Origin of the sequence: Plantibacter sp. H53 (assembly GCF_001650455.1) — a bacterium.
GTDB lineage: Bacteria > Actinomycetota > Actinomycetes > Actinomycetales > Microbacteriaceae > Plantibacter > Plantibacter flavus_A.
Genome location: NZ_LWCT01000017.1, coordinates 1 through 56,814, shown reverse-complemented (window position 1 = coordinate 56,814; position 56,814 = coordinate 1). Strand labels below are relative to the sequence as shown.

General features: G+C 69.5%; 49 protein-coding genes and 1 tRNA gene. 34 read left to right on the top strand and 16 right to left on the bottom strand.

What is annotated here, in order from left to right:
• A partial coding sequence (locus A4X17_RS19475; protein ID WP_197479054.1) for an acyltransferase family protein occupies positions 1–1,464 on the top strand: 1,464 nt, incomplete at its 5' end.
• On the opposite strand, the gene A4X17_RS10430 is transcribed toward A4X17_RS19475, so the two are convergent.
• From A4X17_RS10430 to A4X17_RS10415, 4 genes are read right to left on the bottom strand one after another with little or no spacing between them, the layout of a single operon-like run.
• Positions 1,444–3,117 carry an ABC transporter ATP-binding protein gene (locus A4X17_RS10430; RefSeq protein ID WP_064295606.1) on the bottom strand — a complete coding sequence of 558 codons (1,674 nt, stop codon included), beginning with the start codon at positions 3,115–3,117 and terminating at the stop codon, positions 1,444–1,446. The genes A4X17_RS19475 and A4X17_RS10430 overlap by 21 nt on opposite strands.
• Complete coding sequence (locus A4X17_RS10425) at positions 3,114–3,992, bottom strand: ABC transporter permease (RefSeq protein WP_064295605.1); 879 nt, start codon at positions 3,990–3,992, stop codon at positions 3,114–3,116. Before A4X17_RS10425 ends, A4X17_RS10430 begins: the two co-directional genes overlap by 4 nt.
• A complete protein-coding gene (locus A4X17_RS10420) occupies positions 3,989–4,966 on the bottom strand; it encodes an ABC transporter permease (protein WP_082916088.1) in 978 nt (325 codons plus the stop codon). The genes A4X17_RS10425 and A4X17_RS10420 overlap by 4 nt, the downstream gene beginning before the upstream one ends.
• A complete protein-coding gene (locus A4X17_RS10415) occupies positions 4,963–6,582 on the bottom strand; it encodes an ABC transporter substrate-binding protein (RefSeq protein WP_064295604.1) in 1,620 nt (539 codons plus the stop codon). Before A4X17_RS10415 ends, A4X17_RS10420 begins: the two co-directional genes overlap by 4 nt.
• A gap of 208 nt (positions 6,583–6,790) precedes the next feature.
• On the opposite strand from A4X17_RS10415, the gene A4X17_RS10410 reads away from it, so the two are divergent.
• The 5 genes from A4X17_RS10410 (at position 6,791) to ndk (ending at position 13,209) form a co-directional block, all read left to right on the top strand.
• The gene (locus tag A4X17_RS10410) at positions 6,791–7,441 is read left to right on the top strand and encodes a TetR/AcrR family transcriptional regulator (protein WP_064295603.1); all 651 of its coding nucleotides are present in this window, start codon (positions 6,791–6,793) and stop codon (positions 7,439–7,441) included.
• 240 nt (positions 7,442–7,681) lie between these two features.
• Entirely contained in the window at positions 7,682–11,050 is a 3,369-nt protein-coding gene (gene ileS / locus A4X17_RS10405; protein WP_064295602.1) for an isoleucine--tRNA ligase, read from the top strand.
• Positions 11,040–12,419, top strand: a complete 1,380-nt coding sequence (locus A4X17_RS10400) for a folylpolyglutamate synthase/dihydrofolate synthase family protein (protein ID WP_064295601.1) — start codon at positions 11,040–11,042, stop codon at positions 12,417–12,419. Before ileS ends, A4X17_RS10400 begins: the two co-directional genes overlap by 11 nt.
• Positions 12,416–12,790, top strand: coding sequence for a DUF4233 domain-containing protein (locus tag A4X17_RS10395; protein ID WP_064295611.1), 375 nt, complete (start codon positions 12,416–12,418; stop codon positions 12,788–12,790). The genes A4X17_RS10400 and A4X17_RS10395 overlap by 4 nt, the downstream gene beginning before the upstream one ends.
• Before the next feature lie 2 nt (positions 12,791–12,792).
• Positions 12,793–13,209 carry a nucleoside-diphosphate kinase gene (gene ndk / locus A4X17_RS10390; protein WP_064295600.1) on the top strand — a complete coding sequence of 139 codons (417 nt, stop codon included), beginning with the start codon at positions 12,793–12,795 and terminating at the stop codon, positions 13,207–13,209.
• An 87-nt stretch (positions 13,210–13,296) separates the two neighbouring features.
• On the opposite strand, the gene A4X17_RS10385 is transcribed toward ndk, so the two are convergent.
• Positions 13,297–13,896, bottom strand: a complete 600-nt coding sequence (locus A4X17_RS10385; RefSeq protein ID WP_064295599.1) for a vitamin K epoxide reductase family protein — start codon at positions 13,894–13,896, stop codon at positions 13,297–13,299.
• A 312-nt stretch (positions 13,897–14,208) separates the two neighbouring features.
• Between A4X17_RS10385 and A4X17_RS10380 the strand changes: the two genes are divergently transcribed.
• Positions 14,209–16,623: an Rne/Rng family ribonuclease gene (locus A4X17_RS10380; RefSeq protein ID WP_231884356.1), complete on the top strand. Its 2,415-nt coding sequence runs from the start codon at positions 14,209–14,211 to the stop codon at positions 16,621–16,623.
• A 10-nt stretch (positions 16,624–16,633) separates the two neighbouring features.
• On the opposite strand, the gene A4X17_RS10375 is transcribed toward A4X17_RS10380, so the two are convergent.
• Complete coding sequence (locus tag A4X17_RS10375) at positions 16,634–16,924, bottom strand: DUF4031 domain-containing protein (RefSeq protein WP_064295598.1); 291 nt, start codon at positions 16,922–16,924, stop codon at positions 16,634–16,636.
• Positions 16,925–17,259: 335 nt separating this feature from the next.
• Here A4X17_RS10375 and rplU point away from each other — a divergent pair, with 335 nt between their 5' ends.
• The 10 genes from rplU (at position 17,260) to A4X17_RS10325 (ending at position 24,388) form a co-directional block, all read left to right on the top strand.
• Entirely contained in the window at positions 17,260–17,568 is a 309-nt protein-coding gene (gene rplU, locus A4X17_RS10370; RefSeq protein WP_079002324.1) for a 50S ribosomal protein L21, read from the top strand.
• 20 nt (positions 17,569–17,588) lie between these two features.
• Entirely contained in the window at positions 17,589–17,846 is a 258-nt protein-coding gene (rpmA, locus tag A4X17_RS10365) for a 50S ribosomal protein L27 (RefSeq protein WP_056006626.1), read from the top strand.
• A gap of 91 nt (positions 17,847–17,937) precedes the next feature.
• On the top strand, positions 17,938–19,512 hold the full coding sequence (gene obgE, locus A4X17_RS10360) for a GTPase ObgE (protein ID WP_064295596.1): 1,575 nt from the start codon (positions 17,938–17,940) through the stop codon (positions 19,510–19,512).
• Entirely contained in the window at positions 19,509–20,288 is a 780-nt protein-coding gene (proB, locus tag A4X17_RS10355; protein ID WP_064295595.1) for a glutamate 5-kinase, read from the top strand. The genes obgE and proB overlap by 4 nt, the downstream gene beginning before the upstream one ends.
• A 42-nt stretch (positions 20,289–20,330) precedes the next feature.
• Complete coding sequence (locus A4X17_RS10350; RefSeq protein ID WP_064295594.1) at positions 20,331–21,599, top strand: glutamate-5-semialdehyde dehydrogenase; 1,269 nt, start codon at positions 20,331–20,333, stop codon at positions 21,597–21,599.
• Between the two features lie 49 nt (positions 21,600–21,648).
• Entirely contained in the window at positions 21,649–21,858 is a 210-nt protein-coding gene (locus A4X17_RS10345; RefSeq protein ID WP_064295593.1) for a hypothetical protein, read from the top strand.
• A 10-nt stretch (positions 21,859–21,868) separates the two neighbouring features.
• Positions 21,869–22,486 (top strand): nicotinate-nucleotide adenylyltransferase, encoded by a 618-nt coding sequence (nadD, locus tag A4X17_RS10340; RefSeq protein WP_255376693.1) that lies wholly within the window; start codon positions 21,869–21,871, stop codon positions 22,484–22,486.
• Positions 22,483–23,775, top strand: a complete 1,293-nt coding sequence (locus tag A4X17_RS10335) for a hypothetical protein (RefSeq protein WP_157583444.1) — start codon at positions 22,483–22,485, stop codon at positions 23,773–23,775. The genes nadD and A4X17_RS10335 overlap by 4 nt, the downstream gene beginning before the upstream one ends.
• A 55-nt stretch (positions 23,776–23,830) precedes the next feature.
• On the top strand, positions 23,831–24,208 hold the full coding sequence (gene rsfS, locus A4X17_RS10330) for a ribosome silencing factor (RefSeq protein WP_064295591.1): 378 nt from the start codon (positions 23,831–23,833) through the stop codon (positions 24,206–24,208).
• A gap of 107 nt (positions 24,209–24,315) precedes the next feature.
• Positions 24,316–24,388, top strand: a tRNA-Ala gene (locus A4X17_RS10325).
• A gap of 86 nt (positions 24,389–24,474) precedes the next feature.
• Here A4X17_RS10325 and A4X17_RS10320 read toward each other — a convergent pair.
• Positions 24,475–25,302: an aldo/keto reductase gene (locus A4X17_RS10320; RefSeq protein ID WP_064295590.1), complete on the bottom strand. Its 828-nt coding sequence runs from the start codon at positions 25,300–25,302 to the stop codon at positions 24,475–24,477.
• Between the two features lie 162 nt (positions 25,303–25,464).
• Here A4X17_RS10320 and A4X17_RS10315 point away from each other — a divergent pair, with 162 nt between their 5' ends.
• Positions 25,465–26,955, top strand: coding sequence for a DHA2 family efflux MFS transporter permease subunit (locus A4X17_RS10315; RefSeq protein ID WP_064295589.1), 1,491 nt, complete (start codon positions 25,465–25,467; stop codon positions 26,953–26,955).
• A 21-nt stretch (positions 26,956–26,976) separates the two neighbouring features.
• Here the strand turns inward: A4X17_RS10315 and A4X17_RS10310 are convergent, their stop codons facing one another.
• The 3 genes from A4X17_RS10310 to A4X17_RS10300 are packed head-to-tail and all read right to left on the bottom strand — an operon-like array spanning position 26,977 to position 29,974.
• Positions 26,977–28,134, bottom strand: coding sequence for an NAD(P)/FAD-dependent oxidoreductase (locus A4X17_RS10310; RefSeq protein ID WP_064295588.1), 1,158 nt, complete (start codon positions 28,132–28,134; stop codon positions 26,977–26,979).
• Complete coding sequence (locus tag A4X17_RS10305; protein ID WP_064295587.1) at positions 28,131–28,847, bottom strand: methyltransferase domain-containing protein; 717 nt, start codon at positions 28,845–28,847, stop codon at positions 28,131–28,133. The genes A4X17_RS10310 and A4X17_RS10305 overlap by 4 nt, the downstream gene beginning before the upstream one ends.
• Positions 28,847–29,974, bottom strand: coding sequence for a type III polyketide synthase (locus A4X17_RS10300; RefSeq protein WP_064295586.1), 1,128 nt, complete (start codon positions 29,972–29,974; stop codon positions 28,847–28,849). Before A4X17_RS10300 ends, A4X17_RS10305 begins: the two co-directional genes overlap by 1 nt.
• Positions 29,975–30,029: 55 nt before the next feature.
• On the opposite strand from A4X17_RS10300, the gene A4X17_RS10295 reads away from it, so the two are divergent.
• Positions 30,030–30,887 (top strand): UbiA family prenyltransferase, encoded by an 858-nt coding sequence (locus tag A4X17_RS10295; protein WP_064295585.1) that lies wholly within the window; start codon positions 30,030–30,032, stop codon positions 30,885–30,887.
• Positions 30,888–30,896: 9 nt separating this feature from the next.
• On the opposite strand, the gene A4X17_RS10290 is transcribed toward A4X17_RS10295, so the two are convergent.
• Entirely contained in the window at positions 30,897–32,066 is a 1,170-nt protein-coding gene (locus A4X17_RS10290; RefSeq protein ID WP_064295584.1) for a lytic transglycosylase domain-containing protein, read from the bottom strand.
• A gap of 116 nt (positions 32,067–32,182) precedes the next feature.
• Between A4X17_RS10290 and A4X17_RS10285 the strand changes: the two genes are divergently transcribed.
• Entirely contained in the window at positions 32,183–33,355 is a 1,173-nt protein-coding gene (locus A4X17_RS10285) for a glycoside hydrolase family 3 N-terminal domain-containing protein (protein ID WP_064295583.1), read from the top strand.
• A 104-nt stretch (positions 33,356–33,459) separates the two neighbouring features.
• Complete coding sequence (locus tag A4X17_RS10280) at positions 33,460–34,014, top strand: YceI family protein (RefSeq protein WP_064295582.1); 555 nt, start codon at positions 33,460–33,462, stop codon at positions 34,012–34,014.
• A gap of 62 nt (positions 34,015–34,076) precedes the next feature.
• On the opposite strand, the gene A4X17_RS10275 is transcribed toward A4X17_RS10280, so the two are convergent.
• From A4X17_RS10275 to A4X17_RS10265, 3 genes are all read right to left on the bottom strand, one after another.
• Positions 34,077–35,117, bottom strand: coding sequence for an aromatic acid exporter family protein (locus A4X17_RS10275; protein ID WP_064295581.1), 1,041 nt, complete (start codon positions 35,115–35,117; stop codon positions 34,077–34,079).
• Between the two features lie 8 nt (positions 35,118–35,125).
• Positions 35,126–36,091 (bottom strand): App1 family protein, encoded by a 966-nt coding sequence (locus A4X17_RS10270; protein ID WP_079003898.1) that lies wholly within the window; start codon positions 36,089–36,091, stop codon positions 35,126–35,128.
• Between the two features lie 133 nt (positions 36,092–36,224).
• Positions 36,225–36,905: a DedA family protein gene (locus tag A4X17_RS10265; protein ID WP_064295579.1), complete on the bottom strand. Its 681-nt coding sequence runs from the start codon at positions 36,903–36,905 to the stop codon at positions 36,225–36,227.
• A gap of 201 nt (positions 36,906–37,106) precedes the next feature.
• Here A4X17_RS10265 and A4X17_RS10260 point away from each other — a divergent pair, with 201 nt between their 5' ends.
• The 10 genes from A4X17_RS10260 to holA all read left to right on the top strand — a co-directional run bounded on the left by A4X17_RS10260 (position 37,107) and on the right by holA (position 51,902).
• Positions 37,107–38,528, top strand: a complete 1,422-nt coding sequence (locus tag A4X17_RS10260; RefSeq protein WP_064295610.1) for a cytochrome ubiquinol oxidase subunit I — start codon at positions 37,107–37,109, stop codon at positions 38,526–38,528.
• 9 nt (positions 38,529–38,537) lie between these two features.
• Positions 38,538–39,542 carry a cytochrome d ubiquinol oxidase subunit II gene (cydB, locus tag A4X17_RS10255; protein ID WP_064295578.1) on the top strand — a complete coding sequence of 335 codons (1,005 nt, stop codon included), beginning with the start codon at positions 38,538–38,540 and terminating at the stop codon, positions 39,540–39,542.
• A 9-nt stretch (positions 39,543–39,551) separates the two neighbouring features.
• Positions 39,552–41,258, top strand: a complete 1,707-nt coding sequence (gene cydD, locus A4X17_RS10250; RefSeq protein ID WP_064295577.1) for a thiol reductant ABC exporter subunit CydD — start codon at positions 39,552–39,554, stop codon at positions 41,256–41,258.
• Entirely contained in the window at positions 41,251–42,921 is a 1,671-nt protein-coding gene (gene cydC / locus A4X17_RS10245) for a thiol reductant ABC exporter subunit CydC (RefSeq protein WP_064295576.1), read from the top strand. Before cydD ends, cydC begins: the two co-directional genes overlap by 8 nt.
• Complete coding sequence (locus A4X17_RS10240; protein ID WP_064295575.1) at positions 42,921–44,273, top strand: anthranilate synthase component I family protein; 1,353 nt, start codon at positions 42,921–42,923, stop codon at positions 44,271–44,273. The genes cydC and A4X17_RS10240 overlap by 1 nt, the downstream gene beginning before the upstream one ends.
• 116 nt (positions 44,274–44,389) lie before the next feature.
• Positions 44,390–46,951, top strand: a complete 2,562-nt coding sequence (leuS, locus tag A4X17_RS10235) for a leucine--tRNA ligase (protein ID WP_064295574.1) — start codon at positions 44,390–44,392, stop codon at positions 46,949–46,951.
• Between the two features lie 125 nt (positions 46,952–47,076).
• Positions 47,077–47,496 (top strand): hypothetical protein, encoded by a 420-nt coding sequence (locus tag A4X17_RS10230; protein WP_139205388.1) that lies wholly within the window; start codon positions 47,077–47,079, stop codon positions 47,494–47,496.
• A 163-nt stretch (positions 47,497–47,659) separates the two neighbouring features.
• On the top strand, positions 47,660–48,361 hold the full coding sequence (locus A4X17_RS10225; protein WP_082916085.1) for a helix-hairpin-helix domain-containing protein: 702 nt from the start codon (positions 47,660–47,662) through the stop codon (positions 48,359–48,361).
• A gap of 47 nt (positions 48,362–48,408) precedes the next feature.
• A complete protein-coding gene (locus tag A4X17_RS10220; RefSeq protein WP_064295608.1) occupies positions 48,409–50,781 on the top strand; it encodes a ComEC/Rec2 family competence protein in 2,373 nt (790 codons plus the stop codon).
• Between the two features lie 65 nt (positions 50,782–50,846).
• On the top strand, positions 50,847–51,902 hold the full coding sequence (gene holA / locus A4X17_RS10215; protein ID WP_064295572.1) for a DNA polymerase III subunit delta: 1,056 nt from the start codon (positions 50,847–50,849) through the stop codon (positions 51,900–51,902).
• 208 nt (positions 51,903–52,110) lie between these two features.
• On the opposite strand, the gene rpsT is transcribed toward holA, so the two are convergent.
• Entirely contained in the window at positions 52,111–52,371 is a 261-nt protein-coding gene (gene rpsT, locus A4X17_RS10210) for a 30S ribosomal protein S20 (protein WP_064295571.1), read from the bottom strand.
• A 219-nt stretch (positions 52,372–52,590) separates the two neighbouring features.
• Here rpsT and lepA point away from each other — a divergent pair, with 219 nt between their 5' ends.
• The 3 genes from lepA to hemW are packed head-to-tail and all read left to right on the top strand — an operon-like array spanning position 52,591 to position 56,319.
• Complete coding sequence (gene lepA, locus A4X17_RS10205) at positions 52,591–54,441, top strand: translation elongation factor 4 (RefSeq protein ID WP_064295570.1); 1,851 nt, start codon at positions 52,591–52,593, stop codon at positions 54,439–54,441.
• A complete protein-coding gene (locus tag A4X17_RS10200; protein WP_064295569.1) occupies positions 54,438–55,082 on the top strand; it encodes a DUF1990 family protein in 645 nt (214 codons plus the stop codon). Before lepA ends, A4X17_RS10200 begins: the two co-directional genes overlap by 4 nt.
• Positions 55,083–55,092: 10 nt before the next feature.
• The gene (gene hemW / locus A4X17_RS10195; protein ID WP_064295568.1) at positions 55,093–56,319 is read left to right on the top strand and encodes a radical SAM family heme chaperone HemW; all 1,227 of its coding nucleotides are present in this window, start codon (positions 55,093–55,095) and stop codon (positions 56,317–56,319) included.
• A 69-nt stretch (positions 56,320–56,388) separates the two neighbouring features.
• Here the strand turns inward: hemW and A4X17_RS10190 are convergent.
• On the bottom strand, positions 56,389–56,814 hold a 426-nt coding region (locus A4X17_RS10190), incomplete at its 5' end, for a DUF4870 domain-containing protein (protein ID WP_231884354.1).

The following is a 56,814-nucleotide window of genomic DNA, read 5'->3' as shown; positions in this document are numbered from 1 at the left end:
GTCGTCGCCTGGCTCGGCTTCGCCGCGATCGGGGCGGCTGCCGTCTGGTTTTCGGGGGAGACGCCCTTCCCGGCGTTGACCGCGGCGCTGCCGGTGGGCGGGACGATCGCCGTGATGGCGGCCTGGGCCCCGGACGTCCGGTGGTCGCCGACCGCACTGCTCGCCCGGTCGCCGGTCCAGTGGCTCGGCGACCGCTCCTACGCGGTCTACCTCTGGCACTGGCCCCTCATCGTGTTCGGCGGGATCGTGCTCGCTCGGTCGGCCACCGTCCCCGAGCAGCTCGTCCTCCTCGTCATCACCGGCGTCCTCGCGGAGGTGACGACGCGGTTCGTGGAGCGTCCGATCCGGTTCGGGCGGATCGCCCGTTGGCGGCCACGAGGGGTGATCGGCGCGACCGCCCTCGCGATGAGCGTCCTGTCGATCGCCTCGATCGGGGTGCTCCCCGGTGCCGAGGCGCGCATCGCCGCCGAACAGCAGCGCATCGAGACCCTGGTCGCGACCCCGTCGAACTGCCTCGGTGCCGCAGAGCTCGTCGATGCTGCAGCGTGTCCGCGGGACGACGGAGCGTCATCGGACGGCAGGGAAGGCTCCGGTGGCGAGACCTCGCGCGACGGCTCCTCGGCGTCTCTCGGGGATGAGACCCGCGGGGTCGTCATTCCCGACGCGTCGCTGGCCGACCTGCCGCCGGACCGCTGCATCACCGACATCCGAGCCGTCGTGTTCGAGGTCTGCGCCTACGGTGCCGGGGCGGAGCAGGCGACGAGGACGGTGGCGCTCATCGGGGACTCGCACGCCGAGCAGTGGTTGCCGGCGTTCGCGACGGCTGCCGAGACGAACGGGTGGCGGCTCCTCGTCGCGGCGAAGAGCTCCTGCCCGTTCAGCGACGCCGAGCGCACGGAGCCCGGGACGAGCGCGGCGGTGCTCGCCGAGATGCGCGCCGGGTGCCTGAGCTGGAACCGCGACGCCCTCGAGCTGCTGCGGGACGAGCCGGGGATCGACACGCTCGTCGTCTCGGCGCGCGCCCGGAACCCGGTCGTCGCCGAGGGGGACCGCGACTGGCGGGAGGTGGCTGCGGAAGCCTATGCGGAGCGCTGGGCGCTCGTGCCCGAGACGATCGAGCAGATCGTCGTCCTGCGCGACACCCCGACGATGGCGGACGACGTGCTGGAGTGCGTCCGCGACGACGCTGCTCCGGAGGACGGGTGCGCCCGGGACCGGAGCGACGCGCTCACGGAGGATCCGCAGTACGAGGCCGCCCTCGCGAGCACCGACCCACGGGTCCGTGCCGTCGACCTCTCGGACGCCCTGTGCGCGTCCGATCGGTGCTCGCCGGTGATCGGCGGTGTCCTCGCGTACCGCGATCACCACCACCTGAGCTGGGTGTACGCCGAGACCCTCGCGCCCGTCGCCCAGGCGGTGCTGGACCGGATCCCGACGCCGGACTCAGACCGCGTCGCTCCCTGATGCCGCACCCGGCGCGATGATGCGCGGAGCGTCGGCTGCCAGTCGGGCGGTGTAGGGGTGGGCCGGGGCGGTGAAGACCTGCTCGGCGTCGCCATGCTCGACGACCCGCCCGTGCTGCATCACGGCGACGCGGTCGCTCATGTGGCGGATGACGCCGAGGTCGTGGGAGATCAGCAGGTAGCTGAGGCCGTGGCGTCGCTGCAGCTCGTCGAGGAGGTCCAGGATCCTGGCCTGGACGGTGACGTCGAGCGCGGAGACGGGTTCGTCGAGGATGAGCGTCGACGGTCGACTCGCGAGTGCCCGGGCGATCGCCACGCGTTGCCGTTGCCCGCCGGAGAGCGTCCGCGGGCGAGCGCGGGCCAGCGAGGGATCGAGGCCGACGTCCGCGAGGAGACGGCTGATGTCGCGAGGTGCGGCCGCGCGTCCACGAACGGCGTCGGCGAGGATGGCGTCGACGCGCCAGCGTGGGTCGAACGAGCTCAGCGGATCCTGCGAGACCCAGCCCAGACGGTTCCGTCGTGGACGACGCGCTCGCTCGGGGAGCTCCGACCACGGTTCGCCCTCGAAGAGCACGGCTCCCGACTGCGGTGCGGTGAGACCGAGTGCGATGCGGGCGAGGGTGGTCTTGCCCGAACCGGACTCGCCGACCACGCCCAGGGTCGTCCCCGGTTCCAGGCGGAGCGAGACCTCGTCGACCGCCACGATCGGCGAGGCGCTCCGGCCACGCTCGAAGCTCCGGGTGACGGATCGGAACTCCAGCGCTGGTGCATCCGATCCGGTCTGCGTCGTCGGACGGGTGCGCGTCGTCGGCTGTTCGGCCACCGGGGCCGCGTCGACCGGCTGGTCTGCGCTGAGGCGCGTCCCTCGAGCGCGGTCGGTGGGGACCGCGGCGATGAGGGCTCGGGTGTACGGGTGTGTCGGCCTGGTCAGCACCTGTTCGGCCGGCCCCTGCTCGACGACGACACCGTCCTGCATCACGACGAGGTGGTCGGCGATCGACGAGACGACGGCGAGGTCGTGGCTGATCAGCAGGAGGCCCGCGCCGCGCCGCTTGACGTCGTCGAGGAGGCCGATGACACGTGCTTGGACGGTGACGTCGAGCGCGGTCGTCGGTTCGTCGGCGATGAGGAGGTCGGGGTCCAGTGCGATCGCCGACGCGATGAGCGCGCGCTGACGGAGCCCGCCGGAGAGTTCACCGGAACGTTGGCCGATGCGGGAAGCCGGGTCGGGCATGCCAACGGATTCGAGGAGTTCGAGCACTCGCCGGGTGCGGGCGGTCCGGTCGAGGTCGGTGCCGAGTCGGAGTGCGTCGTCGATCTCTCGGCCGATCGGTCGCAGGGGGTCGAGCGACACCAGCGCGTCCTGGAGGACGAGTCCGATGCGACGCCCGCGAAGGCGTCGCCAGGCCGATGCTCCGAGTCCGCGGAGATCGGTGCCGTCGAAGTCGAGTCGAGCGGCCGCCACCCGCGCCGACGCGCCGGCGAGGCCCAGGAGCGATCTGGCGGTCACGCTCTTGCCGGAGCCCGACTCGCCGACGATCGCGACGCAGGTGCCGCGCTCGACCTGGAAGGAGACGTCGGAGACGACGGCGTCCCCACTGCCGAATCCGACCGTCAGTGCTTCCACCTGGAGCAGTGGAGTGGAGTCGCTCATCGGCCGTCCTCCCGAGATCGGCGCTGGAGACCCCGGCCGAGGACCGTGGTGGACAGGGCGGTCGCGACGATCATCAGACCCGGGAACGCCGTGAGCCACCACGCCGTCGCGAGGTAGGTGCGTGCTGCGGCGAGCATGGCACCCCACTCCGGCGCGGGTGGTTGCGCCCCGAGCCCGAGGTAGCTCAGGGCGGACGCCCAGACGACCGCCTGTCCGATGCCGAGGGTCGCGAGGACGAACAGCGGGGCGACGGCGTTCGGGAGGATGTGTCGGAACAGGATCCGGGCCGGCCCGTGCCCGAGCACTCGCGCGGCCTCGACGAAGTCGGAGGAGCGGACCTGGAGCAGTTGACCGCGGATGAGGCGCGCGTAGCCCGGCGCAGTCGACAGGCCGACCGCGATCGTCGCCGTGACCGGACCGGGCCCCGCGATGACGATCACGAGGAGCGCGAGCAACAGGCCGGGGAACGCGAAGAGCACCTCGAGGACGCGTCCCACGGCGAAGTCCGCGATCCGGCCGCCGACTGCGGCGATCGTCGCGAGGACCGCTCCGAGGATCAGTCCGATGGCCGTCGCGGCGACGCCGATGAGGAGCGAGGTCCCCGCGCCGTGCACGACCCGGCTCCAGACGTCGCGGCCGGACTCGTCCGTGCCGAACCAATGGGTGAGGGAGGGCGGCGAGAACGCGGCCCGCGGGTCGACCGCCGTCGGTGATGCTGTCGCGAACAGCTGGGGGGCGAGCGCACAGCCGAGCAGGAACAGCACCACCACGGCCGCGACGATCTCGGGTGCGCCGAATCCCGACGAGCGGCGCCGTCCGCGGCGGACCCGGGGGTCGGGGCTTCCGGATGTCGGGGTGATCGCGAGCCCGCTCATGAGCCGGACCGCCGGATCCGGTCGCGTGGGTCGAGCAGCTCTGCCGCGAGGTCCGCGAGGAACATGACGACGACGTAGGCCACCGCCGAGCTCAACACCACGCCGGTGACCACCGGGACATCACGGACGGTCACCGCTTGGAGCAGTGTCCGTCCGAGACCGGGCCGGGCGAAGATGGTCTCCACCACCACCGCGCCGCTGATGAGGTACCCGAAGGCCCATCCCGACAGGTTCACCGCGGGCACGGCGGCGTGGCGTAGGCCGTGCCTCAGCAGGAGGCCGGTGGTCGATTCACCACGAGCGGCTGCGGAGACGGCGAACGGTGCGCTCCCTGCGTCGAGTAACGGTTCCCGCATCACCTGGGCCAGGAACCCGGCGACCGGGATGGCCAGGGTCAGCACCGGGAGGATGAGACCGACCGCATCACCCGTGCTCACCGGAGGGAGCCATCCGAGCCAGGTGCTGAAGAGTGTGATGAGGACGGTCGCGAGCCAGAACTGGGGGAGCGACGCCGCCACGAGCTCGACAGCCGATCCGAGGGCCGCGGAGATCCGCCCACCCCGGGTCGACCAGACCGCGAGGCCGAGCGCGAGGATCCAGGCGACGGCGAGCGACGCCGTCGCCAGCACCAGGGTCCCGCCGAGCTGTTCGGCGAGCACCTGGGCCACCGGTGTGCGGAGCGACGCCGACTCGCCGAGATCCCCCTGGACCAGTCGGACCAGTTGCGCCAGGTACTGCACGAGGAGCGGCTGGTCCAGGCCGTACTGCTCGCGCACCCGCTCGAGCGCTTCAGCCGAGGCCTGGGAGCCGGGGCCACCGAGATAGGCCTGCGCCGGATCTCCGGGGATCAGCCGGACGGCGAAGAAGGTGACCGTCGCGACCGCCCAGAGCACGAACACCGCACCGGCCAGACGCGCCCCGATCCGCCCGGCCAGGCGGCGGAGGTCGCGTCCCGAGCGGCCGATGGAGCTCACTCCACGAGCCAGGCGTCCCCGAAGACCGGCGTCGACACCGTCGGCAGCGCGCGGACGCCCTGCAGCGAGGTGCTCAGCAGGAAGTGGTTCTGCTGGTCGTAGAGCGGCAGGATGTAGTAGCCGTCGAGGATGATCTGCTGCGCCTGCTCGTAGAGGAACGCCCGCTCCTCGGGATCGAGGGTGTCGCTCGCCTGCTTCAGGATCTCGTCGAGCGCGGGGTCGTCCAGCTGGGCGTGGTTCGCGAAGTAGCCGCTCGGCGCCGGGACGATGCCCGAGGAGTCGTAGAGCACGCGGAGCACGTCCGGTCCCACCTTCGTGTACGGAGCGCTGACGGCCTCGTAGGCGTTGGAGCCGAGCGCCTCGTACCAGCTCGACAGGTCGAGCAGCTCCAGCTGCACGTCGAAGCCGGCGTCACCGGCTCCGGCCTGGATCTGCTCGAAGAGCGACTGCTCGGCCGGGATCGACTGGTTCGTGCTGACCGGGAAGCGCACGGTCAGCCGGACGCCGTCCTTCGTCCGGACGCCGTCCTCGTCCTTCTCGGTCCAGCCGGCCTCGTCCAGGAGCTTGTTGGCCGCATCGAGGTCGTAGCCGAACAGGCTCTCGTCGGAGTAGGCGGTCGCCTCCGCACTCGACAGCGGGGAGTAGGAACGCTTCGCCGTGCCGAAGAACAGGGACTCGATGCCGGCGTTCACGTCCGTCGACCGCACGAAGGCCTCACGCACGCGCTGGTCGTCGAACGGCGCCTGTCCCGCGTTGAGCTCGATGCGGTTCGAGGCACCGGGACGTGGTGCGTCCAGGTCGACGATCGTCTTCGAGTCCTTCGCCTGCGCGATCGTGTCGGGCTGCGCGTTGTCGATGATGTCGACGTCGCCGCTCTGCAGCGCCGCGAAGCGCGACGCGGAGTCGGGGATGAAGCGCCACGTGATGCCGTCGAGGTAAGCCGGACCGTCGTTCGCGGCATCACCCGGTGCCGAGTCGTAGGCGTCGTTCCGGACGAGCGAGACGTGGTCCTGCTTCACCCACTCGTCGACGACGAACGGTCCGGTACCGACCGGAGCGTCGCAGTTCGCCGCTTCACCGCGGGCGATCCCCGTCGGGGACTCCATCGCCGTCCACGGCTGCGACAACGACTCCAGGAGCGCGCTGTCGGGAGCGGAGAGCGTGAACCGGGCCGTCGTGGCGTCGACCGCCTCGACCGACGCGACCTTACCGACCGCGAGGTAGCCCGTGGACGACTTCGTCGCCGGGTCCTGCAGGTGCTCGATGTTCGCCTTGACCGCCGCCGCGTCGAACGGGGTGCCGTCGGTGAACGTCACGTCCGACCGCAGGGTGAACTCCCAGGTCAGACCGTCCTCCGACGTCGTCCAGGACTCGGCGAGCCACGGGATGATCTCACCCTTGGCGTCTCGCGAGACGAGCGGCTCGAGGAACTGCGCACTCAACAGGGCCTGTGGGTAGTTGCCGCCGACATGCGGATCGAGACACGTGGGCTCGGCGTCCCCGCTGGCGTACACGAGGGTCCCACCGGCCTTCGGCGTGCTCGACGCGGCCGGCGTCCCCGGTGCACACGCCGCGAGCAGGACCGCGAGCGGAACGAGCGCCGCGGCGATGCGCAACGGACGACGCGAGGACGCAAGGCGCCGACGGGCAGGGGAGGGGGATGCGGGCACAGGGACTCCAGAAGACGATCGACCGGGTGCTGAGGGCCCGGTGGCGGCGTCGGACGAATTATTGGACGCCGTCTCGGAACCAGCATAGAGCCTCAGCACCACGCCCCGACCCCTCGCACGACGGCTAGGCTCACAGGCGGCGGAAGGAGCCCCCATGGCACGACCACCGGCACGGAACGCCGTCGGCAGACCCCGACGATCCTCCCGACGCGTCCTCGAGGAGGCGGCCGCCGAACTCTTCCTCGAACAGGGATACCCCGGCACCACCGTCGACCAGATCGCGAGCCGCGCCGGCGTCAGCCGCAACACCTTCTTCAACTACTTCGGCTCCAAGAGCGACGTCCTCTGGGTCGACGTCGACGCCGCGCTCGCCGGACTCGAACGGGCGCTCGCCGCAGGCGGGGAAACCCCCGCGACGGATGTCGCCGACGCCATGCCGTCACTGCAGGCCGCCCTCCTGGGCATCGCCGAGGAGCGCTCGAACGGCGCCGTGCCCTGGGCGCTGACGCAGATCGAACTGATGGACACCGCCTGGGAGCTGCAGGCGTCCGGTCTCGAACGGCTGCTGCGTCTCCAAGCCGTGCTCCGGGTCTCGCTCGCGCGCCTCGCCGTCCGCGCCGACGAGCTGACGATCCGGTCCGCCGCAGCGGCGCTCGCCGGCGCGATCGTCGCCGGAGCCGGGGCCTGGGCGGCCGCAGGCGTCGGCCGGGGCGAGCTCGGCGACTACCTCCGCCGCGCGATCGCTCCGGTGGTGGACGGGTACGGCTGCGCCCTCGCCCGGATCGACGGGCCGAGTTCCTCGTAGCCGACCCTCCTCGGAGCCGCTCCGCAGGCTGTACGATAGGACCCATCGACATCGATCCGGCCATCACCGGGGAGTCCTCGGCAGAACAGCGACCGCTCAGCGGGAGCCCAGTAGAACCGAGCGGGTCAGGCCCGTCACAGCCGATGCAGAGCGGCCGTTCCAGTGGAGCGGCAAGCGGGGTGGTACCGCGTCGGCAACGCCGGCGTCCTCGCAGGACCCACGAGACCTGCCAGGAGAACGATGAGCTACCCGAAGTCCCAGGAACCGACCCCAACCGAGTCGGCGTCGAACGGCGCGGCGTTCGGCGTGACGCCGTCGCCCAGCTTCCCCTCGATCGAGGAGGGGGTGCTCGCCCGTTGGGCCGCCGACGGCACCTTCCAGGCCTCCATCGACCAGCGCGAGGGCGCTCCGGAATGGGTGTTCTACGACGGCCCACCCTTCGCGAACGGTCTCCCGCACTACGGTCACCTCCTCACGGGCTACGCCAAGGACCTCTTCCCCCGGTTCCAGACGATGCGCGGCAAGCAGGTGCACCGCCGGTTCGGCTGGGACACCCACGGCCTCCCCGCCGAGCTCGAGGCGGAGCGACAGCTCGGCATCACCGACAAGCGCCAGATCGACGAGATGGGGCTCGCCGCCTTCAACCAGGTCGCACGCGACTCCGTCCTCCGCTACACGGAGGAGTGGCAGGACTACGTGACACGCCAGGCGCGCTGGGTCGACTTCGAGCACGACTACAAGACCCTCGACGTGACCTACATGGAGTCGGTCATCTGGGCCTTCAAGCAGCTCCACGACAAGGGCCTCGCCTACGAGGGCTACCGGGTGCTGCCCTACTGCTGGCGCGACCAGACGCCGCTCTCCAACCACGAGCTGCGGATGGACGACGACGTCTACCGCTCCCGCCAGGACCAGACCGTCACCGTCACCTTCCCGCTGGTCGGTCCGAAGGCCGAGAGCCTCGGCCTGACCGCCGTCCGCGCGCTCGCCTGGACGACCACGCCCTGGACCCTGCCGACGAACGCCGCGCTCGCCGTCGGGCCCGACATCGAGTACGCGGTCGTCCCGGCCGGCCCGAACGGCACCCCCGACGCAACGGTGCTCCGCGAAGAGGGCTCCGCCCACGCCGACACCGAGGTGCTCGGCGGCGAGTACCTCATCGCCTCGGCGCTGCTCGGCAACTACGCGAAGGACCTCGGCTACGACTCCGCGGCCGAGGCGCAGGCCGCCGTCTCTCGGACGGTCGTCGGGCGCGAGCTCGAAGGCGTCTCCTACGACCGCCTCTGGGACTACTACGCCGACGCCGAGTGGGGCATGGAGCAGGCCTGGCGCATCCTCGTCGCCGACTACGTGTCGACCGAGGACGGCACCGGCATCGTGCACCAGGCCCCCGCCTACGGTGAAGAGGACCAGAAGGTGTGCGAGGCCGCCGGCATCCCGGTGATCGTCTCCGTCGACGACGGCGGGAAGTTCCTCCCCGAGGTGTCCGACGTCGCCGGTCTCCAGGTCTTCGACGCCAACAAGCCGCTCACCCAGCTGTTGAAGGCACAGGGACGCCTCCTGCGTCAGGCGAGCTACGAGCACTCCTACCCGCACTGCTGGCGCTGCAAGCAGCCGCTCATCTACAAGGCGGTGTCGAGCTGGTTCGTCCGCGTGCCCGAGTTCCGCGACCGCATGGAGGAACTCAACCAGGAGATCACCTGGGTGCCGGAGAACGTCAAGGACGGGCAGTTCGGCAAGTGGCTCGCGGGTGCACGCGACTGGTCGATCAGCCGCAACCGGTACTGGGGTTCGCCGATCCCGGTGTGGAAGAGCGACGACCCGGCCTACCCGCGCATCGACGTGTACGGCTCGCTGGACGAGCTCGAGGCCGACTTCGGCGTACGCCCCACCGATCTGCACCGCCCGTACATCGACGAGCTCACGCGGCCGAACCCCGACGACCCCACCGGCCGGTCGACGATGCGCCGCATCACCGACGTCCTCGACGTCTGGTTCGACTCCGGATCGATGCCGTTCGCCCAGGTGCACTACCCGTTCGAGAACCGAGAGTGGTTCGACTCGCACAGCCCGGCGGACTTCATCGTCGAGTACATCGGCCAGACGCGCGGGTGGTTCTACCTCCTGCACGTGCTGTCGACCGCGCTGTTCGACCGGCCGGCGTTCACGAGCGTCGTGAGCCACGGCATCGTCCTCGGCAGCGACGGCCAGAAGATGTCGAAGTCGCTGCGCAACTACCCGGACGTCAACGAGGTCTTCGACCGCGACGGTTCCGACGCCATGCGCTGGTTCCTCATGTCGAGCTCGGTGCTGCGCGGCGGCAACCTCGTCGTCACGGAGGAAGGCATCCGTGAGGGCGTCCGACAGGTGATGTTGCCGTTGTGGAACACCTGGTACTTCTTCTCGCTGTACGCCAACACGGCGGTGCCTGGTGGCTACGACGCCGTGTGGCGCACGGACTCCACCGACGTCCTCGACCGCTACATCCTCGCCAAGACGCGTGAGCTCGTCGTCACCGTGACCGACCACCTCGAGGCGTTCGACGCGACCCTCGCAGCGGCCTCGCTGCGGGACTTCGCGGACGTCCTGACCAACTGGTACGTCCGTCGCTCCCGTGACCGTTTCTGGTCGACCGACGGTGGCGCCTTCGACCGCGACGCCTTCGACACGCTCTACACCGTCCTCGAGACGTACTGCCGGGTCGCCGCTCCGCTCCTGCCACTCATCACGGAGCAGGTCTGGACCGGCCTGACGGGCGACCGCAGCGTGCACCTCACCGACTGGCCGGAGCCCGAGGCGTTCCCGGAGGACGCGGCACTCGTCGAGGCGATGGACCGGGTCCGCGAGGTCTCCGGCGTCACCCTCGCCCTCCGCAAGCAGGCCGGTCTCCGTGTCCGGTTGCCCCTGGCATCGCTCACGGTGGTCACACCCGACCCCGCGTCGCTCGCACCGTTCGAGGCGATCCTCCGCGAGGAACTCAACCTCAAGGCCGTCTCCTTCGCCGAGCTGACCGACACCAGCGGCACCGAGTTCGGTGTCACCTCGCGCCTCTCGATCAACGCCCGCGCGGCGGGTCCGCGCCTCGGCAAGACGGTGCAGCAGGCGATCAAGGGCGCTCGGAGCGGCGACTGGTCGGAGGTCGACGGCACGGTCACGGCCGGCGGCATCGAGCTCGTCGACGGTGAGTACGAACTCGTCATGGAGGCCTCCTCGGGCGCCGCCGGTGGTGTCGCACTCGCGCTCCTGCCCTCGGGTGGATTCGCCCTGCTCGAGACCACGCTGACGCCCGAACTCGAAGCGGAGGGACTCGCCCGCGACGTCATCCGCGCCGTGCAGGACACCCGGAAGGCGGCGGATCTGCAGGTGAGCGACCGGATCCGGCTCCAGCTCCGATTCGAGGACGACGCCGACGAACGTGCCGTGCGCAGCGCCCTCGACGTGGTCGACCTCGCCGGCGACACCCTGGCGACGTCCCTGACCTGGTCGGACGTCGAGGCGCAGGCTGGGGCGTCGGGCTTCGCCCAGTCGTTCGCTGCCGGGAAGTTCGGCAACGCCGGAGCCTTCACCGTGACCGTCGCGCGTGCAGAGGAGACCACCGATGTCCGATGACCTGATCCCCGGAGACGAGCTGTCCGCGGCCGATGCCGCCGACGCCGTGTACCGCGAACTCCTGGAGCGGCTGGGGGAGGCCCAGCCGCAGCCGCGGCTCGGTGCGACCAAGCGGGCGCTCGAGCTCCTCGGCAACCCGGAGTCGTCCTTCGCGATCATCCAGATCGCCGGGACGAACGGCAAGACGAGTACGGCGCGCATGATCGAGAGCATCCTCCGTGCCCACGGGCTCCGCACCGGTCTCTTCACGAGTCCGCACCTCGTCCGGTTCACCGAGCGCATCGGGATCGACGGCGAGCGGATCTCGGACGAGGCCGTCGCCAGGAACTGGGACGACATCAAGCCGTATCTCGCGATGGTCGACGCCGAGCTCACGGCGGCCGGTGAGCCCGCGCTGACCTTCTTCGAGGCGCTCACCGTCCTGGGCTTCGCCTGCTTCGGCGACGCCCCCGTCGACGTCGCCGTCGTCGAGGTGGGGATGGGCGGTGCCTGGGACTCGACGAACGCCGCCGATGCCGAGGTCGCAGTCTTCACGCCCATCGACCTCGACCACGTGCAGCGGCTCGGCAAGACGATCGCCGAGATCGCGCGCACCAAGGCCGGCATCATCAAGCCCGGAGCGCAGGTGGTCTCGGCCGCTCAGCACCCTGACGCGCGTCAGGCGATCATCGACGCCGCCGCCGCGGTCGACGACCCGGCCGTGTTCGAGGGTGAGGAGTTCGCCCTCGTGCAGGACGCCGTGGCGGTGGGCGGACAGCTCATCACCGTCCGAGGGCGCGCCGGCACCTACCCGGAGCTGTACCTCCCGCTCTACGGGGACCACCAGGGACGGAACGCGACGCTCGCGATCGCCGCGGTCGAGGCGTTCCTCGGCGGAGCGACCCAGCCGGTCGCGGAGGACGTCCTCGCGGAGGGCCTCACCGAGGTCGCCTCCCCGGGCCGTCTGCAGCTGATCGGCACCGAACCGACCGTGCTCGTCGACGCGGCGCACAACCCGCACGGTGCCGCGTCCCTGGTCGCCGCGCTCGGCAGCTACTTCGACGTCGACGAGATCGCCTTCGTGGTCGGCATCCTCCAGGACAAGGACGCCGCCGGCATCCTGACGACCCTGGCGCCCGCCGCATCCGGCTTCTTCTTCACCCAGTCCGAGTCGGAGCGGGCGATCCCCGCCGAGGAGCTCTCGCGCCTCGCGGCGTCGCTCGACCTGCCGGCGTCGACCTTCGCCGACACCCTCGACGAGGCCGCGGAGGACGCACGGCGCTGGGCCGAGGAGGCGCCGCGCCGCCTGGTCGTGATCACCGGCTCGATCACCCTCGTGGGCGAGGCGATCGAGATCGCCGACGATCGGGAATGGAAGGCGACCGCATGAGCGGCATGGCACGGAGCCGGGCTCCACGGAGCATCAAGCAGACTCTCGGATCGATCATCCTGGGCTTCGAGATGATCGTCATGTTCCTCGGCGCGCTCGTCATCTTCGGGCTGAAGGCCCTCCCGGCCCCGGTCGCGTTGATCGGCGGAGCGGTGCTGTGCCTGATCATCGTCGCGACGATCCCGCTCCTGCGATTCCGCTGGGGGTATTGGCTGGGCTGGGCGGTGCAAGCCGCTATCGTGGCTACCGGCCTGCTCGTGCCGATGATGTTCCTCGTCGGCGGGATGGCCGCAGCCGTCTGGACCTATGCGATGGTCCAAGGCGACAAGATCGAGCGTCAGCAGGCGCTCTACCGAGAAGCGAAGGATTGACCGTGGCTGTTGAAGAAACCCTGGTACTCGTGAAGCCTGACGGCGTCGCACGCAACCTGACCGGCGAGATCCTCCGTCGGATCGAGGCGAAGGGCTATTCGCTCGTGGACCTGCGCATGGTCGAGCCGGACCGCGAGCTGCTGGCCGCCCACTACGCCGAGCACGAGGGCAAGCCGTTCTACGAGCCCCTCGTCGAGTTCATGCTGAGCGGTCCCGTCGTCGCGATCCGCGTCGCCGGCAACCGCGTCATCGAGGGCTTCCGCTCGCTCGCCGGCACGACCGACCCGACCACCGCCGCGCCCGGGACCATCCGCGGCGACTTCGGCCGCGACTGGGGCCTCAAGGTCCAGCAGAACCTCGTGCACGGTTCGGACAGCCCCGAGTCCGCCTCCCGCGAGCTCGCGCTCTGGTTCGCCTGACGCACCGACTCCGCACGACGAAGCCCGCCTCCGATTCCGGGGCGGGCTTCGTCGTGTGCGTGAGGCGGCCGTCCGGGCCGCCACCGGCTACAGGTAGGACAGGACGTCGAGGCGGAGCTGGGCGATGACCGCCACGACGAGGTAGCACCCGAGCGTCACCACCACGATCCAGGAGGACACGACCCCGGCGACGCGGCGGACGGCGGGGGACGCCGGGATGATGCCGTTCCGCAGGGTGAACGCGGTGACCGCGATGAAGGAGGGGATCGTCACCGACCAGGTGACCATGCACCACGGGCACAGCGTGCCGAGGACGAAGATGCTCTGCGAGATCAGCCAGATGACGAATCCCAGCGCGCCGAGGAACCCGATGTTGAAGGCGATCCAGAACCACCGCGCGAACTGCGCACCGGCGAGGACCGCGACGCCGACGGCGATCGGGGCGATCCAGGCGGCGAGACCGATGATCGGATTCGGGAACCCGAGGATGGCACCCTGCCAGGAGTTCAGGTTGACCCCGCACTGCACGAGGATGCTCAGATTGCAGCCGAGCTGGGCGTTCGGATCCTGCAGGAGCTGGAACTTGTCGAGGGTGAGCGCGAACGCCGCGATCCACCCGATGACGCCTGCGACGATGAGGAAGATCGCGAGGCCCCTGGGGCGCGCGTCGATGACCGGAGTTGACACGCCCTGATTCTCGCACGCCCGCCTGAACGGCGGCGGGACATGCCCGGGTGGTCCGTACTCAGGACCGTCGGCCCTGTTCGTGCGATAATCGTGGGGTGGTGCCCGAGCCGCGCTCGACCGCACGACACAACAGGCTTGTTGGGCAATGAGAGCCCAGGACCCGCCGGCACGTGCCGGCACGATCGTGAGAGCTCCGAGAGCCAGCGATCACACAGGATTTGCGAACGGCTGCACCCGCGGCCGCACGCACGAGACGAAGAACCGGAGGGTGGCGCGGCCACCGACCCGGCATAGGGGAGTACACCAGGAATGGTGAAAGAGCACACCGAGGATCCGGCCACGCCGGGGACCGAGCACGAACCGACCGACCAGCACCTCACGACGCCTGAGACGGCGGACGAGTCGACCAGCACCGAGACGGACGCCCAGGCGGCCGGGCCCGACGAGCAGTCGGCACCTGCGGCACCGGTGCGTCCACCGACCACCATGCTGCTGTTCCAGGCACCCGACCTGCCGCCGATCGTCCACCGCGACGACGAACCGCTCGAGGCCGAGCTCAGCTCGTCGAGGCGTCGCACGCGTCGTCGTGCCGGCGAGGACGGACCGGAGCAGGGCGAGCGGGGTGGCGACTCGCGCTCCGACACCCGCAACGTGGTCAAGGTCCGCACGCCGCGTGAGCCGGAACTCATCACCGAACCGCAGAAGGTGCGCGGCTCGACGAGGCTCGAGGCCAAGAAGCAGCGTCGCCGTGACGGACGCGACGCCGGTCGTCGTCGTCCGGTCGTCACCGAGGCCGAGTTCCTCGCCCGCCGCGAGTCGGTCGACCGTGTCATGGTCGTCCGCTCCAAGAACGGCAAGACGCAGATCGGCGTGCTGGAGGACGGCGTGCTCGTGGAGCACTACGTCGCCAGGAGCCAGGAGGCGTCGCTCATCGGCAACGTCTACCTCGGCCGCGTGCAGAACGTCCTGCCCAGCATGGAGGCGGCGTTCGTCGACATCGGTCGCGGACGCAACGCGGTGCTCTACTCCGGCGAGGTCGACTGGGACTCCGTGGAGACGGGCAATCAGCCCCGCCGGATCGAGCTCGCGCTCAAGGGCGGCGACAAGGTCCTCGTCCAGGTCACGAAGGACCCGGTCGGACACAAGGGCGCGCGCCTGACGAGTCAGGTCTCGCTCCCCGGTCGGTACCTCGTCTACGTGCCGAACGGCTCGATGAACGGCATCTCGCGGAAGCTGCCCGACACGGAACGCGCCCGCCTGAAGAAGATCCTCAAGGAGGTCCTTCCGGAGAACGTCGGCGTCATCGTCCGCACGGCCGCCGAGGGAGCGACCGAGGAGCAGCTCACGCTCGACGTCACGCGGCTGAAGTCGCAGTGGTCGGAGATCTCCCGTCAGATCGAGACGGTCCAGTCGCCGGCACTGCTGCACAGCGAGCCCGACCTGCTCATCAAGATCATCCGCGACGTCTTCAACGAGGACTTCCACAAGCTCGTCATCCAGGGCTCGGACGCGCTGCAGGACATCCAGAGCTACCTGCGCGGCGTCGCCCCCGACCTGCTCGAGCGTGTCGAGCCGTACGACGGCACGGGCGACTCCTTCGTCGACTACCGCATCGCCGAGCAGATCGAGAAGGCGCTCGACCGCAAGGTCTGGCTGCCGTCCGGCGGATCCCTCGTGATCGACCGCACCGAGGCCATGACGGTCGTCGACGTCAACACGGGGAAGTTCGTCGGTTCCGGCGGCAACCTCGAGGAGACGGTCACCAAGAACAACCTCGAGGCCGCTGAGGAGGTCGTGCGTCAGCTGCGGCTGCGCGACATCGGCGGGATCATCGTCGTCGACTTCATCGACATGGTGCTCGAGTCGAACCGCGACCTCGTGCTGCGCCGCCTCGTGGAGTGCCTCAGCCGCGACCGCACGAAGCACCAGGTCGCCGAGGTCACCTCGCTCGGTCTCGTGCAGATGACGCGCAAGAAGCTCGGCCTCGGCCTGCTCGAGACGTTCAGCGAGCCCTGCGAGGTCTGCGCCGGACGCGGCGTCGTCGTGCACCACGACCCCGTCGTGAAGCACCGCCAGACGCCGCAGCCAGAGCAGCAGCGCCGGCGCGGCAAGGGCGGGTCCCAGGGCGGCCAGCCGTCCTCGAACGGCCAGAGCGCCCAGCAGAAGCCGGCCGGACAGACGCACGGGATCACCGACGACGCGAAGAACGCGCTCGCCCTGATCGCGGCGCGCACGCTGCACCACGAGGAGCTCGCCGCCGCTGAGGCCGTGGCCGACGCCGTCGTGGCCGAGGCGCAGCACACGCAGTCCCAGCACACCGAGGCGCAGGGTTCCGAGGGGCCGGTCGCGGACGAGTCCACGACGTCACCGGAGGATCAGTCCGGGTCGCACGACGGTCGTCGGAGCCGGCGCGAGAAGCGTGAACCGCGTCGTCGTGGCGGTGACGGATCCCGCCGGGGTTCTTCGGAGGAACGCCCCACCGAGGCGCCGAGCGAATCCGCGGCCCCGACGTTGGCCTTGCTCGACCTGCCGATCGCACCGGTCGCCGACAAGCCGCGTCGAGCAGCCGTCGCGGACCCCGAGCACCTGCTCGAATCCGTCCTCGACGCGCTCCCCGAGCCGAAGCAGCCTGGCCAGGGTCGCGGCCGCAGCCGTCGGGTGTCGACCGCCTCACTCGCGGGCGGACAGGCCGTCGGCTCGGACGGCGCGCAGCGTCAGGCCGAGTAGTCCGGTCGTATCAGGACGGCGCGTCTCCTCGGGAGGCGCGCCGTTCGCGTGCGGTGATGCGCAAGCCGCTGGCGATGAGTCGACGGACCAATTCGCCGCCGGTCACCGCGACGGCGCCGGCCGCCACGAGCGACGCATGGCGCTCGGCGGGGACGTCGTAGTGGTCGAGGTCGAACGATCGCGGCGGGAGCCCGGTGCGTCCGGCGAAGGCGTGCAGCTCCTCCAGGGAGCTGTCGCTCACCACGTGGGACCAGAGCGTGCCGTGCGCCGGCCACAGCGGGGGATCGATGAGCACCGTCATGCCTCCATCCAACCATCGGGTCCCTCGCGTGATTCCCGTCCCTGGTCGGACGCGCCGGGCACCCGGCCGGTGTTCAGGAGCCCCCGGGGTACACTTGTCGAGTGCGTCCGGTGTGGGAGCCGAGAGGAACAGCCTCGGTCACGAGGTTCTGTGCCCGCTGGTTTGACCTGGACTGCACGATGAAGTAAACTCGACCGTTGGTGTGCATTGAGTTTTCATTGCCACGCCCAACGGTTTTCTGCCATCAAGGTGTCCCACGTGTTCGAGCCTTTCCGAGCAGTAACTTCCAGCAACAGTCAGTCGGAGCGTTTCGCTCCCCAAAGAACGGGTACGTAGTGGTTTACGCAGTTGTGCGCGCCGGAGGACGGCAGGAGAAGGTCGAGATCGGAACCATCGTCACGATGGACCGGGTCAAGGCCGACAAGGATGGCAACATCGAGCTTCCCGCGGTGCTCCACGTCGACGGTGAGAAGATCATCTCCGACGCGAAGTCGCTCGCGAAGATCACGGTGACGGCCGAGGTGCTCGAGAACCTCCGCGGTCCGAAGATCATCATCCAGAAGTTCAAGAACAAGACCGGTTACAAGAAGCGTCAGGGGCACCGTCAGGAGCTCACGCGCGTCAAGATCACCGGCATCAAGTAAGGCATCGAGGAGAAGAAGAGATGGCACACAAGAAGGGTGCGAGTTCCACTCGCAACGGTCGTGACTCCAACGCACAGCGTCTCGGTGTGAAGCGCTTCGGCGGCCAGGTCGTCCTCGCGGGCGAGATCCTCGTCCGTCAGCGCGGCACGCACTTCCACCCCGGCGCCAACGTCGGTCGTGGCGGCGACGACACGCTGTTCGCCCTCGAGGCAGGCTCCGTGCAGTTCGGCAACAAGGGCGGCCGCAAGGTCGTCAACATCGTCGCTGCTGCAGAGTAGCAACAACGTCTTTCCAGCAGGGGGCGGGCTTCGGCCCGCCCCCTGCTGTCGTACAACCGAGTTCCATGATCCAGAGAGGGGCTGAGCGTCCATGGTCACATTCGTCGACCGGGTCACACTGCACCTGCGAGCGGGCGGCGGCGGCAACGGCTGCGTCTCCGTGAAGCGCGAGAAGTTCAAGCCGCTGGCCGGCCCCGATGGCGGCAACGGCGGACACGGTGGTGACATCGTGCTCGTGTCCGATCCTCAGATCACGACGCTGCTCGGGTACCACCGGTCACCGCACCGGAGCTCCGACACCGGCGGCTTCGGCATGGGCGACCACCGCAACGGGTTCCAGGGCGAGACGCTGATCCTGCCCGTCCCCGTCGGGACGGTCGTCAAGGACGTCGACGGCGTCGAACTCGTCGACTTCGTCGAGCCCGGCATGGAGTTCGTCGTCGCTCCCGGCGGCCAGGGCGGCCTCGGGAACGCGGCACTGTCCTCGACCAAGCGCAAGGCCCCCGGGTTCGCGCTGCTCGGCACGCCCGGCTGGGAAGGCGATGTCCTCCTCGAGCTGAAGACCGTCGCAGACGTCGCGCTCGTCGGGTACCCCTCCGCCGGCAAGTCCAGCCTCATCGCGGCGATGTCCGCTGCGAAGCCCAAGATCGCGGACTACCCGTTCACCACCCTGCACCCGAACCTCGGCGTCGTCGAGGCCGGCGAGGTCCGCTACACCATGGCGGACGTCCCCGGGCTCATCGAGGGCGCCAGTGAGGGCAAGGGCCTCGGTCTCGAGTTCCTGCGTCACGTCGAGCGCTGCTCCGCGCTCCTGCACGTGCTGGACTGCGCGACGCTCGAACCGGGACGCGACCCGATCAGCGACCTCGACATCATCCTGGCCGAGCTCGCCGCGTACCCGGTACCGGAGGGGCAGACGCCGCTGATCGAGCGCCCGCAGCTCATCGCCCTCAACAAGATCGACGTCCCGGAGGCGAGGGAGCTCGCCGAGTTCCTGCGTCCCGACCTCGAGGCGCGCGGCTACAAGGTCTTCGAGATCTCGACGGTCTCGCGCGAGGGTCTCCGACAGCTGTCGTTCGCGTTGAGCGAGCTCGTCGAGGAGAGCCGCGCCCGCGCAGCCCTCGAGGCCGCCAAGCCCCGGATCGTGCTGCGCCCGAAGCCGGTCGACGACTCCAAGTTCACCGTCACGGTCGAGGGTGGCACCTACGGCAACCTCTACCGCATCATCGGCGCGAAGCCGGAACGCTGGGTGCAGCAGACGGACTTCAACAACGAGGAGGCCGTCGGGTTCCTCGCGGACCGCCTGGCGAAGCTCGGCGTCGAAGAGGCGCTCTTCAAGGCCGGTGCCGTCGCCGGCGCGACCGTGATGATCGGTGCGGGTGGCGGTGTGGTCTTCGACTGGGAGCCCACGCTCACGAGCACTGCGGAACTGCTGACGCAGCCGCGTGGAACGGACCCGCGTCTCGACGCGAGCCACCGCCCGACGCGCAACCAGCGTCGCGACGAGTACTTCGAGCGCATGGATGCCAAGGCCGAGGCCCGTGCCGAGCTGCTCCGTGAACGTGCGGCCGGTCTCTGGAACGACGACGAGGGCTTCGAGGTCGGCTCCGTGCCGGCCGACGCACCGCAGGACGAGGGTGTCACGACGGAGGACGACGACCGGTGACCATCCACCAGCGCAGTGGCATCCCCTCGGCGCGACGCATCGTCGTGAAGGTCGGGTCCTCCTCGATCAGTGGCGACAACGCCGGGCAGATCACTGCGCTGGTCGAGGCGCTGGCCGAGGCGCACGCCCGAGGCACCGAGGTCATCCTCGTGTCCTCGGGCGCCATCGCGACCGGGATGCCCTACCTCCGCCTCGACGCCCGTCCGAGCGACCTGGCGACGCAGCAGGCGGCTGCCGCCGTCGGGCAGAACGTGCTGATCTACCGGTACCAGGACAGCCTCGACCGGTTCGGCATCGTCGCAGGCCAGGTGCTGCTCACCGCCGGTGATCTCGAGAACCCCAGTCACCGGAGCAATGCCCAGCGGGCGATGGAACGGCTCCTCGGCCTGCGCATCCTGCCGATCGTCAACGAGAACGACACCGTCGCGACGCATGAGATCCGGTTCGGCGACAACGACCGCCTTGCCGCCCTCGTGTCGGTCCTCGTCGCGGCCGACGTCCTCGTCCTGCTGAGTGACGTCGACGCGTTGTACACCCGCCCTCCGCACGAAGCGGGTGCCGAGCGCATCGAGGAGGTCCCGTTCGGAGACGCCCTCTCGCGCGTCACCTTCGGCGACATCGGCTCCGCGGGCGTCGGTACCGGGGGAGCGGGCACGAAGGTGTCGGCCGCCCGGTTGGCCGCCGAGGCGGGGACGTCCGTCCTCGTGACGTCGACCACGAACGTCGCGTCAGCCCTCCGCGGTGAGCACCTCGGCACCTGGTTCCAACCGGCGTGACGCGGAGAGCGTCCACCGGACGCCGCTGAGTAGAATCGACGCATGTCGTCGCCAACCACCACCGTGCTGCCACTCGCGGATCGTCTCACCGCTGCGAAGCGTGCCTCCCGGGTCCTCGCCCAGGCGACCACCGCGCAGAAGAACCGGGCCCTCGAGGCCATCGCCGTCGCGATCGTCGAGGGTGCGGATGCGGTCATCGCCGCCAACGAGCGCGACCTCGTCGCGGGACGCGAGCAGGGCATCAGTGTCGGCCTGCAAGACCGTCTCCGCCTCGACCGGGGCCGCATCGACGGGCTCGCGGTGGCGGTCCGCGACGTCATCGCGATCGTCGACCCGGTCGGCCAGGTGGTCCGCGGAAGCAACACTCCGGACGGGGTGAAGCTCGAGCAGGTACGCGTCCCGTTCGGCGTGGTCGGCGCGATCTACGAGGCGCGCCCGAACGTCACGGTCGACATCGCCGCCCTCGCGATCAAGAGCGGCAACGCCGTGGTGCTCCGCGGCGGGTCGGCGGCGGAACACTCGAACGCGGTCCTCGTGGGGCTGCTGCGATCGGCACTCGAGTCCGTCGGCCTTCCCGGGGATGCGGTACAGACCATCGACGAGTTCGGTCGCGACGGTGCGAAGCAGCTCATGAACGCCAGAGGCCTGATCGACGTCCTCATCCCGCGGGGGAGCGCGTCACTCATCGAGACGGTCGTCCGGGAGTCGACGGTCCCCGTGATCGAGACCGGCGCCGGCGTCGTCCACGTGTTCCTCGACGAGAGTGCCGAACTCGACTGGGCGGTGGACATCGTCCGCAACGCCAAGGTGCAGCGCCCATCGGTCTGCAACGCGCTCGAGACGATCCTCGTCCACCGTGCTGCGGCCGCGCGCGTGCTGCCCGCCGTGCTCGGCGACCTGCGCGAGCACGGGGTGCTCATCCACGCGGACGAACGCGCCAGGGAGGTCTTCGCCGACGTCGTGCCCGCCGTGGAGGAGGACTGGTCCACCGAGCACATGTCGCTCGAGCTCTCGGTGCGCGTGGTCGACGACCTCGACGCCGCGCTCGAGCACATCGACCGATACTCCACCGGACACACCGACGCGATCATCACGAACGACGTGGTGAACGCCGATCGGTTCCTCGCCGAGGTCGATTCGGCCGTCGTCATGGTCAACGCCTCGACCCGCTTCACCGACGGCGCCGAGTTCGGATTCGGCGCGGAGGTCGGCATTTCGACGCAGAAACTCCATGCCCGCGGTCCGATGGGACTGCCGGAACTCACGAGCACGAAGTGGCTCGTGCGTGGTTCGGGCCACACCCGTCGGTAGTCGCTAGACTGGTACGGGCGTCACCAGGCGTCGCACAGAAGGAGAGATCATGTCGATTGCCGCGTCCGTCTTGGCCACCGCCGTCCTGGCTGAATCGGAGCACGCCGTCGAACTCGCCGCACCGACCTGGGTGTTCGGTGCGGTCGCCCTCGTGCTGTTCGCCATCCTCGGCGCTGTGACCTTCAGCTACCGCGACGTCGCCAACCGTCACGCCGACAAGGGCGAGTCGGCCTCCGCTCACGGCGAGCACGGCCACTAGGCTGTCCGGCGTGAGCGCGCCCGTCACCGAGACGACGACCCGTCGTCCTCGGATCGGGGTCATGGGTGGGACGTTCGATCCGATCCACCACGGGCACCTCGTCGCCGCCTCGGAGGTCGCGCAGCACTTCGATCTCGATGAGGTCGTCTTCGTCCCGACCGGCATGCCGTACCGGAAGTCGGGCGTGAGCGACAGCGAGCACCGCTACCTCATGACCGTGATCGCCACCGCAGCGAACCCCCGCTTCACCGTCAGCCGGGTCGACATCGATCGAGCCGGACCGACGTACACGATCGACACGCTGCGCGATCTGCGCCGCAAACGTCCCGATGCCGAGCTGTTCTTCATCACGGGTGCCGACGCGATCGCCCAGATCCTCAGTTGGAAAGACGTCAGGGAGGTCTGGGACCTCGCTCACTTCGTCGCTGTGAGTAGACCGGGACACGATTTGAACGTTTCCGGATTACCACAGCACGACGTAAGCTTGTTGGAAGTTCCGGCCCTAGCGATATCGTCGACGGATTGCCGGAGCCGGGTGAGCAAAGGCTTTCCGGTCTGGTATCTGGTTCCCGACGGTGTCGTGCAGTACATCACCAAGCACCACCTGTATCGGAGTGAAGCCACATGACCGCGTTGCCAGAGGATGCGCCCCTGACCAGGCGACAGGCTCGAGCGAGCCAGCAGCCGTCGACGTCCGCTGACGAAGCGACGCCCGACACTGCTGCGCCACGGACGCGACGCGCGTCGACATCCGAACCCGTCGCCGGGGGAGCGATCCCCGAGCAGACCCCGTCGCGCGACGAGAGCGCTCCGGCACCAGCGTCCACGTCACCCGCGCCGTCGTCGAGCGCTCCGGCATCCGGTGCGCCGGCTCCGGCCCCGACCGGTGGACTCACGCGTCGTCAGTTGCGAGAACTCGAGCGCACCGGCTCGATCGAGCAGGTGGGCTCCCCGGCAGCGCCGGTCGCTCCTCCGGTCGAGCAGCCGGTCCCCTCGGTCGCCCTGCCGCCGCGGACGCCCGATCAGGTGGTCGCTCCGCCTCAGAAGCAGAACAAGGCGGCCCGTCAGCAGGCAGCGAAGCTCGCGCAGCAGGAAGCGGACGTCAAGGCTGCCGCTGCTGCTGAGCAGGAACGTCGCGAAGCCGAGGCCACCAAGCAGGCCGAGCAGCGCCAGGCCGCCGCGCGCAAGGCCGAAGAACAGCAGGCTGCAGAACGCAAGGCCGCCGAACGCAAGGCGGCAGAACGCAAGGCCGCTGAGCGGGCCGCCGCCGACGAGCGCGCGGCCAAGGCCCGGTCGGCCGAGGCGCCGACGCCTTCCGTGACCCCCGCCGCTGCGGCGCCGGTGGCCACCGGTTCACTCTTCGACGTCTCGGATCGCGACGACATCTCCGAGGACCCCGCGTCGACCCTGTCCAAGGGGTTCGGGCGCGACTCCATGCTCGTCGCGGCACTCGAGGCCGAGAAGGCTTCGCAGGCGGACAACGAGGTCGCGTTCGAGGACCTCCTCGGAAGCGGCATGACGAGCACGGGGCAGATCACCACGAGTTCGCTCATCATCCCCGTCGCTCCGGCCCAGGCTGAAGCGGGAGCCACGTCCAACTCCACGGGCGAGATCCTCATCACCGGAACCATCGATCTGCCCCGCGGACTGGGTTCCGCCGGTCAGGACCCGAACCATTTCGACGGTGCAGGGATCGACCGACTCATCGAGGGCGATGAGCTGCCGGCCTCGGTCACCGCGGCATCTCCGGTCGCGGCCAGCCGTGCGGTCAGCAGCCACGGTTCCACCCGCGACGTCGTCCCGGCCACCACCAACCAGAGCAACAAACTGTTGATGACGCTCGCGATCGCCGCCGCGGTGCTCGCCGCCGGCGTGATCGCGGTGCTCATCATCGGTTTCTTCGGCGGAGCGTTCTAGCCCTGCCGGCATTCACCCGATCGCGTTCCATGCGATCGTCAGAGGAGTACACCACATGACCCTGTCCGACACCACACTGGAAGCCGTCCAGCTCGCAGCGACCGCAGCCGAGTCCAAGGGCGGCGAGGATCTCGTCGCGCTCGACGTCTCCGGTCCGTTGCCGTTCGTCGACGCCTTCCTCCTCGTCACCGGCCGGAGCGAGCGCAACGTCGTCGCCATCGCCGGCGAGGTCGAGGACCGCTTGAACGCGAGCGGCGTGAAGACGCTGCGGCGCGAAGGCAAGTCCGAGGGGCGGTGGATCCTGCTCGACTTCGGCGAGGTCGTCGTCCACGTCTTCCACGAGGAGGAGCGGATGTACTACTCGCTGGAGCGTCTGTGGAAGGACTGCCCGGTGATTCCGCTGGTCTCGTCCGCACCGCAGCCCGCGAACTGACCATCCCGTCGGTGCCGAGCACCGAAAGTGGTCACAACCGCTCTCAAGATGTAGTAACCTATTCAAGTTGCTTCCGCTGAAACAGCAGGGGCAAGCAAGTTGAATACGGGTCTGTGGCGCAGCTGGTAGCGCACCTGCATGGCATGCAGGGGGTCAGGGGTTCGAGTCCCCTCAGATCCACCCGAACACCGAGAAGTCCCCGTCAGCGGAACAGCTGACGGGGACTTCTGCGTTGGTCAGACCCTGGGTTTGGCGGGACCCTGAGGTCAGTTCACCTCGTCGGGGTGGCTGCCGACGCGCTTGCCCGAGTCGAGGGCGTCGATGGACGCGATCTCGTCGGCGGACAGCTCGAAGCCGAAGACGTCGAAGTTCTGGGCGATGCGCTCGCGCGAGTTCGACTTCGGGAAGACGATGAGCCCGTTCTGCAGGTGCCACCGGATGACGACCTGCGCCGGCGTGACGCCGTGCGCCTCTGCTGCAGCGGAGACGGCCTGCTCGCCGAAGAGGTCGTACTTGCCCTGACCGAGCGGGCCCCAGGACTCGATGTGGATGCCGTGCTCGGCACCGAAGGCGCGCAACTCACGCTGGGCGAACGCCGGGTGGAGTTCGATCTGGTTGACCGCCGGGACCGTCTCGGAACCGGCGATCAGCTTCTCGAGGTGCTCGACCTGGTGGTTCGACACGCCGATCGAACGTGCCTTGCCGGCCGCCTTGATCTCCTCGAGGGCGAGCCACGCTTCGAGGTAGTCGTCCTTGGCCGGGGTCGGCCAGTGGGTCAGGTACAGGTCGACGTGGTCGAGCCCGAGCTTCTCGAGACTCTCGTCGATGGCGGCGTGAGCGGACGCCTTCTGGTGACGGTCGTTCCAGAGCTTCGTGGTGATGAAGAGTTCGTCGCGGGGGATGCCCGACTTCGCGATGGCGGCGCCGACGCCCTCCTCGTTCTTGTAGATGGCCGCGGTGTCGATGTGGCGGTAGCCGACCTCGAGCGCGTCCGAGACGATGCGCTCAGCCTCCTGCGGGTCGACGAGGAAGACGCCGAAGCCGAGCTGAGGGATGGTGTGGCCGTCGTTCAGGGTGATGGTGGGAACTGTCATGTCCTCATGCTGGCACCGGAACCGTCCGGCCGGAACAGGTCTTCGCCCTGCGCGTAACCGGTCGACACGCATGGGAATACCCGCGACGACACGGCGCTTGTCTTTCGAGAGGGCAGGCGTCTGCCCGCACGACGGCCGAGGCCTGAGAAGGATGACACCGCTATGACGACTGAAACCGTGCCGAATCCGACCGGTTCCGTCCCGACGACCGGGAAGCCCTCGGACGATCGCCTCCCACCCGGGTCCAAGCTCCTGATCGGGCTGCTCCTCGTGTCGGCGTTCGTCGTCATCCTCAACGAGACGATCATGAGCGTCGCCCTGCCGCGGCTCATGCAGGACCTCGACATCACGGCGAGTTCCGCACAGTGGCTGACCACCGGCTTCATGCTCACCATGGCCGTCGTGATCCCCGCGACCGGGTTCCTCCTCGAGCGGTTCTCCCTGCGGACGATGTTCATCACCGCGATGGTGCTGTTCAGCCTCGGTACGCTCATCGCCGCGCTGTCCCCGGGATTCGGCACGCTCCTGCTCGGTCGTGTCGTCCAGGCCAGCGGTACCGCCATCATGATGCCGCTGCTCATGACGACCGTGCTCAACGTCGTGCCGGTGTCGGCACGCGGCCGGACGATGGGGGCGATCTCGATCGTCATCTCGGTCGCGCCGGCCGTCGGGCCCACCGTCTCCGGCCTCATCCTCAGCGTGCTCGACTGGCGCTGGATGTTCTGGATCGTCCTCCCGATCGCCGTCGCCTCGCTGGTCCTCGGTGCCGTCCTCGTGCGGAACGTGACGGAGCCGCGTCGGGTCCGCTTCGACGTGCTGTCGCTCGTCCTCTCCGCGTTCGCGTTCGGCGGTCTCATCTTCGGGCTGAGCAGCATCGGCGAGTCCGCCGAGGGACACGCGCTCATGCCCGTCTGGATCCCCCTCACGGTCGGTGTCCTCGCCCTCCTGGGCTTCGTGCTCCGCCAGCGTGCCCTCGCCCGCGACGACCGGGCGTTCATGGACCTCCGCACCTTCGCGAACCGCTCGTTCTCCGTCTCGATCATCCTGGTCGTCATCGTCATGATGGCGTTGTTCGGCTCGCTGATCATCCTGCCGATCTACCTGCAGACCGTGCTCCAGGTCGACACCCTGACCACGGGCCTCATGTTGCTGCCGGGCGGCTTGACGATGGCCGCTCTCGCGCCGCTGGTCGGGTCGCTGTTCGACCGGTTCGGTCCGCGTCCACTCGTGATCCCCGGGGCATTCGCCGTGAGTGCCGCGCTCTGGCTGTTGACGATGCTCGGCGTCGGCAGCGCCATCGTCATGATCATCGCCGTCCACGTGCTGCTGAGCGCCGGCCTCGCGTTCATGTTCACACCGCTCCTCACCTCGGCGCTCGGTTCCCTGCGGCCCGAGCTCTACCCGCACGGCAGTGCCATCGTCGGCACGGTCCAGCAACTCGCCGGAGCGGCGGGGACGGCGTTGTTCATCACCATGATGTCGACCACGGCGGCGGCTCGTGCGGCGGCCGGGAGTGCCGTGGTCGACGCGACGGCGGCCGGTGTGCAGGCTGCGTTCATGTGCGGGGCCGTGCTCTCGCTGCTCGCGATCGGTGCGTCGTTCCTCATCCGGCGAACGGACCAGGCTTCCGCGGGCGTGCACGTCGGTCACTGAACCGGAAGACCTCGGACGGCGTCAGCGCAGCCAGCGCATCGTGTAGGCGTCGGCGAGGATCGGCATCGCGGGACCGTTGAGCGCGGTTCGCAGCGCGAGGTCCCGCACCCCGACGAGCGGGCCCGGCAGCGGACGTCCCAAGCGCATGTTGATCTCCGCCTGCCAGGCGGCCCGACGGATCGCGCGCTGTTGGCGGGAGACGGCCGCGGCCACGTCGTGCTGTGTCGAGCGATGCCCGGCGGTCATGCGGGCGATCAGTGGCGCGAAGACCCGTGCGTCGGACCAGCCCAGGTTCATGCCCTGGCCGCCGATCGGGCTGATCTCGTGGGCGGCGTCGCCCAGATAGACGACCCGATCGTCGACGACGCGCTTCCGTCGTCGACGGAGCACGCCGAACGCGCTGAGCATGGTGTTCGTCGCCGGGTCGACGTCGTCGCCGGTGCGGTCGGCGACGAGGGACGCGAGGTCGGACGCGGTGGGTTCCGGGCGGGCCGCGTCCTGACCGTCCGAGTACCCGGTGTGTACGACGTATCGTCGCATGCCATGGGGGAGCGGGAAGGACTCGACGACCCCTCGGTGGTGCAGGTGCACCCTGGCGATGGAACCTGCCCCACTCCGATCCGCGACGTCCCCCATGAGGTACCGGTCCCGATACCGGTGCACGGGGCCTGGAGCCTGCATCCCGGCGACGGTGGCGCGTCCTCCCGCTGCGACGACCACGACGGCTGCGTGGGTGCTCACCGTTCCATCGGCGTCACTGCCGGACACGAGGACGCCGTCCTCTGCCGGGGCCAACCGCGTACAGCTCGTCCCGATCCGAAGCGATCCCGGTGCGACGGCGTCGAGTCGAGCACGGAGGACCCGTTCGGTCCGCCATTGCTCGAGCGCGGCGACGTAGGGGTGCGGTACGGGCCGATCACGGAACACGACCGCCCCGAGGCGTCGTCCGGCGTTCCAGGCTTCGCCCTGGTCGATGCGGACCGCGTCGCGGCGGATCTCGTCGAGGACGCCGAGTTCCTCGAACAGGTCGAGTGACGGTGGGTGGATCCCGATCGCCCGGGTGCCGGAGGGGGAGTCCGATCGCCGCTCCCAGACGGTCACGTCGACGCCGGCCTGAGCGAGGAGGATCGCAGACACGAGGCCGACCGGTCCGCCACCGATGACCAGCACCTCGGTCATCGGGGCTCGTCCGCTACTGATGGGACGCTCTGTGACAGTAGGAGTCGCATGGGGAACCGACGCTCGACGATCCAGTCGTTCGGCACGACGCGCTGCAGCTCCCCCTGGCGATAGCTGCGACGGATCGAGCGCAGCCCGTCGACGTGGAGGAAGGAGCGCCGTCGTCCTGCACGGGTGGCGAGCCCGTAGACCGCGTACGCGAGTCGGTTGCGCTCGAGGTCGCTGTGCAGGACGAGACGTCGGGCGATCTGCGAGCTGTCCGCGAGCAGGCTCGACAGTCCCGCGGGATCGAGGTGGTGGAGCACATGGTTGGAGAGGACGATGTCGGCCTCCTCGCCAGCGGCGACGAGGTCGCTGCTGTGCGCCGGACGGAAGGCGACGGGGCCATCGGGGTACCGGCGACGGGCGAAGGCCACGGACCGCTCGTCGGGATCGATCCCCACCACCTGCACGGGGAGGTGGTCGGCCCTCGCCCAGTCGGCGATGGCCACGGCGACATCGCCACCACCGAAGCCGATGTCGAGGATCGTCGTGGTCCGGGACGGGTGGAGGAGCGGACGGATGCGCGACCGGTACAGGCCACGCCAGCCCGAGACGAGCCGGTTCACCGTCGCGAACCTGGCGTAGGTGGCGTCCAGCAGTGCGGGATCGCAGTCGGGGTCGTCCATCAGTTCGAGGAGATCCGTCGCACGGCGGCCGAGGTCGGGCAGCATCAGACTCGGCCGGCGCGGAGCCGGAGCAGCGCGCTCTCGATCGTCAGTCCCGGACCGAAGGCGAGCGCGCACACCCGTTCATCGGCGTCGGCCGGCGCGCCGTCGAGCAGACGCTGGAGGATGAAGAGCACGGTGGCGCTCGACATGTTGCCGTACTCACGGAGCACCGTGCGTGATGGAGCCAGCAGTTCGTCGTCGAGCCCGAACCCGCGCTGGACCCGGTCGAGGATGCTCCGGCCACCGGGATGGATCGCCCAGCGGTCGATCGATGAGACCGGGGCGTCGTCGGCTGCGGCGAGGAGTGGGCGGAGGGCGATCTCGAGGTGCTCGCCGATCAGCTTGGGCACCGCGCCGCTCAGGACCATCTCGAACCCGTGATCGCCGATCGTCCAGGCCATCTCCGTCTCGCCGTCCGGCACGAGCGCGGTGGACCAGCCGTCGAACTCGAGCACGGGCGCGGAGGATCCGGTGTCCCGACCGGTCACGACGGCGGCCGCAGCACCGTCGGCGAACACCGAGGAACCGAGGATCACGTCGGGGTCGTCGGAGGAACGGAGGTGGATGGAGCAGAGCTCGATGCAGACCACGAGGACGACGGCGTCGGGGTCTGCTGTACAGAACGCCTCTGCGGCGCGAAGGGCGGGGAACGCGGCGAAACACCCCTGGAACCCCAGGTGGTAGCGCTCCGTGCTCGGGTCGAGCCCGAGGTCGCGCACGAGGAGGTATTCCGGGCCGGGCGCGAAGAACCCGGTGCAGGACGCGGTCACGACGTGGGTGACGTCCGCCGCCGACAGACCGGGGGCGGCGTCCAATGCCCGCCGTGCGGCCTCCAGGAGCAGCGGGGGAGCGTGCTCGATGTAGGCGTCGTTCCGCACGCCGGTGGGCGGGGAGAGCACCTGCCGCTGAGCCGCGTCGTAGAAGGCGGCCGTGGTCGTCTCGACGTCGTGGTCGAAGGCGTCGATGACGGTGTGCCTGGTGTCGATCGCGGACGCGTCGAACGCCGCGCCGATGAGACGCTGGGCGAGCCGGGTCCGCCCGGGTTGGTCGCGGAACACATCCCTGATCTCGTCTTGATGAAGGATGGTCTGAGGAACGGCCACGCCGATCGCCCTCACGGAGACGGTCATGCTGCAGTGTACCGCCGTGGCATGGGTGTCACCCTAAGCTGAGGCGGTGTTCTCCATGGTCCGTCGTCTGTTCGCGTCCTCCCATCCCGGACCGACCGTCGCGGTGACTGTCCTCGCCGTCGTGCTCGGATCGGCCGTCGGGCTGCCACCCCTTCGGACGGCCCTGCTCGCCGTGGTGGTGTTCGTCGGACAACTCTCGATCGGCTGGTCCAACGACTGGCTCGACGCCAGACGCGATCGTCGCTCGGGACGACAGGACAAACCGGTCGCACGCGGCGACCTCAGCGTCTCGGCAGTCCGGGCGGCGGCGCTGCTGGCCGGTGCGGCGAGCATTCCGCTCTCGGCATCCCTCGGCTGGGCGTCGGCTGCCTCGCACCTGCTCTTCCTGGTCTGCGGGTGGGCGTACAACCTGGGCCTCAAGTCGACGGCCTGGTCGGTCGTCCCGTTCATCGTGGGGTTCGGCGCACTGCCCGCCGTGGTCACCTTCGCTGCGGTCCCGCCGATCGTGCCGGCCGCGTGGACGCTCGCGGTCGGTGGACTGTTCGGTGTGGCGATCCACTTCACGAACGCCCTGCCCGATCTCGAAGACGACCTGCGGACCGGGGTCCGCGGTCTGCCGCACCGGCTCGGCGCGCGGACCGCCGGTCGGACGGCCTTCATCGCCCTCGGCGTCTCAGGTCTGGTCGCCGTCCTCGGACAGAGCGGGATCTTCGTCGGCAGGCCCATCGCACCGCCGATCGTCGGGGCGCTGGGCGCGGTCGGCGTCCTCGCGCTCGTCGTGTGGGGGCTCGTGCTCGTCGGAACCCGAGCGCCGGACCGTCTGCTGTTCCGACTGATCATCGGGGCCGCTCTGCTCGTCACCGTGGTGCTGGCAGTGGCCGGGACGAATCTCGGCGCGGCCCAGAACGGTTGAGACGGGGCGTCAGTACCAGTTGGTCGCTTCGGAGTGCGCCCACGCGCCGCAGGGGGAACCGTACCGGCTGTCGATGTAGTTCAGGCCCCAGTTGATCTGCGTCGCCGCATTGGTGCGCCAGTCGTCGCCGGAGCTGGCCATCTTGCTCCCGGGCAGGGACTGCGGGATGCCGTAGGCGCCACTGGACTCGTTGTAGGCGTTGACGCGCCAGCTCGACTCCCGGGTCCAGAGCTGCAGGAGGCACTGGAATTCTCCGCTACCCCAGCCGTAGGCGCCGATCGCGGACTGCGCGTACGCCTTCGCGCCGGCCGGGTCGGCTGCCAGGTCCGGCGGCGGAGCGCTCGTGGAGCCCTCGCCACCGGTCGCCTCGTTGCGTCGCTGCTCTTCCGCCGCGATCGCCTCCTGGCTCTGCGCGTAGGCCTGTTCGACCGCCGCCGTGGTGTTCTTGAGGACGGCGAGCTGCTGGTACAACCGGTCGCGATTGGCCTGCTGCTCGGCGACCGCCGCATCTGCGGCGTCGCTCGCGGACTGCGCCGTCTCGTAGCTGGCATCAGCCGCCTCCGAGAGTCGCTGACGTTCGGTCTCCGCCGCCGTCGCCTGCTCAGCGAGCGCGGTCGCCGTGTTGCTCGCGGCGGTCGCGGACGCGAGGTCTTGCGCCGAGGTCTCGCTCAGCTTGCTGATCGCACTGAGTTTGGAGAGGAGGTCGTCGTCGGCCGCACCGGAGAGGACGAGGGAGAGCGTCGGATCGACGCCTCCGGTGCGGGTCATCTGGGCGATGACCGCGCCGGCCTGACGCTTGCTCGATGCCGCTGCCGACGCCGCGGCCGTCGCCTGCGCACTGATGGTGTCCGCGACGGCGGCTTGCGCCTCGAACGCCGCCTTCGCTTCACCTGCCGCCGCACCCTGGCGGACGGCTTCGTCGCCGAGCCGGGCGGATTCGTCGCGCAGACCGTCGAGGAGGGAGACGATCCGGTCGGCCTCAGCCTGAGCGGTCGATTCGTTCGCTTTGGCCGCCTGGACGTCGTCCCAGCTCGGGTAGTCGGCGGTCCGGAACGAGGTGGGGGTCACGGCGGCCGCCGGGCTCGCTACCGACACCGCGATGACGAGCGCGGCTCCGAGGGCTGCGGCTCGCGAGACGCCCCTCGAGCGGGGCGAGAGGGCTGTCAGCGGCTTGCGCATGCGTCCATCCTGGCGGTCACCCACGCAAGTGTAGCCGTCGATGTCACATTCGTCACTCCTGCCACACCGGGAGCGACGCCCAGCCTGCATGGAAGATCCGAGCCTAGAGTGGGCCGGTGCAGCTGGGACGACGTGGGTTTCTCGCAGTCGGCGCCTCGATGGCGGCGGGTGCCGTCCTCGGCCTGTCCGGGTGCACGGGGCCCGGTTCCTCGAAGCCGACGAACCGTTTCACGAGCACGACTCCGGCTGCAGCCGACCAGCGTGCGGCCGCCGAACTCGCAGCGATGACCCTGGAACAGCGGATCACGTCCATGCTGATGCTCCACGCTCCAGGAACCGACCCGGGCACGCTCCGGGCGTTCGTCGAGCGGTATCAGCCGGGCGGCTTCATCATCATGGGCGACAACGTGCCGGGCCTCGCGGGGCTGCCTGCGGTGACGAGTGCCCTCAGCCCCGACCCGACCATGCCGCTGCTCATCGGCATCGACCAGGAGGGCGGCGATGTCCGGCGGATCGACGAGGACGTCTTCGCCGCAGCCGATACCCTGAAGTCGCAACCGCCCGCTGCGAGCGAGGAGGCGTTCCGCCAGCGAGCGGCCATGCTCGCCGGTACGGGTTGCTCCGTCAACTTCGGCATCGTCGCGGACGAGACCGCCGATCCGAGCTCCTTCATCTTCGACCGTGCCCTCGGGACGACGCCGGATGCCTCGGCGGAGCGGGTGGCCGCGGCCGTCCGTGGTGAGCGGGGCGCGGTGCTCAGCACGTTGAAGCACTTCCCCGGCCACGGGCAGGCGCCGGGGGACTCGCACTCGACGGTCCCGACGACGGCCATCGGTGCCGCGGATTGGGCTGCGACCGACGCCCTGCCGTTCGTCGCCGGTATCGAGGCCGGGGCCGAGGTCGTGATGTTCGGCCATCTGGTCTACTCGGCGGTCGACGCCGCGCCGGCGACGCTGTCGGCGGCGTGGCACGAGCGCCTTCGGAACGACCTCGGCTTCACCGGCATCACGATCACCGACGACATGCTCATGCTGCAGCACACGGGCCTGGCGGAGTACCGGAACCCCTCGGAGAACGCGATCCGCGCCGTGGCCGCCGGGAACACGATGCTGCTGTTCGTCCTCGGGGCCGACCCGTCGTCGACCGGTGTCGACCCGGCCGTACTCGTGGCCGACATCGCCGCCGCGGTCCGGTCCGGCAGGATTCCGGAGTCGACGGTCGCCGATGCGGCGCACCGACTGCTCCGCGTCCGGCTCGGCCTCCCGTCGCTCCGGCCGATGTCGCGCTGATGTCGGTGAGGAGAATTTCTCGGGGATGTGGGAATAGCTCCCAGGTCCGTGCGTTTGAATAGAACGTGGCGCGAGCGCGCCGACATCGACGCAAGGAGTACCGCATGACCGACACCCTGACGATTCCCGGCTACAAGGTTGGCACCTGGGAGGTCGACACCACGCACAGCGAGGTCGGCTTCAGCATCCGCCACATCATGGTCTCGAAGGTCAAGGGCAAGTTCGAGCGCTTCAACGCGACGTTCGTCACGCCGGAGAACCCCCTCGAGACGAAGGTCACCGCGTCCGCCGAGGTCGCATCGATCAACACGAACCAGCCCGACCGCGACGGTCACCTCCGCACCGGTGACTTCTTCGACGCCGAGACCTACCCGACGATCGACTTCGTCTCGACCGGCGCCCGCGCCAAGGGCGACGACTTCCTCGTGGACGGCGACCTCACGATCAAGGGCGTGACCAAGCCCGTCACCTTCACCGTCGAGTTCGGCGGCTTCGCGACCGACCCCTACGGCAACTACAAGTTCGGCGCCACGGCGACCACCAAGATCAACCGCGAGGACTTCGGCCTCACCTACAACGCGGCGCTCGAGACCGGCGGCGTGCTGCTCGGCAACGACGTCACGATCACCATCGAACTGCAGGCCGCGCACCAGGCGTAGTCCCAGGACGTCGAAGGGCCGGTGGAGCTTCGCTCCGCCGGCCCTTCGTGCATCCGGCCGACTCAGGTCGGTTCGCCGACGATCTCGTCGCGTACGCGGCGGAGGTCCTCCATGAGCGATCCGATCAGGATCCAGTGCTGGGGGTGCGGGCGGGCGATCACGAGGGGAGCGGTCAGCGCCGGGATCTCCGCGGTCTCGGTCGGTGGCTCGTCGGACGTGGCACGATCGTTGACGAGCAGCCGGAGATCGTGGGCCGCTCGCGTCAGCTCGACGGCGATGTCCGCCACCGTCGGCTCCTCGTGCAGGGTCGGGTCGTCGTGGTCGTGCACCGATCGCGCCATGCCGAGGGTCCTCGTGACCACAGGTTCCAGTCGACGCAGGAGCAGGCGCTGACGGTCGAGCTCGTCACGGTGCCTCGATCGACGAGGGTTGAGCAGCAGGCTGTCATCGCCTTCCTTCACCGCGGCGATCGCCTGGTCTCGCAGGGGCTTCAGCGCGCGGGCCTCCTGGAGCAGCGCCACCAGCTCCGCGTCTGAGTTCGCACGCGTGAGTGAGGTGGCGAGATGGTCCAGGGTGTCGGCGCACGCGAGCGCGAGGGTGGTCACCGCCGCCTTCGCGGGAGCGAGGAGGACCGGTGCGACGAGGACGACGTTGACGAGGAGCCCGATGCCCGCACCGAGCACGGTCTCGACGATCCGCGCGACCGCGTAGTCCGGGGTCGCAGCGCCGATCGACAGCACGAGCATCGCGCTGATCGGGATCTGGTTCGCGGATCCGGGCCCGAGGCGGAGGACCCATCCGAGCAGGATGGAGATGACGATGGCCAGGAGCACGATCCAGGCGGAGTGTCCGAAGACGATCCCGATGGCCGTCGCGAGGATGACGCCGGTGATGACCCCGAGGCTGCGCTCGAGCGCCTTCCCGAACGACTGGTTGACGCTCGGCTGCACCACGAGGATGGCTGCGATGGCGGCGAAGACCGGGAGCTGGCCCGGGATGATCGTGATCGCGACGATCCAGGACGCGATGGCGGCCAGCGCCGTCTTCAGCACCTGGAGCAGGGGCAGGCGCGATCTGGTGCGCAGGACGGGGACGACGGACATCGGTGCCGTCAGAGCTTGTCGTGGAGCTGGTCGAGCAGTTCTGCGCCGTTCCCCGCGTAGACCCAGGGGGCGCCCGCGTGCTGGGTGCCGACCTTCGAGCGTCCACCGGCGAGCACCGCTTCACCGGGGGAGAGCTGACGGATCGCCACGGCGGCGACGCGGTCGGGGTGGCGTTCCTCGAAGCTCCGGTAGAGGGCCTCGTCGTGCTGTCCGTCGTCGCCCACGAGCAGCCACCGCAGCCGAGGGAAGTCCTCGGCGAACCGGTCGAGGTTGTTGCGCTTGTGCTCGCGACCGCTGCGGAAGAACCGGTCGTGCGTCGGGCCCCAGTCGGTGAGGAGGAGGGCGCCGGCCGGGTAGAGGTTGCGGGAGAGGAACCGGGTGAGCGTCGGCGCGACGTTCCAGGCGCCGGTGGAGAGGTAGATGATCGGCGAACCGGGGTGCTCACGCGCCGTGCGCTCGAGGAAGACCGCCATACCTGGTACCGGTGTCCTGGCGTGCTCGTCGAGGACGAAGGTGTTCCAGGCCGCGACGAGCGGGCGGGGGAGCGCCGTCACCATCACCGTGTCGTCGATGTCGGAAACGATGCCGAACTCGATGTCGTCGGCGACGATGAAGACCGGCGCTTCGACCGGGTCGCTGCCCTCCGAGCTCAGTCTCAGGGTGTGCCAGCCGGGGGTGAGCGAGACCTGGACCACCGCGTCGACCACGCCGCCTCGGTCGCCCGTGACCGTGTGACGCTGCCCGTCGACCTCCACCTCGACCGTCGGGTCGGCGATGCTCAGCGCGAAGAAGCTCTTCCAGCCGCGCACCTTCTGCTGCGGTTGGACGGTGGTCTTACCCGGTTCCGCCAGGACGACCCTGGCCAGGACACGGATCCAGGACGTCGATCCGTAGCCGGTGAAGGGGATGACCGCCGCCTCGCGTCCGTGCCGCCTCGCACGACGCTGGCGGCGCAACTGGACGGCGTCCTCCATCCGTGCGGCGAAGTGCCGGATCTGCTCGGCGGCGTCGGAGGAGGCCGTTGGACGATCGTCGGATGCCTTCACCCGTTCAGTCTGTCATGCCGGTGCGTCCGGCCCGCCGTCTCGCGGCGATGACGGTCGTCTGCTACTGGGGCGTCGAGCCGTCGTCGGGTGGTGTCGCGTCCTCCTGGGCCAGCATGTGTCGCTCCTCGCTCCGCTGGAGGAGTCGCTTCACGACGAGGACCACGACGGCGAAGACGACGATGATGCCGACGAAGACGTAGCCCGCCCAATGGAGTCGGTCCGACAGCTCGCGATAGCTGCCCGCAGCCAGTGCGCCGACGGAGACGTAGGCCGAGGACCAGATGACGCAGGCGGGCAGCGTCCAGGAGATGAAGCGTCGGTAGCTCATCGTGCTCATCCCGACCGTGAGAGGGATCAGCGAGTGCAGGACCGGGAGGAACCGCGAGATGAAGACGGCGATGCCACCCCGCCGGTCGAGGTAGCGCTCGGCACGGGCCCAGTGCCGCTCGCCGATCCGTCGGCCGAGTCTGCTGGCACGGATGCGCGGGCCGAACCAGCGGCCGAGCGCGAAGCCGACCGACTCACCGATGAGCGCGCCGGTGATGACGACGAGGATCATCGAGATCCACTGGAAGGGTCCGGCGACGGCGGTGCTCGCGACGATGACGACCGTGTCGCCCGGGACGACGAGGCCGACGAGGACCGAGGTCTCGAGCATGATGCCGACGCCGGCGAGGATCGTGCGCGTCACGGGGTCGACGCTCTGCACCAGGTCGAGCAGCCAGCCGAGCACGTCGTTCACGGCTCAGAGCCTACTGCCGCGGGTGTGTGAGTGGCTCGGAAACGCCTGTTAGGACACCCTTGGATGTGTGGTCTGACCACAGGCGTGAAGTCCTGTACGATTGGTCTCGACGACATGGATCGAAGCCACGGGGATGACCACCCCGATCGGGCCGCACCTGCGCCGCCTTCCCTGGATGCCGCGAAAAATGGAGTGTTCATCGTGAACGACCTTCTCGACCCGCTACTGCTGTCCCGATGGCAGTTCGGCCTCACCACCGTCTACCACTTCATCTTCGTGCCGCTCACCATCGGCATGGCGGTGACGGTCGCCGGGTTCCAGACCGCCTGGGTCCGGACCGGCAGGCTGCACTACCTGCAACTCACCCGATTCTTCGGGAAGATCTTCCTCATCAACTTCGCGATGGGCGTCGTGACGGGCATCGTCCAGGAGTTCCAGTTCGGCATGAACTGGTCCACCTACTCCAGGTTCGTCGGCGACGTCTTCGGCGCCCCGCTCGCACTCGAGGGCTTGCTCGCGTTCTTCCTCGAGGCGACGTTCATCGGACTCTGGATCTTCGGCTGGGACAAGCTGTCACCGAAGCTCCACCTCGCCACCATCTGGATCGTGGCGCTCGGCACCGTGCTGTCGGCCTACTTCATCATCGCGGCGAACGCCTTCATGCAGAACCCGGTCGCCTTCCGGATCAACGAGGAGCGCGGCCGCGCCGAGCTCACGAACATCTGGGAGCTGCTGACCAACAAGGTCGCCCTGGCCGCCTTCCCGCACACGATCTTCGCGTGCTTCATGGTCTCCGCAGCCGTCATCATCACCGCTGCGGCCTGGCACCTCGCCCGGGGCCAGCACGTCGAGGCGATGCGCCCGGCGCTCAAGGTCGGTGCGTGGAGCATGCTCCTCGCGGGCGGTGCCACCATGCTCGCCGGCGACCAGCTCAGCCTCGCCATGGTCGAGACCCAGCCGATGAAGATGGCGGCTGCGGAGGCGATGTACAACACGGCGAGCGGTGCCGACGCCTCGTTCTCGATCTTCACCCTCGGAACACCCGACGGCGTCCACGAGCTCTTCTCGATCCGCATCCCGTACCTCTTGTCGTTCCTCTCGACCCACACCTTCGACGGCACGGTGGAGGGCATCAACGACCTGCAGGCGCAGTACACCCAGCTCTACGGTCCGGGCGACTACTCGCCCGTCATCTGGGTCACCTACTGGGCTTTCCGCTGGATGATCGGCCTCGGCCTCGCCTCGATGCTCGTCGCGGCCGCCGGTCTCTGGTTCACCCGCAAGGGCCGCGAGCCGAAGCGCTGGATGTGGCGCGTCGCGGTCTGGGCCGTCCCGATGCCGTTCCTCGCCATGACCATGGGTTGGGTCTTCACCGAGATGGGCCGCCAGCCGTGGATCGTCTTCAGCCTGTTGAAGACGGAGGACGCGGTCTCACCGAACACCACCGGCCTCGACGTCCTGATCTCGTTGATCGCCTTCACCGTCGTCTACGGATCGCTGCTGGTCGTCGAGTTCGGCCTCCTGAAGAAGACGATCAAGGCCGGGCCCGACCCGATCGAGCTGTCCGAACCCGACGAGGACGGCGTGCAGAAGCCCGCCGCCCCCGCGACCACGGTCTACTAGGAGCGCATCATGGACCTCACGATTCTCTGGTTCTGGATCATCGCCGCACTGTTCGTCGGCTACTTCGTCCTCGACGGATTCGACTTCGGCGTCGGCATGACCATCCCCTTCCTCGGGAAGGACGAGACCGACCGCCGGATGCTCATCAACACGATCGGGCCGGTCTGGGACCTCAACGAGACCTGGTTGATCGTCGCCGGTGCGAGCCTCTTCGCCGCCTTCCCCGAGTGGTACGCGACCCTGTTCAGCGGCTTCTACCTCCCGCTGCTGTTCATCCTGCTCGCGCTCATCATCAGAGGGGTGTCGTTCGAGTACCGGCACCAGCGGCCGGAAGCCTCCTGGAAACGGCGCTTCGACCTCATGATCATCGTCGGCTCGGCCCTGCCGGCCTTCCTCTGGGGCGTCGCCTTCGCGAACATCGTCCAGGGCGTCCCGCTCGATGCCGACCACAATTTCACCGGCACGCTCTTCACCCTGCTCAACCCGTACGGCATCCTCGGTGGTCTCACGACGCTCGTGCTCTTCTTCGCCCACGGAGCCGTGTTCGCCTCGCTGAAGACCGAGGGCGACATCCGCGAGCGCGCCCGCCGCCTCGCGAGCCGTGCCGGGCTCGTCGCGATCCTCCTCGCGGCGTCGTTCCTCGGCTGGACCGTCCTCGCGCACTTCTCGCTCCCGGTGCTGATCCTCGCCGCCATCGCCGCGGTCTCGCTCATCAGCGCCTGGTTCGCGAACAGCCGAGGGCTGGAGGGCCGTGCGTTCGCGCTCATGGCCGTGACCGTCGCGGCGGCCGTGCTCACCCTGTTCACCGCGCTCTTCCCAGCGGTGATGCCGGCGAGCAACGACCCGGCGAACAGCCTGACGATCGCGAACGCCTCCTCGACCGAGTACACCCTCACGGTGATGTCGTGGACCGCCCTGATCTTCCTGCCGCTGATCCTCGCCTACCAGGGATGGACGTACTGGGTGTTCCGCAAGCGCATCACGCGGAAGCACATCGAAGCCGCCGCGCACTAACCTGTCATCGTGCGCCCCCTCGATCCGCGACTGCTCCGCTATGCCCGCGGAGCCCGGTCGGTCCTCGGACTCGGCGCGGTCATCGCGCTCGTCCAGACCGCCTGCACGCTCGGGTTCGCCTGGTTCGTCGCCCAGCTCGTGTCCCGGTCGATCGCGGGGGATCCGGTCGAGGAGCTCCTGCCGTCGCTCTGGCTGCTGATCGGCATCGTGGTGCTGCGTGCCGGTACCGTCCTGGCATCCGACTCGGTGAACGCCCGTGGCTCCGCGATCGTCCGCAGTCAGTTGCGGCGGGCCCTCGCGGGCGCGTTCGAGACGCTCGGGCCGGGTTGGGTCTCGCGTCGGAACTCCGCCGCTCTGACGACCGTTGCGGGCCGCGGGCTCGACGCCCTGGACGCGTACTTCGGTCGCTATGTCCCGCAGCTCATCCTCACGATGATCGCCATGCCGATCATCGCGGCGGTGATCTTCATCCAGGACTCGCTCAGCGGCATCACGGTGATCGTGACGCTCCCGCTCATCCCCGTCTTCATGATCCTCATCGGATTCGCGACCCAGGCGGTGCAGCGGCGCCAGTGGGAGACCCTGGCCCACCTGTCGCGCGGGTTCCTGGAGCTCGTCGCGGGCATGGCGACCCTCAAGCTGTTCGGAAGGCAGCACCGGCAGGTGCAGCGGATCCGAACCGTCACCGAGGAGTACCGCGTCGAGACCATGAAGGTCCTGCGGTTCTCGTTCGTGAGCGGCTTCGCCCTCGAGCTGCTGTCGAGTCTCGCGGTCGCCGTGGTCGCGGTCGGCATCGGCCTGCGGCTCCTCGACGGCTCGCTCCTCCTCGGAACCGGGCTCTTCGTACTGATCCTGGCCCCGGAGGCCTTCCTGCCACTGCGGAACGTCGGTGCGAACTACCACGCGGCCGCGGAGGGCGTCACCGCCGCCGACGAGGTCTTCGAGATCCTCGATGAGGCGAAGGCCGTGCGCGAATCGCCGTCGGCTCCTGATCAGGTCGGCGATTCTGCAACGGCCGGCGACTCCGCTCGCCGGACGTCTGGCCTGGTACTCGACGGTCTCGGCGTGCAGTACGACGAGCTGCGGGTGCTGGACGACCTCGACGCGACGTTCCCGGCCGGCGTGGTGACGGCTGTCGTCGGCGCCAGCGGAGCCGGGAAGACGAGCATGGCGTCGGCGATCCTCGGATTCATGGACGCCACCGGATCGATCCTGCACGACGGCAGACGAGTGCCGCCCACGCCCGGCGGACGACGCTGGCTGTCGTGGGCGCCGCAGCGTCCGGTCCTCATCGCCGGGACGGTCGGCAGCAACGTCGCGCTGGGCGACGGCGCCCCTGACGAGGCGCTCATCGTCGAGGCGTTGTCGGCACTCGGGCTGTCCGCGCTGCCGCTCGGACACCCCATCGGCGCGGTCGGCGACGGCGTGAGCGGTGGGCAGGCGCAACGGATCGCGATCGCGAGGGCCCTCTACCGGCTGCGGCGCACCCCGGCGGATGCCGGAACGCCGGTGCTGCTGCTCGACGAACCGAGTTCGGCGCTCGACGCCGCGTCCGAGGCGCTCGTCATCGAGGCCGCGCGCGACGCCGCTCGGGCCGGGGCGGCCGTGATCGTCATCACCCACCGACCGTCGATCGTCGAACACGCGGATGCCGTGCTCGAGATCCGCGTGCGGTCGGAACGCGTCCAGGACGACGAGGTGATGCTCCATGGATGAGCGCGTCCGACAGATCATCCGACTGGCGCAGCCACCGGCTCGCCGCTTCGTCCCTGGACTCCTGGCCGGCATCCTCTCCGCGGGGGCCGCCGTAGCCCTCCTCGCTTCGAGCGCGTTCCTCATCACGAAGGCCGCCGAGCAGCCCTCGATCGTCGAGCTGGGTGTCGCCGTCGTCGGGGTGCGCGCGTTCGCGCTGGCCCGGGCGTCCTTCCGGTACCTCGAACGCCTGCTGAGCCACGATGCCGCATTCCGTCAGTTGGCGCAGCTGCGCGCCGGCATCATCGAACGCGTCATCCCGGTGGCTCCCGACGGACTGCAGCTCACCGGGCGGGGCGACCTCCTCACCCGCCTGGTGACCGATGTGGACGAGCTGCAGAACGTGCCGTTGCGGGTCGTCCAACCACTGGTGGTGTCGGGTGTCGTCGCCGGAGCCTCCGTCATCCTCACGACCGCGCTGCTCCCGGCCGCCGGGATCGCGCTCGCGGTCTGCCTCGTCGCGGCATTCCTCGTCTCGTGGTTGCTCGTGAGTCGGGTGGCGGCGCGCGCCGAACGCGAACTCGCGCCGCTGCGCGGTGCGCTGTCGGAAGCCCTGCTCGAGCTCGTGACCGGTCTCGACGTGCTGACCGCCTACGGCGCGGTCGATGCCGCGCGGGCACGGATCGAACATGCCGACGCGGCACTCACGCGCGCGATGGTGCGGCGGGCCGCGGGCGCCGGGGTGGCCGGCGCCGTCCTCTCCCTGGCTTCCGGGGCGTCCGTCGTCGCGGCGCTCTGGGCAGGCATGCCTGCACTGGGAACGATCGGCGGCCCGGCGCTCACCGTGATCGTCCTCGTCCCGCTCGCCGTGTTCGAGGTCTGCGCGATGGTGCCGCTCGCGTTCGGGGCCTGGCGGGAAGCGGTCGCGAGTGCCGAGCGCGTGGCGGACGCGGTCCCGAGCGAGCGCCCACGCGAGATCCCGGACGAGGACTCCGGCAGCATCCTCACGCCGACCTTCGACGGCGTCATGCTCGAGGCGGAGAACCTCAGCGCACGGTGGCCCGGGAGTACGGCGGCGGCGCTCGCACCGATCAGCTTCCGACTGTCGGCCGGCGACCGACTGCTCGTCGAAGGCGACAGCGGAGCCGGGAAGACCACGCTGGCGCACACCCTCGTCCGCTTCCTCGAGTACGAGGGTGGGTACCGCGTCGGCGGTGTCGAGGCACGCGACCTCCGTCCGGACACGCTGCGCGAGTCGATCGGGCTCGTCGAGCAGCGTCCGTTCCTCTTCGACGCAGACATCCGCCAGAACCTCCTCTTCGCGAGGGACACGGCCGACGACGCGGAGCTCGAGGCCGTGCTGGAGCGCGTCGGGCTCTCGTCCTGGCTCGCCGAGCGCGGCGGACTCGACCGCCCGGTGGGGGAGCACGGCGCGCTCGTCTCCGGGGGGCAGGCGCAGCGCATCGCCCTCGCCCGTGCGCTCCTCCGCGAGTTCCCCGTGCTCGTGCTCGACGAGCCGACGGCCAACGTCGATCCCGAGCGCGCGACCGCCCTCCTCGAGGACCTGCTCGGTGTCGCGGGATCCGAGGGTCGTGCGGTCATCGTGATCTCGCACACGCCGGTTCCCGACGACCTCGTGACCGGTCGCCTCCGGATCGTCGCGCCGCCGATCGCGGCCGTCGGCTGATGCGATCCACCGGAGCACGCCGGCAGGTCGTCCTCCCGGCCTGGTCCGAGCCGGAGGACGTCTACCGACGCGTGTTCGCTGACGAGCCCTGTGCGGCCTGGTTGGATTCTGGCCAGGGCGCCCGGACCGGCGTCAGTCTCATCGGACGCGGGACCGAACGCCTCGTCGCGGACGTCCGGCTCGGCACGGTGGAGCGCGTCAGCCAGGTGTCCGCCTCGGTCGACCGGACGACGATCCTCGACGCCCTCCGTACCGTGCGTGCGGACGCCGACCCGGGCGATTGGGTCGGGTGGTTCGGCTACGAGTCGGGGGCAGGGCTCGTCGGGGTTCCTGCACACGCGGCCGCCACCCCGGACGCGCTCTTCCTGCGCCTCGACGATCAGGTGCGGTTCGACCATGCGGCGCGGACGGTGACGATCTCGTCGGACGATCCCGACTGGATCGCGACGACCGTCGAGCGGCTCAGCACGGCGGCCGAGCCTCCTCCCGTGGCCGAGGCTGCCGGCGGGGTCTGCGCGCCCCGCCACAGCGACGCCGCATACGTGCGGCTCGTCGAGCGGTGCCAGGAACACATCACCCGTGGTGACGCCTACCAGTTGTGCCTGACGAACCTCCTGCGCGTCGACGGCGTCCACGACCCGCTCGCGACCTATCTGCGGCTGCGCAGGACGAGCCCCACGCACCACGGCGGCTTCCTCCGGTTCGGTTCGATCAGTCTCGCGAGCGCGTCGCCGGAGCAGTTCCTCGAGGTCTCGGCCGACGGCCGCGTCCGGACGAAGCCGATCAAGGGAACCCGGCCGAGAGGCGACGATCCCGAGGAGGACGCCCGTCAGCGCGCCGATCTGCTCGCGAGTCCCAAGGAGCGCGCTGAGAACCTCATGATCGTCGATCTGATGCGGAACGACCTCTCCAGAGTCTGCGAGCTGGGTTCCGTGGCGGTGACGGCGCTCCACCACGTCGAGAGCTACCCGCAGGTGCACCAACTCGTCAGCACCGTCGAAGGACGGTTGCGCACAGGACTGGACGCGCTCGACGTCGTCGAGGTCGCGTTCCCGGCCGGATCGATGACCGGGGCCCCGAAACGCCGGGCGATGGAGCTGCTGTACGACCTCGAAGCGGGGCCGCGCGGGGTGTACGCCGGTGCCTTCGGCCTGCTGTCCGCGGACGGATCGATGGACCTCGCCATGGTCATCCGCTCGATCGTGATCGATCCGCAGGGTGCGTCGATCGGCACGGGTGGTGGGATCACGGCGCTGTCCGACGCCCGGGAGGAGCTCGAGGAGACGTGGACCAAGGCGGCGGCCCCGCTGGCCGCACTCGGCGTCGGACGTCCGCCTGCCGAATCCCGGTAGGCTTGACCGTTGGACGGAGCGCCGTCGTGCGCTCCAGCCCGTCCATCCTGCGGCCGAGCGCCGTGCGAGCAACCCACGGGATTCCACCCCCAGCACCTGCAGTGATTGAGAGTGACGTGTCAGACGAGCGCAACACCGACGACCGCCGAGACGGCGAGCGGTACGACTTCCAGGCGATCCAGGAGAAGTGGCTTCCCGTCTGGGACGAGCTGAAGCCCTTCGCAGCAGGAGATCCTGCCGACAAACGTCCGCGCAAGTACGTGCTCGACATGTTCCCGTATCCCTCGGGCGACCTGCACATGGGTCACGCCGAGGCGTTCGGTTTCGGCGACATCGTCGCGCGGTACTGGCGTCACCAGGGCTTCAACGTCCTGCACCCGATCGGCTGGGACTCGTTCGGTCTCCCCGCCGAGAACGCGGCCATCCAGCGCGGTGTCGACCCACGCGAGTGGACCTACGCGAACATCGCGCAGCAGAAGGCCAGCTTCCGTCAGTACGGCCCCTCGTTCGACTGGGACCGCGAGCTCCACACGAGCGACCCCGAGTACTACCGGTGGAACCAGTGGCTGTTCCTCCAGCTGTTCGAGAAGGGCCTCGCGTACCGCAAGGCGAGCCCCGTCAACTGGTGCCCGAACGACCAGACCGTGCTCGCGAACGAGCAGGTCGTCGACGGACACTGCGAGCGCTGCGGCGCCGAGGTGACGAAGAAGAAGCTCACCCAGTGGTACTTCCGCATCACCGACTACGCGGACCGCCTGATCGACGACCTCAACCAGCTCGAGGGCACCTGGCCGGCCAAGGTGCTCAGCATGCAGCGGAACTGGATCGGTCGATCCAACGGTGCGGACGTCTCGTTCTCCATCGAGGGTCGTGCCGAGCCGGTCTCCGTGTACACGACCCGACCCGACACGCTGTACGGCGTGACGTTCATGGTCGTGGCGCCCGACTCCGAGCTCGCAGCCGAGCTCGTCGCCGACACCTCCGACGAGGTCAAGGGGCGCTTCCAGGCCTACCTCGACAGCGTCAAGGGCGAGAGCGAGATCGCGCGGCTCGCGACCGACCGCCAGAAGACCGGCGTGTTCCTCGAGCGCTACGCGATCAACCCGCTGAGTGGCGAGCGCCTGCCGATCTGGGCGGCCGACTACGTCCTGGCCGACTACGGTCACGGGGCGATCATGGCGGTTCCCGCGCACGACCAGCGCGACCTCGACTTCGCGCGGGCGTTCGACCTGCCCGTGCGTGTCGTGGTGGACACCACCCAGCCCGTCACCGGTGCCATCCCGATCATCGTCGACGGTGAGCTGCCGGAGGACCTCCCGTCGATCGATCCCGCCAAGACGGGTGTCGCGCTGACGGGCGACGGTCGCCTGACGAACTCCGGCCCGTTCGACGGCCTGAGCAAGGCGAACGCGATCCCGAAGGTCACTGCGGCGCTCGCGTCGAGCGGTCTCGGCGCGAAGACGAAGAACTACCGTCTCCGCGACTGGCTCATCTCGCGACAGCGCTACTGGGGCACGCCGATCCCGATCATCCACTGCGACGCCTGTGGCGAGGTGCCGGTCCCCGAGGATCAGCTCCCCGTGCGGCTGCCGGACGCCGCGGGTCTCGACCTGCGTCCGAAGGGCATGAGCCCGCTCGCGGCGGCAGAGGACTGGATCAACGTGGACTGCCCGTCGTGCGGGAAGCCTGCGAAGCGCGACTCCGACACCATGGACACCTTCGTCGACAGCTCGTGGTACTTCCTCCGGTTCCTGAACCCGACCTCCGACGAGATCGCGTTCGACCCGAAGGAGGCCGACAAGTGGGCCCCGGTCGACCAGTATGTCGGTGGTGTCGAGCACGCGATCCTGCACCTGCTCTACTCGCGGTTCATCACGAAGGTCCTGTTCGACCTCGGCAAGGTCGGTTTCACCGAGCCCTTCAGCGCGCTCCTCAACCAGGGCATGGTCATCCTCGACGGTTCGAAGATGAGCAAGAGCAAGGGCAACCTGGTGGAGTTCGCCCAGGAGCTGCGGTCGTACGGCGCCGACGCCCTGCGCGTGACGATGGCGTTCGCCGGTCCTCCGGAGGACGACATCGACTGGGCGGACGTCTCGCCGGCCGGTTCGGCCAAGTTCCTGGCACGCGCCTGGCGGGTCGCGCACGACGTCACCAGCTCGCCCGACGTCGCCTGGAAGGACGGCGACGAGAAGCTGCGGAAGGTCACGCATCACTTCCTCGCGGAGGCTCCAGGGCTCATCGAGGCGGGCAAGTTCAACGTCGTCGTGGCACGGCTCATGGAGCTCGTCAACGCGACGCGGAAGGCGATCGACGCCGGGCCCGGCGCGGGCGACCCAGCCGTGCGAGAGTCCGCCGAGGTCACGGCCATGGCGCTCGACCTCTTCGCGCCCTTCACCGCCGAGGACATGTGGGCCAAGCTCGGCTACCAGCCGTCCGTCTCGCTGGTGCCGTGGCGGAAGGCCGACCGGTCGCTGTTGGTCGAGGACCAGGTGACCGCGGTGGTCCAGGTCGACGGCAAGGTCCGCGAACGGCTCGAGGTGTCGCCGAAGATCTCCGGCGAGGAGCTCGAGCAGCTCGCACGCGCGAGTGCGGCAGTGCAGCGTTCCGTGGGCGACCGCGAGATCGTCAACGTCGTGGTGCGTGCGCCGCGCGTGGTGAGCATCGCCACGAAGGGTTGATGCGGTTCGGGGCGGGCCCTGTGGCCCGTCCCGAACACGCTCGGAGCGCTGGGCGCCACCCTCGAGTCCGATCCGCTTGTCCCATCCGGCGGCAGTCTGCCCTGCTTCCTCGGTAGCATGACCGGGTGATCGCTCCCGCCCCAGCCGTACGAACGCTCCGCGTGTTCCAGATCCTGTGGGTGGTCGGCTTCCTCGTCGGGACGACGACGCACACCGCGGATCTGATCCTCGGCGGGTTGGACGTCTACGGCGGCTTCCCTCCCGGCGTCCGGCTGTTCTGGGTGACACTCACGGTCTTGGACCCCATCACCGCGGTGCTGATCATCCTTCGACGGCGCTCCGGCATCGTGCTCGGTATCGCGGTGATCGTCGCCGACATCGCCGTGAACTGGACCGTCTTCGTGCTGCTCGGCGGACTCTCGTGGTTCGGCGTCATCAATCAGAGCCTGTTCGCGGTGCTCATCGTCGTGACCGCTCGCCCGCTGTGGATCTGGTTCGGGCAGTCTTCGACGCGAGAGCGGGCTGAGCCAGCCAGAGTGGCCTGACCCCCCGGTCGGAAGACGACCAGTCAACACCGAGGCGCTCGGTGAGCTGACTGCATTCTGCATCCCAGGCGAACGCGCTCCACAGGGGTCGTCGCGGTGCGGTCGGTGCCCATGGCGACGGCGAGCGTGTGGTGCGGGGCGTCCGGGCTCGTAGCGTTCGAGGATGACCATCGAACCGGAACCCACGTCCCACCCGGTGCCGTCCAGGCGTTCGTCCACGCGCCGTGTGCTCGGTGAGCTACCGCGCCCGGAGTTCCGCGCCGGGGCGGTCGTCGTGCTGGTGATCGCGGCGCTCGTGGTCGCCATCCTCGTCTCGCTGTTCACCTCAGGCGGGGCGGTCAGGACGATCGGTGGGGTGGAGCTGTCGGCTGACGCGAGCGCCGTGCCCGCCGTCACACCGGGATCGACCGCGCCCGCCGGCTCGGCGGCGGGGGAGCTGTTCATCCATGTACTCGGAGCGGTCGCGGCCCCTGGTGTCTATCGGCTGCCGGACGGGTCACGTGCGTTCGATGCGGTGGCGTCCGCCGGCGGCCTCCTACCGGAAGCGGACACCAGTGCCGTGAACCTCGCACGGTTCGTGAACGACGGCGAGCAGCTCTATGTCCCCGTGGTCGGCGAGGTGCCACCTGGCGGAGGCGCGAGCGGGTCGGCTGCCGGGAGCCCGTCCGGCTCGCAGCTCGTCAACGTGAACACGGCATCCGCGGCCGAACTCACCGCACTCCCGCGGATCGGGGAGGCCCTGGCTGCACGCATCGTCGCCTGGCGGGAGGCGAACGGGCCGTTCGCCACCCTCGACGACCTGAGCGCGGTCGAAGGCATCGGCGCGAAGACCCTCGAGGGGCTTCGCGCGGCGGCGACGGTGTGACCGCGGACGCGGCCGCCGGACCGACGTCCGGGCGAGGTGAGCGCGCGATGCGGTTCCCACGCCTCCTCATCCCGGCGGCGGTCACCTGGGTCGGTGCGGCCGTCTGCAGCGCGGCTCCGACGCTGGCCTGGGGTGCGGTGCTGGTCGCGTTCGTCGTCGCCTCCGCCTGCCTCGGGTGCAGCACGGTCGTCCGGCGTCGCCGTGCAGAGTATCGCCCGGGGGAGCGCCGGACAGGGTCTGTCGTCACCACGACACTCTTGCTCTGCGCGTGTGCTGCGGCGCTGTTCGGCATGGTCGCCGCGTCGATCGCCGCACGCGCGCCTGATCGGCAGCCGGAGGCGCTGCAAGCGCTCGGGAGCACGCCCGTCACCGCCGAGGTCGTGGTGACCGGCGACGCCGTGCCCACCGGTTCGGTCACGGCTGCACCCACGGTTCGGTTCGCGGCCGACCTGGTGACGGTCTCGGACGACGTGGGAGCCCTGGAGGGACTCTCGGTGCCGGTCCTCGTCTTCGCGCCGGTGCCGGCGGATCGGGCGCCGAGGATCGGTGAGCGCTGGCGCGTCGACGGCCCCCTCCGATGGAATGCACCGGGTGATGCGCGGGCAGCGCTGCTGTTCGCACGGGAGGAACCCGAGCTGCTGGGGGAGCCGCCGGCGATCCTCGACTGGTCGGCGTCGCTCCGTTCCGGGCTCGTCGGGCTCGCGTCCACCTTGCCCGGTCCGGGCGGGGAGCTGCTGCCCGGCCTCGCGATCGGCGATGTGAGCCAGGTGAGCGACGCGGTCACCGAGTCGATGCAGCGCAGTTCGCTCTCGCATCTGACGGCCGTGTCCGGCGCGAACTGTGCGGTCATCGTGTGGCTCGTCAGCACCGCGGTCGCAGCGCTCGGCGGTGGGCGGAAGCTCAGGATCTCGTGCGCCCTGCTGTGCCTCGTCGCCTTCGTGGTCCTCGTGACGCCCCAACCGAGCGTGCAGCGGGCAGCACTCATGGCTGCCTTCGTCCTGGTGCTGGGCGGCTTCGGGCGGCCGATCCGTGGCCTCGCCGCGCTGTCGTTGGCGGTGGTCGTGCTCCTCGTCGCCGACCCCTGGCTGGCCGGGCAGTACGGTTTCGGACTCTCGGTGCTCGCAACCGCCGGCCTCCTGTTGCTCAGCGGGCCGCTGACGGAGGTACTCGGTAGATGGCTGCCGCGGGGGATAGCGGCCCTCATCGCGATCCCGGCGGCCGCCCAGCTCGCCTGCCAGCCGATGCTCGTCCTCCTCGACCCAGCGATCCAGCTCGGCGGCGTCCCCGCGAACCTGCTCGCGGGCCCGGCCGCCGCGCCCGCGACCATGCTCGGGCTGCTCGCCTGCCTGCTGGTCCCGTTCGCACCACCACTCGCATTGCTCGTCGCGTGGCTCGGGTGGGTGCCCGCGACCTGGATCGCCGCGGTGGCCCGGTGGTTCGAGGGCGTCCCTGCTGCACGGGTGCCCTGGCCGGAGGGACTACTCGGCGTCGTGCTCGTCACCGTGCCGACGGCCCTGATCGCCACGCTCCTGCTGTTCGGTCGGAATCTGCCTCCGCGGTGGTCGAGGACGATCGGGGTGGCGGTGGTCGTGTCGCTCGTGGCAGTGTGCGGTCGGGCGGTCGGGGACGGACTCGGCCCGGCCCTGCACCGGCCGGGCGACTGGATCGTCGCCGCCTGCGACGTCGGTCAGGGCGACGCGGTCCTCCTGCGACAGGGCACCGCCACCGCGCTCGTCGACGTCGGGCCCGACCCAGAACCGCTCCGCGCGTGTTTGGACGAGCTCGGGGTCTCTCGCATCGAGCTGCTCGTCCTCACCCACTACGACCTCGACCACGTCGGCGGCCTCGACGCGGTCGTCGGGAGGGTCGACGAGGTGCTGCTCGGGCCGGTGGACGACCCGGAGGACGAGCGCATCGCCCGAGTGCTCCGAGCGGCCGGTGCCGAGGTGCGACAGGCCGGCGCCGGAGACCAGGGGGTGCTGGGGGATCCGGAGAGCGCGGCGCCGTGGCGCGTCCTGTGGCCGGACCCCGCGGCAGGCGGCGTCGAACCGGGGAACGACGCGAGCGTGGTGGTCCGGTTCGACCTGCTCGCCACATCGGTGCTGCTGCTCGGCGACCTCGGTGAGGAGGCACAGGACCGGCTGCTCGGTCGGCACGCGCTCGGGGACGCGGTCGACATCGTCAAGGTGTCGCATCACGGTTCCGCCGATCAGAGCGACCGCCTGGCGCGCCGGGTGGGCGCGACGGTGGCGCTCGTCTCCGTCGGGACCGACAACGGCTACGGGCACCCGACGCGCTCAGCGCTCGAGCTCTACGAGGCCACCGGGGCCGAGGTCCTCCGCACGGACGAGTCGGGGACCATCGTCCTCGGCCCGGGCGACGGCGGCGGGTTCCGCGTGTGGTCGGAGCGCGGCGGGTGAGCCGCCGACCGCCCCGCCTGGCGTCGGCGGTCGCCGGTAGACTCGGACGGTCGAGAGGAGCCGCTGTGGCTGCACCACGTTCCGCCGGTCGCGGGAAGGCCAAGACGGCGGCCAAGGCCTCGGCGGCGATCCCGCAACTCGGCTGGTCCGAGATCCGCCCGGCGCCCGTCGTGTTGGTGTCCGGCACGGAGTCCTTCCTGGCCGACCGGGCGATCCGGCGGCTGCGCGACTTCCTCGTCTCCGAAGACCCCTCGCTCGAGGTCAACGACGTCGCCGCCGACAGCTACGCTCCGGGGGAGCTGCTCACGGTCGCGAGCCCGTCGCTCTTCGGCGAGCCCCGGCTCGTCCGCGTCAGCCAGGTCGAGAAGTGTTCCGACCAGTTCCTCACCGAAGCCATCCGGTATCTCGAAGCACCGCCGGAGGGCGCCTACCTCGTGCTGCGGCATAACGGAGGCGTGCGCGGCAAGAAGCTGCTCGACGCCATCCGCGCGGGCACCGGTGGCGGTGTCGAGATCGTCTGCACCGAACTCAAGCGGGACAGCGACAAGGCCGACTTCGCCGCGGCTGAGTTCAAGACGGCCGGTCGGCGGATCACGCCCCAGGCGCTCCGTGCACTCGTCGGCGCCTTCTCCGACGACCTCGCCGAGCTCGCAGCCGCGTGCAGTCAGCTCATGGCCGACGCGTCCGAGGAGATCACCGAGCAGACGGTCAACAAGTACTACGGCGGTCGTCTCGAGACGAGCGCGTTCGACGTCGCCGACGCCGCGATCGCCGGGCGCCACGGGGAAGCGCTGCTCGCCCTGCGGCAGGCGCTCGACTCGGGTGCCGACCCGGTGCCGATCGTCGCCGCGTTCGCGATGAAGATCCGCACGATGGCCAAGGTGTCGTCGGCACGCGGCGGGTCCGGGCAGATCGCCCAGCAGTTCGGTCTCGCGCCGTGGCAGGTCGACCGCGCCCGTCGGGACCTGTCCGGTTGGACGGACGCCGGCATCGGCCGCGTGGTGCAGATGCTCGCAGAGACCGACGCCGGCGTGAAGGGCGCGAGCCGCGACCCGGTGTTCGCGCTCGAGCGGCTCGTCGGCGTCATCGCGGCACGCGGGGTCGATCTCTCAGAGCGGTAACCCGTCGAGGCGGTAGAACGTCGAGCTGGCCGTGGTGGCGGGCGGCCCTTCGACAAGCTCAGGGACCCGTGTGCGCTCAGGGACCCGTCTGCGCTTAGGGACGGGTGTGCGCTCAGGGACTGCGGTGTGCTCAGAGACGAGCATGCACCGGGGACGCGAAAGGCCCCGCACGTTCCGAGGAACGCCGGGGCCTTGCAGCTGGTGTCGCTTAGAGCGCGTTGACCTGCTTGGCGATGGCCGACTTGCGGTTCGCTGCCTGGTTCTCGTGGATGACGCCCTTGCTCACGGCCTTGTCGAGCTTCTTCGAGGCGAGCTTGAGTGCGGACTCGGCCTGAGCCTTGTCGCCGGCGACGACGGCCTCACGGGTTGCGCGGATGGCGGTCTTCAGCTGGCTCTTGACGGCCTTGTTGCGCTCGTTGGCCTTCTTGTTGGTGCCGATGCGCTTGATCTGCGACTTGATGTTTGCCACGTTGGGTCAACTTTCGGTTCGAGGAAATGATGTTCGGTGCCGTCGGACGGAAGAGGGCGTCTTCAAGCGAGTTCTCGTGTGGTCTCAACTCACACGCAAGCCAACAGGCAACATTACCAGTCGGGCTGAGTTCTGGCAATCCAGGGTACCGCAGCGCGGGTCCCCCCCGCCGTGGGACAATGAGGGTTGCCCGATTCCACCCCTGACCCCGAGGAACGCGTGAGCCCCCAAGCAGTGAAGGCCCTCGAGCCGGCATCGACCGACCCGGCGTTCATCCGGAACTTCTGCATCATCGCCCACATCGACCACGGCAAGTCGACCCTGGCGGACCGCATGCTGCAGATCACCGGGGTCGTCTCGGACCGCGACATGCGGGCGCAGTACCTCGACCGTATGGACATCGAGCGCGAGCGCGGCATCACCATCAAGAGCCAGGCCGTGCGCATGCCGTGGTCGCTCAACGGCGAGACCTTCGCGCTCAACATGATCGACACCCCCGGGCACGTCGACTTCACGTACGAGGTCTCGCGGTCGCTCGCCGCGTGCGAGGGCGCGATCCTCCTCGTCGACGCCGCACAGGGTATCGAGGCGCAGACACTCGCGAACCTTTACCTCGCTCTCGAGAACGACCTCGAGATCATCCCGGTGCTCAACAAGATCGACCTCCCGGCGGCCGATCCCGACAAGTACGCGAAGGAGCTCGCGAGCCTCATCGGCGGCGAGCCCGAAGACGTCCTGCGGGTGTCCGGCAAGACCGGCATGGGTGTCGAGGACCTCCTCGACCGCGTCGTCGGACGCATCCCGAACCCCGTGGGCGACCCGGACGCACCCACGCGCGCCATGATCTTCGACTCCGTCTACGACACCTACCGTGGCGTCGTCACCTACGTCCGCATGATCGACGGCCAGCTGAGTCCGCGTGAGCGTATCCAGATGATGTCGACGCGTGCAGTGCACGACCTCCTCGAGATCGGCGTCAGCTCGCCGGAACCGACGCCCACCAAGGGCCTCGGCGTCGGTGAGGTGGGCTACCTCATCACGGGCGTGAAGGACGTCCGGCAGTCGAAGGTCGGCGACACCGTCACGACCGCGGTGAAGCCGGCGACCGACGCCCTCCCGGGCTACACCGACCCGAAGCCGATGGTCTTCTCCGGTCTGTACCCGATCGACGGCAGCGACTACCCGATCCTCCGCGACGCGCTCGACAAGCTCAAGCTCTCCGACGCTTCACTCAACTACGAGCCGGAGACCTCCGTCGCCCTCGGCTTCGGATTCCGCGTCGGCTTCCTCGGCCTGCTCCACCTTGAGATCGTGACCGAGCGGTTGCAGCGCGAGTTCGACCTCGACCTCATCGCCACCGCGCCGTCGGTCACCTACGAGGTGAAGACGGAGGACAAGCAGGTCGTCACCGTCACCAACCCGAGCGAGTTCCCCTCCGGCAAGATCCTCGAGGTGTCCGAGCCGATGGTCAAGGTGGGCATCCTCGCCCCCAAGGACTACGTCGGCACCATCATGGAACTCTGCCAGAGCCGTCGAGGTGCGCTGCTCGGGATGGAGTACCTCGGTGAGGACCGCGTCGAGCTGCGGTACACGATGCCGCTCGGTGAGATCGTCTTCGACTTCTTCGACCACCTGAAGAGCCGCACGCAGGGATACGCATCGCTCGACTACGAGCCCTCCGGCCAGCAGGCCGCCGACCTCGTGAAGGTCGACATCCTGTTGCAGGGCGACCAGGTCGACGCCTTCAGTGCCATCGTCCACCGCGAGAAGGCGTACGCCTACGGTGTGCTCATGACCGAGCGCCTGAAGAAGCTCATCCCGCGCCAGCAGTTCGAGGTGCCGATCCAGGCCGCCATCGGTGCGCGGATCATCGCCCGCGAGTCGGTCCGTGCCATGCGCAAGGACGTCCTGGCCAAGTGCTACGGCGGTGACATCACCCGCAAGCGCAAGCTCCTCGAGAAGCAGAAGGAGGGCAAGAAGCGGATGAAGATGGTCGGCAAGGTCGAGGTGCCTCAGGAGGCGTTCATCGCGGCGCTCTCCGGGGACGTGGAGACGAAGGACAAGAAGTGAACGCACGACGCAGTTCGTTCGAGGACGAAGCGGTCGACTACGCGGCCGTTGGCGCGACCCAGCGGACCGACCTCATGCAGTACCCGCCGGAGGGCTACGTGCCGTCGGAGGACGAGTTCCGCCTCGGGAGCGGTGATGAGCGGTTCGCCCTCGCGAGCAGCGCCCTCCTCACCTGGGGACTGCACCGCTCGAGCGGCGTGGAGATCTCCGAGGTGCACCCCGGCACGGGCGTGCAGTACGGCGGCATCGCCTTCGCCGAGGACGGTACGCCGCTGGAGCCCATCGAGACGCACGAGGAGCAGCGCTTCGCCGAGGACGGCACGCCGTTCATCACCCCGGGCACGACGGTCGTCTTCGCCGGCGCCGTCGGCGGGGAACCGCTCGTCGGGCCGCATCGCGTCATCTCCGTCACCGAGGAGCCGGGTCACGTGAGCCTGGCCATCGGCACGATGGAGGGCGATCCGGAGAGCGGCGAGCAGTCCTTCACGATCGAGCAGCGCGAGGACGACTCCGTCTGGATCGTCGTGCGCTCGTTCTTCCGCCCGACGAAGGGTGCAGCGAAGCTCGTCGGCTCCAAGCGTCGTCGCAAGACCATGAACGACGCCTACCTCCGCGCACTCCTGCCGTCGCGCGGCGTCTGAGCGACGGACCGTGCCGAGCGCCCTCCCACTCGCCGATCCGGCCCCGTCCGACGGACTCCTCCCGGAGACGGCGGCCGTCGGTGCCCACGAGCGCAATTTCGGGGTCTACCTGCACGTCCCGTTCTGCCGGGTCCGATGCGGCTACTGCGACTTCAACACCTACACGGCGACCGAGCTCCGCGGCGCGAAGCAGTCTGACTACGCCGACGAGGCGGTCGCGGAACTCCGCTTCGGCAAGTCCGTCCTGGCGTCATCGACCGTCCCCGACCGACCGGTCTCGACCGTGTTCTTCGGTGGCGGCACGCCGACCCTCCTGCCTGCTGACGACCTCGTCCGGATGCTCCGTGGCGTGACGGACAACTTCGACCTCGCGCCCGGCGCCGAAGTGACGACCGAGGCGAACCCCGACTCGGTCGACGCCGCCTACCTCCGCACGCTCGCCGAAGCCGGATTCACCCGGGTCTCCTTCGGGATGCAGTCCGCGGTGCCGAGCGTGCTCGCCACCCTCGAGCGCACGCACGATCCGGCTCGGGTGCCGCTCGTCGTGCAGTGGGCTCGCGAGGCCGGCCTCGGCGTCAGCCTGGACCTCATCTACGGGACGCCGGGGGAGACCCTGGCCGACTGGCGCGTCTCACTCGAGACGGCGATCGCCTGCGCACCGGACCACGTGTCGGCCTATTCGCTCATCGTCGAACCCGGGACGAAACTCGCGCGCCAGATCCGCTCGGGCGTGGTGGGGACCCCCGACGAAGACCTGCAGGCCGACATGTACGAGCTCGCCGACGATCTCCTCACCGAAGCCGGCTACGGCTGGTACGAGGTCAGCAACTGGGCGACGGACGACACGCACCGCTCCCGGCACAACCTCTCCTACTGGACCGGCGAGGACTGGTGGGGTGTGGGCCCGGGGTCGCACAGCCACGTCGGCGGGGTGCGCTGGTGGAACGTCAAGCATCCGGCGGCGTACGCCCAGCGGATCGCGGCGGGGGAGTCGCCGGCCGCCGGGCGGGAGACCCTGGACGACGAGACCCGGGAACTCGAACGTATCCTGCTGCTCACCCGCACGCGGGACGGCATCCCCATCCGGACGCTCGCCCCCGAGGCTCGCACGGCGGTCGCCGGGCTCATCGCCGAGGAACTGGTCGACGCTCGCCAGGCCCTGCTCGGACGGCTGGAGCTCACGCGCCGCGGACGGCTCCTCGCCGACGCGGTCGTCCGCCGTCTGGTCGGCGACTGACGCCACCCGAGACGCAGAACAGCCCCGCCCGGCGGACCGGACGGGGCTGTTCTCAGGCGTCTCGACGGATCAGGCCTTGATGAACTGGATCGTGAGCGGGTAGCTGTACAGCTCGCCCTTGTTCGCCTTGATCGCGGCGATGATGCTGAACACGATCACGACGACGTAGACGGCGATGATGATGAACAGACCCACGACGACGATCGTCAAGATCGAGCCGACCACGAGCGCGATCAGCATCGTCAGCTGGAAGTTCAGCGCGGTGAGCGTGTGCGCCTTGATGAACGGGCCGCGGTCCTTGAGGACCAGGTAGCCGATCAGCGGGGGGATGAATCCGAAGAAGATCCCACCGATGTGGATGAGCGTCGACCAGAGCTTCTCGTCCGACGGGCTCATGGGCTGAGCGGCGGCGTACGGCTGCTGGTACTGCGGGGCGCCTGCGGGCGGCGGCGGGTAGGAGCCGGCAGCGGGCGGCGGCGGCGCGTAGCCACCGGC

Bases quoted from the DNA above. Each gene is read 5' to 3' on its own strand.
- A4X17_RS10430 (WP_064295606.1), bottom strand. From the start codon at position 3,117: ATGAGCGACTCCACTCCACTGCTCCAGGTGGAAGCACTGACGGTCGGA.
- A4X17_RS10425 (WP_064295605.1), bottom strand. From the start codon at position 3,992: ATGAGCGGGCTCGCGATCACCCCGACATCCGGAAGCCCCGACCCCCGG.
- A4X17_RS10410 (WP_064295603.1), top strand. From the start codon at position 6,791: ATGGCACGACCACCGGCACGGAACGCCGTCGGCAGACCCCGACGATCC.
- ileS (WP_064295602.1), top strand. From the start codon at position 7,682: ATGAGCTACCCGAAGTCCCAGGAACCGACCCCAACCGAGTCGGCGTCG.
- A4X17_RS10400 (WP_064295601.1), top strand. From the start codon at position 11,040: ATGTCCGATGACCTGATCCCCGGAGACGAGCTGTCCGCGGCCGATGCC.
- A4X17_RS10395 (WP_064295611.1), top strand. From the start codon at position 12,416: ATGAGCGGCATGGCACGGAGCCGGGCTCCACGGAGCATCAAGCAGACT.
- A4X17_RS10375 (WP_064295598.1), bottom strand. From the start codon at position 16,924: ATGACGGTGCTCATCGATCCCCCGCTGTGGCCGGCGCACGGCACGCTC.
- rpmA (WP_056006626.1), top strand. From the start codon at position 17,589: ATGGCACACAAGAAGGGTGCGAGTTCCACTCGCAACGGTCGTGACTCC.
- obgE (WP_064295596.1), top strand. From the start codon at position 17,938: ATGGTCACATTCGTCGACCGGGTCACACTGCACCTGCGAGCGGGCGGC.
- A4X17_RS10350 (WP_064295594.1), top strand. From the start codon at position 20,331: ATGTCGTCGCCAACCACCACCGTGCTGCCACTCGCGGATCGTCTCACC.
- A4X17_RS10345 (WP_064295593.1), top strand. From the start codon at position 21,649: ATGTCGATTGCCGCGTCCGTCTTGGCCACCGCCGTCCTGGCTGAATCG.
- A4X17_RS10335 (WP_157583444.1), top strand. From the start codon at position 22,483: ATGACCGCGTTGCCAGAGGATGCGCCCCTGACCAGGCGACAGGCTCGA.
- rsfS (WP_064295591.1), top strand. From the start codon at position 23,831: ATGACCCTGTCCGACACCACACTGGAAGCCGTCCAGCTCGCAGCGACC.
- A4X17_RS10320 (WP_064295590.1), bottom strand. From the start codon at position 25,302: ATGACAGTTCCCACCATCACCCTGAACGACGGCCACACCATCCCTCAG.
- A4X17_RS10315 (WP_064295589.1), top strand. From the start codon at position 25,465: ATGACGACTGAAACCGTGCCGAATCCGACCGGTTCCGTCCCGACGACC.
- A4X17_RS10310 (WP_064295588.1), bottom strand. From the start codon at position 28,134: ATGACCGAGGTGCTGGTCATCGGTGGCGGACCGGTCGGCCTCGTGTCT.
- A4X17_RS10305 (WP_064295587.1), bottom strand. From the start codon at position 28,847: ATGCTGCCCGACCTCGGCCGCCGTGCGACGGATCTCCTCGAACTGATG.
- A4X17_RS10300 (WP_064295586.1), bottom strand. From the start codon at position 29,974: ATGACCGTCTCCGTGAGGGCGATCGGCGTGGCCGTTCCTCAGACCATC.
- A4X17_RS10295 (WP_064295585.1), top strand. From the start codon at position 30,030: ATGGTCCGTCGTCTGTTCGCGTCCTCCCATCCCGGACCGACCGTCGCG.
- A4X17_RS10290 (WP_064295584.1), bottom strand. From the start codon at position 32,066: ATGCGCAAGCCGCTGACAGCCCTCTCGCCCCGCTCGAGGGGCGTCTCG.
- A4X17_RS10280 (WP_064295582.1), top strand. From the start codon at position 33,460: ATGACCGACACCCTGACGATTCCCGGCTACAAGGTTGGCACCTGGGAG.
- A4X17_RS10275 (WP_064295581.1), bottom strand. From the start codon at position 35,117: ATGTCCGTCGTCCCCGTCCTGCGCACCAGATCGCGCCTGCCCCTGCTC.
- A4X17_RS10270 (WP_079003898.1), bottom strand. From the start codon at position 36,091: ATGGAGGACGCCGTCCAGTTGCGCCGCCAGCGTCGTGCGAGGCGGCAC.
- cydB (WP_064295578.1), top strand. From the start codon at position 38,538: ATGGACCTCACGATTCTCTGGTTCTGGATCATCGCCGCACTGTTCGTC.
- cydC (WP_064295576.1), top strand. From the start codon at position 41,251: ATGGATGAGCGCGTCCGACAGATCATCCGACTGGCGCAGCCACCGGCT.
- A4X17_RS10240 (WP_064295575.1), top strand. From the start codon at position 42,921: ATGCGATCCACCGGAGCACGCCGGCAGGTCGTCCTCCCGGCCTGGTCC.
- A4X17_RS10225 (WP_082916085.1), top strand. From the start codon at position 47,660: ATGACCATCGAACCGGAACCCACGTCCCACCCGGTGCCGTCCAGGCGT.
- A4X17_RS10220 (WP_064295608.1), top strand. From the start codon at position 48,409: ATGCGGTTCCCACGCCTCCTCATCCCGGCGGCGGTCACCTGGGTCGGT.